The 56,469-nt window shown below is 71.0% G+C and carries 52 protein-coding genes and 2 pseudogenes (1 of these 54 only partly in view); 20 read left to right on the forward strand and 34 right to left on the reverse strand.

Going from position 1 to position 56,469, the window contains the following annotated elements; genetic code table 11:
- Nucleotides 1–1,766: GDSL-type esterase/lipase family protein (locus IEZ11_RS36355; RefSeq protein WP_229713574.1), on the reverse strand; the 1,766-nt coding region annotated here is incomplete at its 3' end.
- Nucleotides 1,767–2,102: 336 nt separating this feature from the next.
- Between IEZ11_RS36355 and IEZ11_RS51345 the strand changes: the two are divergent.
- Both IEZ11_RS51345 and IEZ11_RS51350 read left to right on the forward strand, forming a co-directional pair.
- Nucleotides 2,103–2,435, forward strand: a pseudogene (locus IEZ11_RS51345) (acetoacetate decarboxylase family protein); the annotation flags it as partial.
- A gap of 39 nt (nt 2,436–2,474) precedes the next feature.
- Nucleotides 2,475–2,792, forward strand: a complete 318-nt coding sequence (locus IEZ11_RS51350; RefSeq protein ID WP_229713597.1) for an ankyrin repeat domain-containing protein — start codon at nt 2,475–2,477, stop codon at nt 2,790–2,792.
- Nucleotides 2,793–3,360: 568 nt separating this feature from the next.
- Here the strand turns inward: IEZ11_RS51350 and IEZ11_RS51355 are convergent.
- Together IEZ11_RS51355 and IEZ11_RS36365 are read right to left on the reverse strand one after the other, a co-directional pair.
- A pseudogene (locus tag IEZ11_RS51355) lies at nt 3,361–3,725 on the reverse strand (ArsR/SmtB family transcription factor); the annotation flags it as partial.
- Nucleotides 3,726–4,317: 592 nt separating this feature from the next.
- Nucleotides 4,318–7,185 carry an NACHT domain-containing protein gene (locus IEZ11_RS36365; protein ID WP_189267264.1) on the reverse strand — a complete coding sequence of 956 codons (2,868 nt, stop codon included), beginning with the start codon at nt 7,183–7,185 and terminating at the stop codon, nt 4,318–4,320.
- A gap of 194 nt (nt 7,186–7,379) precedes the next feature.
- On the opposite strand from IEZ11_RS36365, the gene IEZ11_RS36370 reads away from it, so the two are divergent.
- Complete coding sequence (locus IEZ11_RS36370; protein ID WP_189267265.1) at nt 7,380–7,760, forward strand: hypothetical protein; 381 nt, start codon at nt 7,380–7,382, stop codon at nt 7,758–7,760.
- 748 nt (nt 7,761–8,508) lie between these two features.
- On the opposite strand, the gene IEZ11_RS36375 is transcribed toward IEZ11_RS36370, so the two are convergent.
- Entirely contained in the window at nt 8,509–9,396 is an 888-nt protein-coding gene (locus IEZ11_RS36375; protein WP_189267266.1) for a LysR family transcriptional regulator, read from the reverse strand.
- A gap of 83 nt (nt 9,397–9,479) precedes the next feature.
- Between IEZ11_RS36375 and IEZ11_RS36380 the strand changes: the two genes are divergently transcribed.
- The 4 genes from IEZ11_RS36380 (at nt 9,480) to IEZ11_RS36395 (ending at nt 12,941) form a co-directional block, all read left to right on the forward strand.
- Entirely contained in the window at nt 9,480–10,670 is a 1,191-nt protein-coding gene (locus IEZ11_RS36380) for a thiolase family protein (RefSeq protein WP_189267267.1), read from the forward strand.
- Nucleotides 10,667–11,338: a 3-oxoacid CoA-transferase subunit A gene (locus IEZ11_RS36385; RefSeq protein WP_189267268.1), complete on the forward strand. Its 672-nt coding sequence runs from the start codon at nt 10,667–10,669 to the stop codon at nt 11,336–11,338. Before IEZ11_RS36380 ends, IEZ11_RS36385 begins: the two co-directional genes overlap by 4 nt.
- A complete protein-coding gene (locus tag IEZ11_RS36390) occupies nt 11,335–12,015 on the forward strand; it encodes a 3-oxoacid CoA-transferase subunit B (RefSeq protein WP_189267269.1) in 681 nt (226 codons plus the stop codon). The genes IEZ11_RS36385 and IEZ11_RS36390 overlap by 4 nt, the downstream gene beginning before the upstream one ends.
- Before the next feature lie 179 nt (nt 12,016–12,194).
- Complete coding sequence (locus IEZ11_RS36395; protein ID WP_229713575.1) at nt 12,195–12,941, forward strand: GntR family transcriptional regulator; 747 nt, start codon at nt 12,195–12,197, stop codon at nt 12,939–12,941.
- A 44-nt stretch (nt 12,942–12,985) separates the two neighbouring features.
- Here the strand turns inward: IEZ11_RS36395 and IEZ11_RS36400 are convergent, their stop codons facing one another.
- The 5 genes from IEZ11_RS36400 to IEZ11_RS36420 are packed head-to-tail and all read right to left on the reverse strand — an operon-like array spanning nt 12,986 to nt 18,676.
- Nucleotides 12,986–13,765: an SDR family NAD(P)-dependent oxidoreductase gene (locus IEZ11_RS36400; protein ID WP_189267271.1), complete on the reverse strand. Its 780-nt coding sequence runs from the start codon at nt 13,763–13,765 to the stop codon at nt 12,986–12,988.
- Nucleotides 13,766–13,778: 13 nt separating this feature from the next.
- Entirely contained in the window at nt 13,779–15,065 is a 1,287-nt protein-coding gene (locus IEZ11_RS36405) for a substrate-binding domain-containing protein (RefSeq protein WP_189267272.1), read from the reverse strand.
- Nucleotides 15,066–15,108: 43 nt separating this feature from the next.
- On the reverse strand, nt 15,109–16,158 hold the full coding sequence (locus tag IEZ11_RS36410) for an ABC transporter permease (protein ID WP_189267273.1): 1,050 nt from the start codon (nt 16,156–16,158) through the stop codon (nt 15,109–15,111).
- Nucleotides 16,158–17,138, reverse strand: coding sequence for an ABC transporter permease (locus IEZ11_RS36415; protein ID WP_189267274.1), 981 nt, complete (start codon nt 17,136–17,138; stop codon nt 16,158–16,160). Before IEZ11_RS36415 ends, IEZ11_RS36410 begins: the two co-directional genes overlap by 1 nt.
- Nucleotides 17,135–18,676: a sugar ABC transporter ATP-binding protein gene (locus IEZ11_RS36420; protein ID WP_189267275.1), complete on the reverse strand. Its 1,542-nt coding sequence runs from the start codon at nt 18,674–18,676 to the stop codon at nt 17,135–17,137. The genes IEZ11_RS36415 and IEZ11_RS36420 overlap by 4 nt, the downstream gene beginning before the upstream one ends.
- A 221-nt stretch (nt 18,677–18,897) precedes the next feature.
- Between IEZ11_RS36420 and IEZ11_RS36425 the strand changes: the two genes are divergently transcribed.
- Together IEZ11_RS36425 and IEZ11_RS36430 are read left to right on the forward strand one after the other, a co-directional pair.
- Entirely contained in the window at nt 18,898–19,836 is a 939-nt protein-coding gene (locus tag IEZ11_RS36425; RefSeq protein WP_189267276.1) for an NAD(P)H-binding protein, read from the forward strand.
- Nucleotides 19,833–21,428, forward strand: a complete 1,596-nt coding sequence (locus IEZ11_RS36430) for an FAD-binding oxidoreductase (protein WP_189267277.1) — start codon at nt 19,833–19,835, stop codon at nt 21,426–21,428. Before IEZ11_RS36425 ends, IEZ11_RS36430 begins: the two co-directional genes overlap by 4 nt.
- A 107-nt stretch (nt 21,429–21,535) precedes the next feature.
- On the opposite strand, the gene IEZ11_RS36435 is transcribed toward IEZ11_RS36430, so the two are convergent.
- Genes IEZ11_RS36435 through IEZ11_RS36455 form a run of 5 tightly spaced genes read right to left on the reverse strand, consistent with a single transcriptional unit; the run spans nt 21,536 to nt 27,431 of the window.
- Nucleotides 21,536–22,363 (reverse strand): SDR family NAD(P)-dependent oxidoreductase, encoded by an 828-nt coding sequence (locus IEZ11_RS36435; protein WP_189267278.1) that lies wholly within the window; start codon nt 22,361–22,363, stop codon nt 21,536–21,538.
- Nucleotides 22,360–23,916: an FAD-binding oxidoreductase gene (locus tag IEZ11_RS36440; protein WP_189267279.1), complete on the reverse strand. Its 1,557-nt coding sequence runs from the start codon at nt 23,914–23,916 to the stop codon at nt 22,360–22,362. The genes IEZ11_RS36435 and IEZ11_RS36440 overlap by 4 nt, the downstream gene beginning before the upstream one ends.
- A complete protein-coding gene (locus tag IEZ11_RS36445; RefSeq protein WP_189267280.1) occupies nt 23,913–24,920 on the reverse strand; it encodes an alpha/beta fold hydrolase in 1,008 nt (335 codons plus the stop codon). Before IEZ11_RS36445 ends, IEZ11_RS36440 begins: the two co-directional genes overlap by 4 nt.
- A gap of 59 nt (nt 24,921–24,979) precedes the next feature.
- Nucleotides 24,980–26,230, reverse strand: a complete 1,251-nt coding sequence (locus IEZ11_RS36450; protein ID WP_189267281.1) for an acyl-CoA dehydrogenase family protein — start codon at nt 26,228–26,230, stop codon at nt 24,980–24,982.
- A gap of 34 nt (nt 26,231–26,264) precedes the next feature.
- Nucleotides 26,265–27,431 (reverse strand): flavin reductase, encoded by a 1,167-nt coding sequence (locus tag IEZ11_RS36455; protein WP_189267282.1) that lies wholly within the window; start codon nt 27,429–27,431, stop codon nt 26,265–26,267.
- A gap of 222 nt (nt 27,432–27,653) precedes the next feature.
- Here IEZ11_RS36455 and IEZ11_RS36460 point away from each other — a divergent pair, with 222 nt between their 5' ends.
- Nucleotides 27,654–28,895, forward strand: coding sequence for an acyl-CoA dehydrogenase family protein (locus tag IEZ11_RS36460; RefSeq protein ID WP_189267283.1), 1,242 nt, complete (start codon nt 27,654–27,656; stop codon nt 28,893–28,895).
- A 52-nt stretch (nt 28,896–28,947) separates the two neighbouring features.
- The gene (locus tag IEZ11_RS36465; RefSeq protein WP_189267284.1) at nt 28,948–29,367 is read left to right on the forward strand and encodes a nuclear transport factor 2 family protein; all 420 of its coding nucleotides are present in this window, start codon (nt 28,948–28,950) and stop codon (nt 29,365–29,367) included.
- 253 nt (nt 29,368–29,620) lie between these two features.
- Here IEZ11_RS36465 and IEZ11_RS36470 read toward each other — a convergent pair whose 3' ends face one another.
- The 10 genes from IEZ11_RS36470 to IEZ11_RS36510 all read right to left on the reverse strand — a co-directional run bounded on the left by IEZ11_RS36470 (nt 29,621) and on the right by IEZ11_RS36510 (nt 37,769).
- Nucleotides 29,621–30,349 carry a GntR family transcriptional regulator gene (locus IEZ11_RS36470; RefSeq protein ID WP_189267285.1) on the reverse strand — a complete coding sequence of 243 codons (729 nt, stop codon included), beginning with the start codon at nt 30,347–30,349 and terminating at the stop codon, nt 29,621–29,623.
- Between the two features lie 84 nt (nt 30,350–30,433).
- Nucleotides 30,434–31,534, reverse strand: coding sequence for a zinc-binding dehydrogenase (locus IEZ11_RS36475; protein WP_229713576.1), 1,101 nt, complete (start codon nt 31,532–31,534; stop codon nt 30,434–30,436).
- A 17-nt stretch (nt 31,535–31,551) separates the two neighbouring features.
- On the reverse strand, nt 31,552–32,631 hold the full coding sequence (locus IEZ11_RS36480; protein ID WP_189267408.1) for a zinc-binding dehydrogenase: 1,080 nt from the start codon (nt 32,629–32,631) through the stop codon (nt 31,552–31,554).
- 5 nt (nt 32,632–32,636) lie between these two features.
- Nucleotides 32,637–33,494 (reverse strand): SDR family NAD(P)-dependent oxidoreductase, encoded by an 858-nt coding sequence (locus IEZ11_RS36485; RefSeq protein WP_189267286.1) that lies wholly within the window; start codon nt 33,492–33,494, stop codon nt 32,637–32,639.
- 11 nt (nt 33,495–33,505) lie between these two features.
- Nucleotides 33,506–34,273 (reverse strand): carboxymuconolactone decarboxylase family protein, encoded by a 768-nt coding sequence (locus tag IEZ11_RS51360; protein WP_229713577.1) that lies wholly within the window; start codon nt 34,271–34,273, stop codon nt 33,506–33,508.
- A complete protein-coding gene (locus IEZ11_RS51365) occupies nt 34,270–35,187 on the reverse strand; it encodes an NAD(P)-dependent oxidoreductase (RefSeq protein ID WP_229713578.1) in 918 nt (305 codons plus the stop codon). Before IEZ11_RS51365 ends, IEZ11_RS51360 begins: the two co-directional genes overlap by 4 nt.
- Nucleotides 35,180–35,608, reverse strand: coding sequence for a 4-carboxymuconolactone decarboxylase (gene pcaC / locus IEZ11_RS36495; RefSeq protein WP_189267287.1), 429 nt, complete (start codon nt 35,606–35,608; stop codon nt 35,180–35,182). The genes IEZ11_RS51365 and pcaC overlap by 8 nt, the downstream gene beginning before the upstream one ends.
- Nucleotides 35,609–35,614: 6 nt before the next feature.
- The gene (locus IEZ11_RS36500) at nt 35,615–36,013 is read right to left on the reverse strand and encodes a cupin domain-containing protein (protein WP_229713579.1); all 399 of its coding nucleotides are present in this window, start codon (nt 36,011–36,013) and stop codon (nt 35,615–35,617) included.
- Nucleotides 36,010–36,939 (reverse strand): NAD(P)-dependent oxidoreductase, encoded by a 930-nt coding sequence (locus IEZ11_RS36505; RefSeq protein ID WP_189267288.1) that lies wholly within the window; start codon nt 36,937–36,939, stop codon nt 36,010–36,012. Before IEZ11_RS36505 ends, IEZ11_RS36500 begins: the two co-directional genes overlap by 4 nt.
- Complete coding sequence (locus IEZ11_RS36510) at nt 36,936–37,769, reverse strand: N-acyl homoserine lactonase family protein (protein WP_229713580.1); 834 nt, start codon at nt 37,767–37,769, stop codon at nt 36,936–36,938. Before IEZ11_RS36510 ends, IEZ11_RS36505 begins: the two co-directional genes overlap by 4 nt.
- Nucleotides 37,770–37,978: 209 nt before the next feature.
- Between IEZ11_RS36510 and IEZ11_RS36515 the strand changes: the two genes are divergently transcribed.
- The 6 genes from IEZ11_RS36515 (at nt 37,979) to IEZ11_RS52860 (ending at nt 43,368) form a co-directional block, all read left to right on the forward strand.
- Complete coding sequence (locus IEZ11_RS36515; RefSeq protein WP_189267289.1) at nt 37,979–38,935, forward strand: VOC family protein; 957 nt, start codon at nt 37,979–37,981, stop codon at nt 38,933–38,935.
- A 71-nt stretch (nt 38,936–39,006) separates the two neighbouring features.
- Nucleotides 39,007–40,083 carry a maleylacetate reductase gene (locus tag IEZ11_RS36520; protein WP_189267290.1) on the forward strand — a complete coding sequence of 359 codons (1,077 nt, stop codon included), beginning with the start codon at nt 39,007–39,009 and terminating at the stop codon, nt 40,081–40,083.
- A gap of 1 nt (nt 40,084) precedes the next feature.
- Complete coding sequence (locus IEZ11_RS36525) at nt 40,085–40,852, forward strand: alpha/beta hydrolase (RefSeq protein WP_189267291.1); 768 nt, start codon at nt 40,085–40,087, stop codon at nt 40,850–40,852.
- A gap of 32 nt (nt 40,853–40,884) precedes the next feature.
- Complete coding sequence (locus IEZ11_RS36530; RefSeq protein ID WP_189267292.1) at nt 40,885–41,613, forward strand: GntR family transcriptional regulator; 729 nt, start codon at nt 40,885–40,887, stop codon at nt 41,611–41,613.
- A gap of 148 nt (nt 41,614–41,761) precedes the next feature.
- The gene (locus tag IEZ11_RS36535; protein ID WP_189267293.1) at nt 41,762–43,033 is read left to right on the forward strand and encodes an Nramp family divalent metal transporter; all 1,272 of its coding nucleotides are present in this window, start codon (nt 41,762–41,764) and stop codon (nt 43,031–43,033) included.
- Nucleotides 43,034–43,167: 134 nt separating this feature from the next.
- Nucleotides 43,168–43,368 (forward strand): hypothetical protein, encoded by a 201-nt coding sequence (locus IEZ11_RS52860; protein ID WP_505996883.1) that lies wholly within the window; start codon nt 43,168–43,170, stop codon nt 43,366–43,368.
- A gap of 111 nt (nt 43,369–43,479) precedes the next feature.
- On the opposite strand, the gene IEZ11_RS36545 is transcribed toward IEZ11_RS52860, so the two are convergent.
- From IEZ11_RS36545 to IEZ11_RS36560, 4 genes are all read right to left on the reverse strand, one after another.
- Nucleotides 43,480–44,055, reverse strand: coding sequence for a rhodanese-like domain-containing protein (locus IEZ11_RS36545; RefSeq protein WP_189267294.1), 576 nt, complete (start codon nt 44,053–44,055; stop codon nt 43,480–43,482).
- Nucleotides 44,056–44,385: 330 nt separating this feature from the next.
- Nucleotides 44,386–45,129 (reverse strand): sulfite exporter TauE/SafE family protein, encoded by a 744-nt coding sequence (locus tag IEZ11_RS36550; RefSeq protein WP_189267295.1) that lies wholly within the window; start codon nt 45,127–45,129, stop codon nt 44,386–44,388.
- Nucleotides 45,126–45,491 carry a rhodanese-like domain-containing protein gene (locus tag IEZ11_RS36555; RefSeq protein ID WP_189267296.1) on the reverse strand — a complete coding sequence of 122 codons (366 nt, stop codon included), beginning with the start codon at nt 45,489–45,491 and terminating at the stop codon, nt 45,126–45,128. The genes IEZ11_RS36550 and IEZ11_RS36555 overlap by 4 nt, the downstream gene beginning before the upstream one ends.
- Before the next feature lie 45 nt (nt 45,492–45,536).
- On the reverse strand, nt 45,537–46,895 hold the full coding sequence (locus IEZ11_RS36560) for an MBL fold metallo-hydrolase (protein WP_189267297.1): 1,359 nt from the start codon (nt 46,893–46,895) through the stop codon (nt 45,537–45,539).
- Between the two features lie 215 nt (nt 46,896–47,110).
- Between IEZ11_RS36560 and IEZ11_RS36565 the strand changes: the two genes are divergently transcribed.
- Together IEZ11_RS36565 and IEZ11_RS36570 are read left to right on the forward strand one after the other, a co-directional pair.
- Nucleotides 47,111–47,335 carry an aldehyde dehydrogenase family protein gene (locus IEZ11_RS36565; protein ID WP_189267298.1) on the forward strand — a complete coding sequence of 75 codons (225 nt, stop codon included), beginning with the start codon at nt 47,111–47,113 and terminating at the stop codon, nt 47,333–47,335.
- A 73-nt stretch (nt 47,336–47,408) separates the two neighbouring features.
- The gene (locus IEZ11_RS36570; RefSeq protein WP_189267299.1) at nt 47,409–47,696 is read left to right on the forward strand and encodes a metal-sensitive transcriptional regulator; all 288 of its coding nucleotides are present in this window, start codon (nt 47,409–47,411) and stop codon (nt 47,694–47,696) included.
- 424 nt (nt 47,697–48,120) lie between these two features.
- On the opposite strand, the gene IEZ11_RS36575 is transcribed toward IEZ11_RS36570, so the two are convergent.
- The gene (locus IEZ11_RS36575; RefSeq protein WP_189267300.1) at nt 48,121–48,771 is read right to left on the reverse strand and encodes a TetR/AcrR family transcriptional regulator; all 651 of its coding nucleotides are present in this window, start codon (nt 48,769–48,771) and stop codon (nt 48,121–48,123) included.
- A 157-nt stretch (nt 48,772–48,928) separates the two neighbouring features.
- Here IEZ11_RS36575 and IEZ11_RS36580 point away from each other — a divergent pair, with 157 nt between their 5' ends.
- A complete protein-coding gene (locus tag IEZ11_RS36580; RefSeq protein ID WP_189267301.1) occupies nt 48,929–51,259 on the forward strand; it encodes an MMPL family transporter in 2,331 nt (776 codons plus the stop codon).
- Nucleotides 51,260–51,930: 671 nt separating this feature from the next.
- Here the strand turns inward: IEZ11_RS36580 and IEZ11_RS36585 are convergent.
- The 5 genes from IEZ11_RS36585 to IEZ11_RS36605 form a co-directional block, all read right to left on the reverse strand.
- Nucleotides 51,931–52,164 carry a DUF5132 domain-containing protein gene (locus IEZ11_RS36585; RefSeq protein WP_189267302.1) on the reverse strand — a complete coding sequence of 78 codons (234 nt, stop codon included), beginning with the start codon at nt 52,162–52,164 and terminating at the stop codon, nt 51,931–51,933.
- Nucleotides 52,165–52,365: 201 nt separating this feature from the next.
- Entirely contained in the window at nt 52,366–53,508 is a 1,143-nt protein-coding gene (locus IEZ11_RS36590) for an alpha/beta hydrolase (RefSeq protein ID WP_189267303.1), read from the reverse strand.
- 180 nt (nt 53,509–53,688) lie between these two features.
- A complete protein-coding gene (locus IEZ11_RS36595; protein WP_189267304.1) occupies nt 53,689–54,441 on the reverse strand; it encodes a thioesterase II family protein in 753 nt (250 codons plus the stop codon).
- Between the two features lie 57 nt (nt 54,442–54,498).
- The gene (locus IEZ11_RS36600; protein ID WP_189267305.1) at nt 54,499–54,888 is read right to left on the reverse strand and encodes a DUF5132 domain-containing protein; all 390 of its coding nucleotides are present in this window, start codon (nt 54,886–54,888) and stop codon (nt 54,499–54,501) included.
- A 129-nt stretch (nt 54,889–55,017) separates the two neighbouring features.
- Nucleotides 55,018–56,469: the 3' portion of a DUF885 domain-containing protein gene (locus IEZ11_RS36605; protein WP_189267306.1), read on the reverse strand. 309 nt of this gene lie beyond the right edge of the window; the window shows 1,452 of its 1,761 coding nt (coding positions 310–1,761); its start codon lies beyond the right edge, outside the window; its stop codon occupies nt 55,018–55,020.

Here is a 56,469-nt window from a genome sequence, read left to right on the forward strand (position 1 = left end):
TCGACCGACCCGTTGTCATTAAGCACCCAATAATCAGCCCTGCCATCACCGTTGTAGTCAGCGAAGCGCACACTGGCGCCAGGCTGGCCGACGCCGGACGCGATCTGCCCGAGCGCACTCCACCCGCCGGCGCCCGACTCGCATCCCGGTGCGTGCGGATCGGCCCCACCGCCGTCTTCAGGTGAGCCGGCGATGACCGTCAGCCCGTCCTGCAGGTAGGCGGCGTTCACCCCGGCGGCGAAGGCCCGGCCCATCCGCCGGTAGCCCTCGTCGTCGGGGTGCAGCGTGTCGGACAACTCGGCGGTGGTCACGGCGCCCTGGTCGACCAGGTACACGTGGTCGCCGGCGCTGTGCCGGCTCGCCACGACGGCGGGGATACTCGCGTTGTACGCGGAGATACGGGCGTTGACGGCCGCGTCCTTCGAGGGGACCAGGGTGGAGACCACCAGCAGCACGCCCGGGCGGTCCCGGACGATCTGGTCGATCAGCGCGCCGAGCCGGTCCGGGGCGGTCGCCACCGCATAGTTCTGGTTCATGTCGTTGGTTCCGATGTGCAGCGTCACCACGTTGGGATGGTAGGCGGTCAGCCACCCGTCGACGGCGGCGGCGATCTGGTCGATCCGCCAACCGGAGTGTCCCTCGTTGTCCGGGTCGGCGAGGTTCGACCCGGACTGTTCGGAGCCCACGGCGTCGTAGGTGAACCCGACCGTGGTCAGCGCGTCGTGCATCTCGGCCCGGTAGGCCGCCCCGGTCGAACTGCCGAGGCCGTAGGTGATCGAGTCGCCGAGCGCCATGAGTGTCGCCGGGCTGGGCGGTGGCGCCGGCGGCGGGTTGGCGGCCAGCCGCTGCCGCACCCACGTGATGACGTCACCGAACCACTCACCGACGGCGGCGGCCTGGCTCCCGATCCAGTTTCCCAGTCTGACGAACTGTTGCCCGATCCACACCAGCATGCCGGGCAGCCGGTTCAGCGCCCAGATGTTGCCGCCGCCTTCCCACAGGACCCCGCCGACGGCGGCCATGCTCGCGTTCAAGATCGCCGCCCCCCACTCCTTGCTGTCACCGAGCTTGTTGTCGAAGGCCATCAGCACGATCGCTCGGCCCATGGTGGCGGCGAAGAGGCCGAGGGCGGCGCATCCCGTCTTGATCAGGACTCCGATGGCGGCAGCCCCTCCCCCACTGGCGAGGACGGCGGAGCCGATACAGATGGCCCGGGTGCCGAACCCGACGCCGACCCCGACCGCCGCGGCAACCCACTGCTGCTTCCAGTTCGCGGCCGTGTGCACCTGATCCACGGGGATCGTCACGGTCAGCCCGGTGGCGGTCAGCGCGACCGTACCGTCGAAGTCGTTGAAGTCGGCGAGGCCGCCCTCAGGCAGCCCGGTCGGCGCTGACGCGATCTGGTCACGGACCTGCTCGCCCAGGGTCTCGCCGGACTGTGTGACGGCGTCGACCTCCTGCTGCAGGGTGGCCCGGTCATAGGTGACATCGATATCGAAACTCATCACGATGTCGGAGTCGGTGGTCGCCAGGGTCATCCCGGCCGGCAACGAGCGGCCGAGTGACAGGCGCGGCAGCCCGGACTGCGCCTGGGCACCGGCGGCGGTTCCGACCAGCGTGGTGAGCGATACGAGAACGAGAACGGCGGCTATGGCAGCGCGGACGTCGGCCGTCCCGTGACGGGGACGGCGAACAGCGGTCGCGAATAAACGGATCACCGGCACATCTTCGAACGCGTACGGCACGCAGGACATGTGCACGGGCACCACATCTCCGGGGCACGGCTGTGCCCGTGCACAACGGGATTGTGTGTCAGTGGCCTTGTCGGATCCGGGTGATGTTCATCCGTGGTGGACCCCCGCCTCGCGCACGTCGGCGGCCCGGCGGCCGGCCCTCTGCATGAACTGGAGAGCGGTGCTTCGCTCGTCACGTCGGTCGTCGTCACAGGCGAGCCGTTGGTTGCGGGACCGAAGAACCACACCGGCTTTTGGGTAGCCGCACATTGTCGGTCCCGCACGCATCGAAGAAGACTGCTTGTCGCTGGACATGGAATTGCGTCGGAGCACATCGACGCTCCGAGAACAGTCCGCCAGGAGAGACGAATGCATCAGGGTTATACAGTCCCGTTGTCCCCGCGTGGCGTCGCGAATCTGGCGACGAAGCCTCCATGGCACTACGCCGGTGTTGTCGTCGGGGCGGAGTTCTGGACCGATCCGGCCGCCGCGGCGGCGACCCTCCCGGAGGGCCTCACACCCGACCCGTACTCGGCGGGACACGGGACGGTCCTGTTCATCGACTGGCAGTTCTCGGGCAGCCGGGACGAGTACCTCGACGCCGCGCGGAGCCAGTACCGGGAGTTCTTCGTCCTGCCGGACGCCTGCTGGCAGGACAGGCCGGTTTCCTGGTGTCCCTACATCTACGTGGACAACGACCACGCGGTGGCCGGGCTGGTGCGGCAACGGTTGAATGCCGCCATGGGGAACACCTGGACACCGGCCCATCAAGCGGTGGAGGACGAGGACGCACAGTCCTTGGCTCAGCTGCTGGCCATGGGAGCCGACCCCGATGAGGTATGCGACAACATGACGCTCCTGACACACGCCATCGACATGGAAGGGGATGGAGCCCTCCAAAGCGGCAGCTCGCTGACTGTGCATACCACCGCAGTGCTCCTGGCCTTCGGTGCTGACCCGCAGCTCCCGGACCCCGACGGGCAGACGCCCATGGACCTCGCCCTTCACTACGACCATGACCTGGCAGTCAAGCTGTTGCAGCGGCACATCAGCGAGTGACGCGCCGCAGGCAGATGAGGGTGCACAATCCCGAAAGACACCAAAAGACTCATCTGCGTGTGCAAGAGGCGGTAGTTACCTCATCACTGCAGCTCAGCGCACCCAGGTAGACAACTTCAAGGAGATCTCGTCGTCCTCCCGGCTTCGCGCATCACACTCCGTCTCGAGCGGGACCCTCTCCGAATCCGGCTTCGCCCTGCTCACGACCAAGATCCGGACCGTATACGGGCCAGAGCCCGCCGCCCCTGCTTCAAAGCCCGCATTCGTACTGGTCAGAGCCATGTACGGCGTGTACCACCAGCAGACGAAGAACATTCCTTGTTCGTACAGCCCCAAGAAGCTCGGGTTCTTCTGGAGCCCGAAGTCGGTTACCTGGAGCCATCGTCGTGCTCCAGGTAACCCGACACGACAACCACGCTGTGCAATCATCCCGACGACTTGCGGGACCGAATGGACTCCGGGTGAATCCGCCGGGCCGAACCGCGGGCCAGACGGCGCCCCTGTGGGGGCACTGGCCACAGAGCCCAACTGGCTGACCGTCGACAGCAGTGATCGACTGCCGCCGGGTTCAGCGCAGCACGGCCGACAGCAGGTCCGTGCCCGGCATCGTCATCGCGGGCAGGTACAGGGCGCAGTGGACGTGGCGACCGCGCCGCCGGGCCGTGAGCGGTCCGGCGCGGCACGGCGAGATGGCGGGAGACCTCCGGGGGCGAAGGCTCCCAGGCGTGGGCGAGCTCGCCGGTGGTGTGGGGGCCGCGGGCCAGGGTACGCGGCGGGCCGCAGCCGTACCGGGTGCGCGAGCGTCTCAAGCCTCAGCCCGACGGTCTCCAGCGGCACGAGGTCCGGCGGGCCGGCTTCCGCCACGGTGTACCGCACCACCGGCTGCTACCCGGGCACGCGGACCACGATCAGCTGCGGGCGGCCGAGCAGAGCCTCGAAAGCACGGGGCAGCGGGTCTTCCCACGGCCGGCATCCCCCGGTGTACGCGGCGGCGAGGTGACGGTGAGGCACCTCAGTCGCGACCCCGCCGAGGCGAGAACTCTCAGACCGCCACCCGGCAGCCGTCGGCGTACTCCACGTGCAGGAGCCTGTCCGACCTGGCGAGGTGCAGCTCGATCGGGCGGTCGGTGAGCACCACGGCCTACTTCATCGGCCACCGGCTGCGCCGCCAGCCGACCGGCGCAGATCGCCGGCCGGCAGCCCGTGACGGATCGCACGAGCGGCGAGCAGGCCACCGAACGGCGATTCCATCCACGCGACGGTCCGCGGAATCAGCCCAAGACCCAGGAAGCCTTTCGCCGCGACCGGCTCGGCAGCGGGTACGCGGCCATCGCGTTCACGTGTTCGGCGACACCATGCTGCTCACCCAGACGGTCGGCCCTCCGGAGCCGCGCGGCAACAAGTACGTCCCGGTCCGGTTGTGCCAACCTCCGCTACGTCCTGGACTGTCACCCGCTCGTACGACGTCGTCGTCTGCCTGCGTCAGGTGCGGGCCGTTCGTCTCTTGAGCGAGCCCTGCCCGCCGTCACCGCAAACTCCGTGCCGCGGGCCGGGCTCCGCCGGCGTCGGCGTTCCGCGCCGCGAGCCGCTGCTGGAGGCACAGATGGCGGAACTCGTAGTGCGCGCCCGACTGGCGCAGCACCCCGCGCCGGTGCGCCTCGTCGAGGAACCGCATGAGCCGCCACGGCGCGCGCCCCGTCACCGCCAGCCAGACCCGGGCCACCCCGAGTCGGCCCCAGGCGCTCAGCGCGGCGGCGGCAGGACCGATCGTCGTCCACAGCTCGGTGGGCATGGTGTTCCACAGGCTGCCCGTGGGCACGGCCCAGGCCAGTGCCAGGCAGGTCCCGCCGGCGAGCACGGCGGCAAGTGCGCTGCGCGCGAGCGCGGCCGCGCGATCGGTGCGCAGCGTGCCCCGCGGGCCGGTGGCGCGCATGTTGTCGGAGGGGACGCTCAGGGCACGGTGGACCCCGGCCGCGCAGCCGCCGACGGCCCCGATCAGCAGACCGAACGCGGCGAAGGGGACGACGGCGTCCCGGACGACGACGAGCGTGGGCCGCTGCGCGAGCCACAGCCGGACCGGCTGCGGCAGGGTGAGCACCACGTTCCAGGCGTCGGCAGGGGGACGGCCCGGTGAGGTGAGCACCGGCCCCTCGCTCTCCATACGGATCCGGACCCTGTCGTAGACGGGTTCGGGCACCCGCCCCTTGTACGCGATGTCGGCGTTCCTGGGGATCGCGAGCGGCTCGGCCCCTTCCCCGTCGTGCAGCAGCAGGAAGGGGTACGGCTTCGTGGAGGTGGCGCTTCGGATGCCGTCGGCCGACATCCGGACGTGCCAGTCGCCGATCACCCGCTCACTCGCGGGCGCGGCCACCGACCGGATCTCGTGGGCCGCGAAAGCCCCGATGACGCCGCCGAAGACCACGGAGGCGAGGACGCCGAAGGCCTGACAGAGGAACAGGCCGCGGAGCAGCCCGCTGCCGAAGCTCCGCAGTACCGCTGTCGGGACCCTGTACGGGGCCGTTGCCCGTTTCCCGTAGCGCTGCGCCGCCAGGCACAGCATCGTCCCGGCCACGACGCCGGTCACGGCCAGGAGCACATGCCGCCGGCCCACCGCCAGCGGAACCAGGCCGACGAGGGCGAGCGCAATGCCCAGCGCACGGCAGGTTCCCCGCCTGTTCGGGCCGCCGCTCCAGGGCAGCGCCATGGGGGACGGGCGGCCGGACAGGCCCGCGACGGCGAACAGCATCGACACGATCAGCCCGAAGAAACATCCGTTGAGGAACCAGACGGGCTTCGGCGTGATCGCATCGCTGAATCGCAGGCCGACCACGGGCGGCACCACCAGCCCGTACGCGACGCCGACTGCGGTCACCGCCACGGTCAGTGTCACCGCCGTACGACCCAGCTCACGTGGACCCCGCCCGACGCCCGGCCTGGAGGGAAGGAGGAAGGCGAGCCCGAAACAGAGGCCCAGGAGAAGACCCGTCAGATGGACGAGGACGGACGGTGAGAGACGCCAGTCACGGGTGGCGCCGTCCCCGTAACCGGCCAACGGCACCAGCCAGAACGCCGTGAGCAGCGTCAGCACGGCAGGCCCGATCACCCGCATCGCCCTCGGCATCGCCGTCGGGAGCTCCCACCAGGCGAGCCGCCAGATGCCGTGCACCCGGTCGCGACCGCCCACGTCCCGGGCGAGACAGCGCAGCCAGCGGTGCGCCGCCTCCGGATGCCAGGTGCCCCGCGCATCGCCGAAGGCAGCCGGCACGAAGGCGTCCAGGAGGTGCTCCTCGATGTGTTCGGCGGTGGCGAACCGCCCGGCGTCGAGGAGTTCCGCGGGATCGCGGCACCGGTCCCCGTACACGGTGCGGGCCAGGGCCACCATCAGCGGCGAGCGGAGGACCTCGGACAGCGGCACGGAGGGAGCCGCCAGAACCGGCGTCCAGACGGTGGAACCGTCGCCGCGCGAGGGTGTCGTGCACTCCAGATAGGCACGCACGGTCGTGAAGTCCAGCGGGCGCAGTTCCACGACCTCGGCGGCGGTCACGACGTCGCCGGCCTGCACGGCTCGGGCCCAGTCAGTGGTGCGGCAGGTGAGCAGGACGGGCAACCGGTCGTCCAGTTCGGCGTTCAGGCGCCGCAACGCCTCCCCCCGCACCCGCTCGGGAAGCTCGTCGAGGCCGTCGAGCACGGGCAGTACGAGACCGGCTTCCAGCAGTTCACGGGCCGACGTGCACGCCCCTCCGCCGGTACCCAGCGGCCGGTACTCCGTGGCCAGCCGCTCCGCCAGCCACTCGCGCAGCCCGGCGGAGCACGGGTCCCAGCTCGCGAGGGCGAACAGCACCGGCACGCGGTCCCCCGGCCGCCGCACGGCGAGCATCCCCAGCACGAACCGCACGGCGAGGACGGTCTTCCCCGCCCCCGGACCGCCCAGCACGACCAGTCGGCGGGAGGGGACGCTCCTGAACGTCTCGACGATCCGCTCGAGACGCTGGTCGCCGTCGCGAGGCTCGGGCAGCACAGGCCCGCGCCGCACGTTCCGCCGGTGGTCCGCGAGCGGTGGGCCCACGCGGGACCAGCGGACGCTCAGCGGCTCCGGGTCCTGCAGCCGCCGTAGCCGGGCCTCGGCCGCCCACTGGGCCTGAACCGCCTCGGCGAGTTCATCGGCTCTCCGCCGCCGTTCGCCAGGTGTCCCGTCGCCCGCGGGGGCCCGCAGCAGGTCGGCCACGAGGGCACAGACCGAGACGAACGCCGAGATCGCGGAGATCCACATCGACGCTTCGTCGTTGTCGCCGTCCCCGCTCGCCAGTACCGCGGTGAGCGCGACGAGTGCCGCCGCGACCACCCCGAGTCCGACGCGCCGTCGCACTCGTGCCTCGCCGAGTGGTGTCCACATGGCCTGCCCCGTGTCCGCGCTCCGCCGTCCCAGGTGAAACGAGGCGTCGGGCGTCGGCGTACCGGTGCGGAGGGAGGCACACGGAAGCACGACCGGCCCACTCATCACAGTTCAAGCCGGATGCACCCGCCCTGGTCGAGGGCCTGCGCCGGCCGTCGGGTACGCCGCCGGACGGCAACGCCCGGGGCATCTCGGTGCGGCTGGAGGCGTTCGACGCGCTGGAGACGCACTTCGGCGAGACCCGCCAGGAACCGGCCGGCGCCGACGAGGCCCGTGACAGGCTGCCGCGGCTCCTCGGGTTCAGCAACGTCACCTTCTTCGAGGATCATCCGAACAAGGTCAAGTCGGCCGGCCAGGACAGCATCCGCGGATACGTACTCTCCGACGGGATCGACGCCAACGGCCGCGTGATCGGGTTCGCCTACCGGGGCGACCCCGCCGAGCCCGACGGGACGGACGTATTCCTGGACGAGACCCGGGTGGACCGGTCCGCCCACGCGACACTGCCTCACCGAGGGCCTCGGCCTACCCTGCGTGCTACGCGACCCTGCCCGCCTCGCTCCGCACCCACCTGACGACGACGTCCCGTGCGGCGCGGACAGCGGGGGCGGGGGTGTGACCCCGCTCGACGGCCGACCCGGACGGCAAGGCCGACGTCCCGGATCTCGACGCGCTGCAGCAGTTCGCGATGCGGCCCAAGCTGTTCCGGCGGATCGTGCCCTGCCTCGTGGCGGGAGCCACCGACGTCAACGGCTTCGACGCCTGGCTCCGGAGCGACCCGGTCCACCGCGACGATCCCCTCTTCCTGCTGGACCGGGGCGAGTACGGCAACCTGCACGACGTGATCGAAGCCGCGGGCCAGGACATTCAACTCACGCTCTGGCCGGAGGACTTCATCATCAGCCCCACCCCGCACCGCAGGGGAGGGCAACCACCCCGCCCCTACAAGCAGCGGTCGTCACGGTCCTGTGATGAACCCCGGAGGATCCTCGCCGGCCGCGCGCCGTTCAAGTCACTCAGCGTGAAGCCCACGGCGGCGGGCTTCACTGCACTGCCGCCACTGAGGACGGCTCTCCCGGGGAGAGTCCGGCAGGTCCGCACCGCAGCTGCACAACGTCATGACGTAGGTCTCCACATGGCCGGGCCCTCCAGCCGCCGGTCCGGACCTCCCGCAGCACGAAAGACGGTACCCGCACCCGCGGGGCGGTTCACACCGAGCATGGCGGCGCGGACGGCTTCGCTGCGGCGGGAGGCACGGGTACTGGCTGCGGGGCACCTGAACCACCCCGATCCGGCAATCCGGGACGAAACAACGGGGCGTGGTCAGCGCTTGATGCTGTGTTTGACGATCGCCGCGACCCGTTCCGTGACCGGCGAGTGCCGCTGGGCCCGCCGGGCGAGTCCGAGCGTGACGGTCTCGGTCTCGGTGAGCGGCGCGTAGGCGACTCCGTCGAGGGCGAGGCTCTGCACCGACTCCGGGACCAGCGCGACCCCGTGGCCGGCCGCGACGAAGACGACCAGAGTGGAGGTCTCGCCCACCTCGATCAGCGGTGCCGGTACGAAGCCGGCGCGGGCGCAGGCGTCGAGGACCCGGCCGTGCATGGACGAGCGGTCCCGGGACGGATGGACGACGAAGGGCTCGTCGGCGAGTTCCCCGAGGGGGATCCGGCTCCGGGCCGCCAGCCGATGGCCGGCGGGCAGGGCGGCCACCAGCCGTTCGGTCCGCAGCGGCGTGAAGGCGATGGTGGTGTCCGTCAGGGTGTCGGAGCGCAGGAGGGCAAGGTCGTAGGTGCCGTTGCGCAGGCCTTCGACGAGTTCGGGGTTGAGCAGTTCACCGCGCAGTTCGAGGGCCACGTCGGGGAGTTGCGCCCGTACCGTACGGGCGATCTGCGGCAGGAGGTCGTACGTGGCCGTGCCGACGAACCCGATCGACACGCGGCCCGCCCGGCCGGCGGCCAGCAGTGCCATCTGCTCGTCGGCCCGTTCGACCTCGGCCAGGATCGAGCGCGCGTACGCGACCAGATGGCGGCCGGCCTCGGTGAGCTCGACCCGCCGCGTGGAGCGGGTGAAGAGCGTCGTGCCGAGTTCCCGCTCCAACTGCTTGAGCTGCTGGGAGAGCGCGGACTGCGCCACGTGCAGCCGCTGGGCGGCGCGGCCGAAGTGGCACTCCTCGGCGAGGGCGAGGACGTAGCGGAGATGCCGGAGCTCCATGGACCCATTTTATCTGACTCAGTGATCAATCATGAAGGAATAGGTATTGGACGAGATCAATGTCCGGAGCCTACGTTCGATCCATGGTTGCCAGCTTCGTTTACAGCGCAGTACGCACGCCCTTCGGCCGGTACGGCGGGGCGCTCGCCGAGATCCGGCCCGACGACCTCGCGGCCACCGCCGTCACGGGCCTGCTGGACAAGGTGCCCGCGCTCGATCCCGCCGCGATCGACGACGTGGTCTGGGGCAACGCCAACGGCGCGGGTGAGGACAACCGCAATGTCGGCCGGATGGCCGTCCTGCTGGCGGGCCTGCCGACGACGGTGCCCGCCACGACGGTCAACCGGCTCTGCGGCTCCTCGCTCGACGCGGCGATCATCGGCTCGCGCGCCGTGGAGAGCGGCGACGCCGACCTCGTCCTCACCGGCGGGGTGGAGTCGATGACGCGGGCGCCGTGGGTGCTGCCCAAGCCGTCCCGCGCGTTTCCCGCCGGCCACACCACCGCCGTGTCGACCACCCTGGGGTGGCGGCTGGTCAACGACCGCATGCCGAAGGAGTGGACCGTCTCCCTGGGCGAGGCCAACGAACAGCTCGCCGAGCGGTTCACCATCCCCAGAGAGCGTCAGGACGAGTTCGCCGCCCGCTCCCACACCCTCGCGGACACTGCCTGGGACTCCGGCTTCTACGACGACCTGGTGGTACGGGTCGAGGCCGGCGGCGAGTCCCTCCTCAACCGCGACGAGGGGATCCGGCCCGGATCCACTCCGCAGAAGCTGGCAGGCCTCAAGCCCTCCTTCCGTCCCGACGGCGTGATCACCGCCGGCAACGCCTCGCCGCTCAGCGACGGTGCGTCCGCCGTGCTGATCGGCTCCGAGGCCGCCTCGTCCCGTGTCGGCGTCGCGCCACTGGCCCGGATCGCCGGCCGCGGGGTGTCGGCGCTTGAACCGCAGATGTTCGGGTTCGCGCCGGTCGAGGCGGCCGAACGGGCCCTGAAGCGGGCCGGGATCTCCTGGTCGGACGTGTCGGCGGTCGAGCTCAACGAGGCCTTCGCCGTGCAGTCCCTGGCCTGCGTGGACGCCTGGAAGATCGACCCGGCGATCGTGAACACCAAGGGCGGCGCGATCGCCCTCGGCCATCCGCTCGGCGCCTCCGGCGGCCGGATCCTCGGCACGCTGGCCGCGCGGCTGCGCGAGTCGGGGGACCGGTGGGGGCTGGCCGCGATCTGCATCGGCGTCGGACAGGCGCTGGCCGTGGTCCTGGAGAGTGCGGCATGAGCGTCCGGGTGTGCGCCGATCCCGACGAGGCCATGGCCGGGATCGAGGACGGTTCGACCGTACTGGTCGGCGGATTCGGCATGGCCGGTATGCCGGTCGAGCTGATCGACGCCCTCATCCGGCAGGGCGCGACCGAGCTGACCGTGGTGTCGAACAACGCCGGCAACGGTGACACCGGGCTGGCGGCGCTGCTGGACAAGGGCCGAGTGCGCAGGATCGTATGCTCGTTCCCCCGCCAGTCCGACTCGTGGGTCTTCGACCGGCTCTACCGCGAGGGACGCATCGAGCTGGAGGTCGTTCCGCAGGGCACCCTCGCCGAACGGCTGCGCGCGGCGGGGGCCGGGATCGGCGCGTTCTACTCGCCCACCGGGGCCGGTACTCCGCTCGCCGAGGGCAAGGAGACCCGGGAGATAGCGGGACGCACGCATGTCCTGGAGTACCCGATCAAGGGCGATGTCGCGCTGATCGGCGCCCACCGGGCCGACCGGATGGGCAACCTCGTCTACCGCAGGACCGCCCGCAACTTCGGGCCGGTCATGGCCACTGCGGCGACCACGGTCGTGGCCCAGGTGCACGAGATCGTCGACATCGGAGCACTCGATCCGGAGGCAGTCGTGACCCCCAGCATCTACGTCGACCGCGTCGTCCGGGCGGTGTCCGCGGCATGAACCCGACGCCCCCACCGCACCCCGTCGTGGAGCACCTCGACCGCGGGCCGCTCACCAAGCACGAGATGGCCGCCCGGGTGGCACGCGACATCCCGCACGGCTCCTACGTCAACCTGGGCATCGGCCAGCCGACCCTGGTCGCCGACCACCTTCCCGACGGGGCGGGGGTCGTGCTGCACACCGAGAACGGCATGCTCAACATGGGACCGGCGGCCCAGGAGGGCGAGATCGATCCGGACCTCACCAACGCGGGGAAGATCCCGGTCACCGAACTGCCCGGAGCCGCCTACTTCCACCACGCCGACTCCTTCGCCATGATGCGCGGCGGCCACCTGGACATCTGCGTGCTGGGCGCCTTCCAGGTGTCCGCGGCCGGTGACCTCGCCAACTGGCACACCGGCGCCCCCGACGCCATCCCGGCCGTCGGGGGAGCGATGGACCTGGCGATCGGCGCCAAGCGCGTGTTCGTGATGATGAGCCTGTTCACCAGGGACGGCGCCCCCAAGCTGGTCCCGGAGTGCACCTACCCGCTCACCGGACTCCGCTGCGTCGACCGTGTCTACACGGACTTCGCGACCTTCCAGGTCGGCTCCGGGGGCGCCACCGTCCTGGAGACCTTCGGCATCTCCTTCGCCGACCTCGCCGAGCGCCTCGACGGCCCGCTGTCCCGGCGTTGAGTCGTCCCGACAGCCCGTAGACCCGTCATACAATCACGGGGAAACACGGCGTCCATGCTCGGGCGCGGAAGAGCGGAGCGCGCCGCCGTGTGTCGCCGGCGCGAAAACTCCGGATGAATTCGGCCCCGAACCACCGAGGACCGCTGGGTTGTACGATCGCCTTACCGTATCCTGGTCGGGTGACCGTATCAGGCAGCTCTGGACCCCGCAGCTCCACCGAATCCGTCGATCTGGCCGCCCAGGTGGGCCGGGTCGCCGCGCCTCTGCGGCAACAGGTGCTCGATGTGCTGCGGCAGGCCATCCTCAGTTTCCACTACGCGCCCGGTCAGCGGCTGATCGAGCGCGAGCTGATCGAGGAGATCGGCGTCTCGCGCACCACGATCCGTGAGGCACTGCGCGAGCTGGCGGCCGAGGGCCTGGTCAGGACGATCCCGCAGAAGGGCGCCGTCGTGGTGGTGCCCTCGCCGCAGGAAGCCCTGGAGCTCTACGAACTGCGCGCCGCCCTGGAGGCGCTCGCCGTGCGCAGGTTCACCGAGGTCGCGTCGGCCGAGCAGGTGGCCGAGCTACGTGCCGCGTTCGAGCAGCTGGCCGAGGCCGTGAGCGGCGACGGCGACACGCTGCGCATCCTCAAGGCGAAGGACCACTTCTACGACGTCCTGCTCCGCGGCTGCGGCAACCGCTCGGTGCACTCGACGCTGGGGGGTGTCCAGGCCCGTCTCAGCCTGCTGCGTGCCACCTCGCTGGCCCAGCCCGGCCGCAGCGCTCGCAGCGTGCAGGAGTTGCGCACCATGGTCGAGGCCATAGAGTCGCACAACGCCGAGACGGCCGTGCGCGCGTGCAACCACCACGTCGAGCAGGCGAAGCGGGCCGGGCTGGAGGGACTGTCCGCCCCCAGCGGACTGCCGTTCAGCAACGTCTCACGCTGAACAAGGAGCTTCGACCGCCGTTCGGTGCGGAGATCCACCCGCTGTCATCGCATGACGTATCCGCCGTTCGGTGAGAGCGTCTGCCCGGTGTAGAAGGCCGACTCCTCGCTCGCGAGGAACAGAATCGTGTGCGCGATCTCCTCCGCGGACGCGGCCCGGCGCAGCACGCCCAGATCCACCACCGCCCGGCGGATCCGTTCGTCGCCCGGCAGCATCGGGGTGTCCGTCGCCCCCGGGGCCACCGAGTTGACCCGGATCCCGTCGGTCGCCACGAGCGCCGCCACCGCCCGGGTCAGCCCCAGCACCCCCGCCTTGGAGGCCGGGTACATGGCCGGCAAGGGGAAGTCGGCCAGCGCGCCCGTGCTGGAGACGTTGACGATGCTGCCGCCCGGCGGGGAATTCCGGCGCATCAGCCGCACGGCGGCCCGCACGGAGTAGAAGGTGCCGGTCAGGTTCACCGCGACGACGTCCGCGAAGTCCTCGTCGGTGAGGTCGCAGAGGTCGGCCTGCGCCCCGGCGACACCCGCGGCGTTCACCGCGACGTCGAGCCGTCCGAACTCGGCGTGAGCACGCTCGTACGCGGCGTCCACCGCTGCGCTGTCCCGTACGTCGGCGCCGACCGCGACCGCGCCTTCGCACCCGGCGACCGCGCGAGCCGTCCGCTCGGCGTCGAGGTCCACGGCCAGGACCCGGGCGCCCTCCTCGGCGAACCGGCGGACCGTGGCCAGCCCGATGCCCGAGGCCCCGCCGGTGACCAGGGCGACCTTCCCGGCGAGCCGGCCGCCGGCGCACTGCCGGCGGCCACCACTCGTGGTCACGCTCATGCGTGCCCGGTCCTCAGCTCTGCGAGGGGTTGTCGAAGAACTGGTCGAGGTAGGACTGCGGCATCCACGCCTCGCCGTCCTCGACCTCACCGAGGTCGCTCACCTTGGCGCCCGCGGGCAGGTAGTCGGCCAGGTTCGCCTTGGTGATCACCGACGGTTCGCGGGTGATCGTGCCGACCTTCGGGCCGTCACCGGCCATCACCATCATCCCGACGGTGAACCAGGCCTTCGCCTCCTGGGTGCCGTTGCCGCCCGTACCGGCGGTCTCGTAGCCGTCGGCCGTCTCCAGCTTCTTCCAGGACGCGAGCGACGAGGCGGACGCGCCGGCGTCGACCACCTTGGGGGTGTCCCGGCCGGTCGAGTCGAAGGCGGCGTACACGCCGGAGCCCATGACGCCGAGCTGCGCCACCATGTCTATCTGCTGCGGGTGGCTGGCGAGGAACTTCAGCAGCTCGGCCTTGGCGACCGGCGGCACGAACGCGCCGTTGACCTGGCCGAGCACCTTCAGGTCCGGGCAGGCGGCGAGGACGTCCTTGACGGCCTGGTAACCGATCGTCTCCGTCGACAGTCCCTGGAAGCCGCGGACGATCACGACGTTGCCCTTGCCGTTCAGCTGCCCCGCGACCAGGGCCGTCGGCGCGGCGATGTTCAGGTAGGCGTTCTCGGCCACGTTGACCGCGTACTTGGACCGGATGGTCGAGCCGAGCGCGACCGTGACCACGCCCTTCTTTCCGGCCGCGTCGACCGCCGAGACCATCGCGTCGCCCGAGAGCGGGGTGATGTAGATGATGTCGACGCCGGAGTCGACCAGCTCGTTGTAACCGCGGATCTGCTCGGCCGGGGTCATGGTGGCCGGGTCGGTCATGATCCGCTTGACGAGCTTGCCCTGGACCAGGCCGTCGGCCTTGGCCGCGGCGAAGCTGGTCTCCACCTGCTTGATGACGGCGCCGGCGAACGCGTTGGAGGCCGGCAGGTAGGAGAAGCCGACCTTGGCGGCACGGCCGAGCGCCTTCTTGTTCTGCCAGGCGCTCGCGAACACCTCCTCGCCGTAGGCGTTGTACGCCTTCTGCAGATCCGCGGGCAGTGCCTTGACGGCGCCGTCGGGGTCCTTGGGCGCGATGGTGGGCACCTGGCCGCAGGCCGCGGACGCCGTCCCCTCGGCGTCGGTGGCGGCGCCGCTCGCGCCGGCGGCGACCGTGCCGCCGGACCCACCGCAGCCGGCGAGCAGGGCCGTGAGGACGACCCCGGTGGAGGACGCCACGACGCGGGTACGGGCGCGGCGGTAGGTGGCTCTGTTCATGAGGGTGCCTTTCAGGGAGGGCCGGAGGAGCGGGGAGACGGGTTCAGACCTGGTCACGGAGCCTGCGCTCCCGGCCGTAGAGGGCCATCGCGGCGAGGATGACCACGCCGTTGAGGATCTGCTGGTCGGCTTCCTGGAAGCCGAGGCCGACCAGCACGGTGGAGACGGTGGTCAGCAGCAGCACACCGACGGTGGTACGGGTGTAGCTGCCGGGGCCGCCGAACGCGGTGCCGCCGAGGACGACCGCCGCGATGCTCTGGAAGAGATAGGGGTTGCCGAGCCGGTTGTCGACATTGCCGGCGAAGCCCGCCAGGACGACACCGGCCAGGATCGCGAGGGCCGCCGAGACGGCGTACACCGTCACCCAGACCTTGCGGGTGCTGATGTGCGCGAGCTCCGCGGCCACCGGGCTCGCCCCGGTGGCCAGCAGCCGCCGGCCGGACCGGGTGCGGTGCAGCAGCACGGAGACGGCGACGACGGCGAGCCCCCAGATGACCACGACGGGCGGCACGGGGAGACCGAAGGTGGACGACATGGGGGCGCTGAGCCGGACCACCCAGCCCGGTGCGCCCGCGCCCGTGCCACCACCGCTGAGGACCGCGGTGACCCCGACGGCGATCGAGCCCGCGGCGAGCGTGACGATGATCGGGTGGATGGCGAAGCGGTGGCACAGATAGCCGACGAGGCCGCCCGTCGCGCCGCCACAGACGACGGCCAGGACGAGCATCACGGGCAGCGGGACTCCGGGGACGTCGCCGAACTGGGTGACGGTGACCGCGCCGGCCACGATGAACCCGGCGAGGGACAGGTCGATCCCCCTGATGAGGACGACGAGCGTCTGGCCGATCGAGGCGAGGCCGGTGAGCGCGCAGAGCACGAGCACCGACCGCAGGCTGGTCGGGTCGAGGAAGCCCGGCATGGCGGCCGCGCCCCAGCCGAGCACGGCCACGGTCAGCAGCAGCTGGACGAGCGGGAACCGCCGCTGGAGGGAGAGGAGGCGCTGTGCGGCGGACAGGCCCTCGGGGGGCGCCGGTGCCGTGATGTCCGGGGCGAGGGGGGCGGCCGTGTCGAGGGAGCCTTGCTGGGTGGTCATCATCGGCCTTTCTTCACTTCGCGGGCCGCGATCGCGCCGAACAGCACCGCGCCGACGAGCAGGGCGCCGTAGATCACCTGCAGCCAGGTCTGCGACACCTGGAGCACTCCGAGCAGGCTCTGCAGCAGGTAGATGGCGGCGGCACCGGCGAGCGCGTTGGCGATGCCGCCGGCCCCGCCCTGGAGCGGGAGGCCGCCGAGCGCCACGGCGGCGATCGCGATGAGGGTGTACGAGCCACTGGTGCCGGCCTCGGCCGTGGACGCGAGGCCGATGAGGACCAGGCCGCCGACCGCGGCCATCGCGCCGCCGAGCGCGTAGGCGAGCACCCTGACCGCGCCGACGGGCACGCCACTGGTGAACGCCGTGACGTCGTTGCCGCCCACCGAGCGCAGCAGGCTTCCGTACGTGGTCAGCCTGCTGACCAGCAGCCAGAGGGCCGCGGGCACCGCCAGCGCGACGAGCCCGCCGGGGACCGGCCCCATCGAGCCCGCGAAGCCGGCCATCCAGCTGCCCGAGATGGTGGTCGGGCTGGGGGACAGTTTGAGGTCGAGCCCGGTGAGGACGAAGAACATCGCCAGGGAGACGACGATCGGCTGGAGCCGGCCCACGACGACGAGAAGCCCGGTGACGGTACCGACGACCGCGCCCACCAGCATCAGCAGGGGCAGGGCGACGTAGCCGCCGAGGCCGCCCGGCTGGAGCCGGGTCGCGTAGAGCAGTCCGCTCAGGGTCATCAGCGGGCTGACCGACAGGTCGATGCCGCCGCGCCCGCTCATGATCGAGGGAACGCTCGCCATGGCGGCGATGCCGAGCGGGGCCACGGCGGCCAGCTGGGCGGTGACGCCGAAACGGGGCTGCAGGGCGAGGTTGGCGATCAGGAGCGCCGTCGCCAGGGCCAGCGCGAAGAGACAGGTGTGCCGGGTGAAGTGGGCGCCGGGGCTGCGGCGGATCGCGGGAGCCCGCTGGTCGACGGCGCTCACGCGGTCACCGCCGCTCCGTCGAAGAAGGCGTCGACGAGCCGTTCCCGGTCCAGTTCCGTCCGGGCGAGTCCGGCGGCCAGGGAGCCCTCCCGGAACACCAGGACGCGGTCCATCAGCTCGACGTGCTCGTCGACCTCCGAGGACAGCATGACGACGGTCAGTCCCTGTGCCGACAGCTCGCGCAGCAGCCGGTAGAGGTCGCGTTTCGCTCCCACGTCGATTCCCCTCGTAGGATCGTTGAGCAGCAGGATCTCCGGGTCGGCGGCCAGCCAGCGGGCGATGACGACCTTCTGCTGGTTGCCGCCGCTGAGTGTGGTGACGGCGTCCGACGAACGGCCGTACTTGATGGCGAGCCGCTCCACGTAGTGGGCGAACCGCCGCTCGGCGGCGGCCTCGGACAGCAGCCCCCCGCGGACGTCCCGGTCGGCGGTGGCGACGGCGAAGTTGTCCAGGATGGACATCCACGGCAGGATCGACTCCCCGCGCCGGTCCCGGGCGACGTAGGCGATGCCCAGGTCCCGCGCCCGGCGCGGATCGGTGACGCGGTGCTCGCCGTCCCCCTCGGTCCGCACCACGCCCTCGGTGTCGCCGTGTCCGAGCAGGAGCCGGAGGAACTCGTCCTGGCCGTGCCCCTCCAGGCCGGCCAGCCCGACGATCTCGCCGCGGCGGAACTCGGCGTGGCAGGGCTGACCGCCGGGACGCAGCCGGGAGCCCGTGACCCGCAGGACGACGGGGCGTTCGGCCGGGTCGCAGGCGGCGGGCTCCGAGCTGTCCGCGGGCGGAACCAGGTGGGCGCCGCCGGTCATCAGCCGGATCATCTCGTCGTGGTCCCAGTCGGCGCCGAGGGTGCCCACCGTACGGCCCGACCGGAGCACGGTGACGCGGTCACCGATCTCGCGGATCTCGTCCATCCGGTGCGTGATGAGGACGACGCTCATGCCCTGTGCGGCCCGCTCCTTCACCAGGGTGAACAGCCGGGTACGGGTGTCGAGGTCGAGGGCCGAGGTCGCCTCGTCGAGGATCAGCACCCTGGGGTCGCGCAGCAGCGACCGGGCGATGCCGCAGGCCTGGCGGTCGCTGAGCTGGAGCGAGCCGAAGGGGGCGTCGAGCGGCGGAGGCGTGACCAGCAGCGCGGCAAGGACCTCCGCCGCCTTCTCGCGGCGGCCGGCGTCCCGTGCCACCGGGCGCAGCGGACGGTCCGCGCCGAGCCACAGGTTGTCCAGGACGGTCCGGTTCTCGACGCCGAGTACCTCCTGGAACACGGTGTCGATGCCCGCGCGGAGCGCCTGGGCGGGGTTGCGGGGGGCGAAGGCCCGGCCGCCGACCGTCATGGAGCCGGTGTCGGGGCGGTGCACTCCGCTGAGGATCTTGACCAGGGTGCTCTTCCCCGAGCCGTTCTCCCCCACCAGGGCGTGTACCTCGCCGGGGAACAGGCGCAGGGCGGCATCCTGCAGGGCGACCGTCGGACCGAAGTGCTTCCGTAGGCCGTCGACCGCCAGGACGGCTTCCGGCCCGGTTGTGAGCGGGTGGGTCGGCACTGACCCCCTCCTGACTTGGGTGAGGCAGGGAACCAGACTGTGTGATTGTCGTCTGGTCATACAATGCTTGGACTGCGAGGAGGACCGTAGCGTGCAGGGAATGCGACGTCCAGAGGTAACGCCACAGGTAATGCCTGATTGTCGTCTCGTCATACAAAGAGTACGGTTTCTCGAAACCGACACCCGGGCGGGCCGGGGCGGCGAGCACCCAAGGAGTGCGCGTGTACCTCATCACCGGTGCCAGCGGAGGGCTGGCCCAGACCGCGGCAGAGCTGCTACTGAAGTCGGTCCCCGCCGACCAGGTCGTCCTGACCACGCGGGCGCCCGGCAACCTGCGGTCCTTCGCCGACCGTGGCGTCCACGTGCGCTACGCCGACTTCGCCGAACCGGGCAGTCTCCAGGCGGCCTTCACCGGCGCGGAGCGGATGCTGCTCGTCTCCACCGCCCAGGTCGGCTCACGCATCGGATTCCACCGCGCGGCCATCGAGGCGGCCGGGAGGGCGGGAGTCCGGTACCTCGCGTACACGTCGATCGTCGGCGCCGGCATCGAGGAGAACGACGCCGTCGTCTGTGTCGAGCACCGCGCGACGGAGGCCATACTGCGCGAGTCGGGACTGCGCTGGAACGTTCTGCGCGACTCCCAGTACGCGCAGGCGGTGGCCTACTTCATCGCTCCCGGCGCGATCGCCGCCGGGGAGATGGTCGGCGCCTGGGGCGAGGGCGGTGTCGGCTTCGTGTCCAGGGACGACTGCGCGGCCGCCGCCGTCGGCGCGCTGCTCGGCCGCGGCGAAGACGACCGGGCCTACGAGATCACCGGCCCGGAACAGCTGACGTACCGTCAAATCTGCGCGCTGATCACCGAGATCAGCGGCACGGACGTGTCCTACAAACCGATCGGTGACGAGGAGCAGTACGCCATTTTCGACTCCCTCGGCGTGCCCCGGGAATACGACGCCGACGCGCTCGCCGCCTCTCCCATCCCGTGGAACAGCGACGACATGGTGTCGTTCAGCCGTGCGATCCGGATCGGGCACATGGCGTCCCTCAGCGATGCCGTCCTGACGCTGGCCGGGCGGGCGCCGCGCTCGATGCGGTCGGTTCTGGAAGAGGCGGCGGCGACCTGGCCGCCCGCCCCAGCAGGGGTGGAGGCCGCGCGATGAGCACGGAGACGAACGCAGCGGACGACCACACGTACCTCGGCGAGAAGGCCCTGCAGGCCTTCGTCGACCTGCTCGGCGAGGACGGGGTCGTCCTCGGCGAGGGCCGGTTCCACGAGCAGTACCGGGACAAGTACTGGCACCGCGACGACGACACCTACGACCCGGCCGCCGTACTGCTGCCGCGCAGCACCGAGGAGGTACAGGCGGTCGTCCGGATCGCGAACGAGTTCGGGGTGCCGATCTGGACCTCCTCGCAGGGCCGCAACTACGGCTACGGCGGCTCCTCGCCCCGGCTGAAGGCGACCGTCGTGGTCAGCCTGACCCGGATGAACCGCGTCCTGGAGATCAACCGCGACCTCGCGTACGCGGTGGTGGAGCCGGGCGTGCGCTGGTTCGACCTGTACGACGCGCTGAAGGAGTCCGGCAACGAGGACCTGATGGTGACCGTGCCCGACCTCGGCTGGGGCAGTGTCATCGGCAACTCCCTCGACTGCGGGATCACCTACCAGCCCTACGGCGCCGACTTCATGGCCCCGTGCGGCATGGAAGTCGTCCTGGCCAACGGGGAGTTGCTGCGCACGGGGATGGGTGCCATCCCGGACAACAAGTCCTGGCACACCTACAAGCGCGGCCTCGGGCCGGTCCTCGACGGGCTGTTCGTGCAGTCCAACTTCGGCATCGTGACGCGGATGGGCTACTGGCTGATGCCCCGCCCCGAGGCGTACGCGCCGTTCTTCCTCACGGTGCCGCGGGACGAGCACCTGGAGCAGGCCGTCGACATCATCCGCAGGCTCCGCCTGGACGGCACCCTGCGCGGGGTGCCGAGCATGTACAACACCGTGACGCTGGCGGCCCAGTTCCCCGACGTGATGGGGCGGTTCGCGGGCGCCGAAGGGGCCTTCAGCGAGGAGACCCTGGACGCGATGGCCGACGCGACCGGGCTCGGCCGGTGGGCGCTGCGCGGCGCGCTGTGGGGCGACGGCCCTGTGGTGGAGCACCGGTTGGCGAAGATCCGGGCGGCGTGGAGTGCGATCCCGGGCGGACAGGTGCTGTTCGAGCGGACGTACGGGCCCGACGAGTACGACCAGATCCGCTCGATCCCCGACAAGTGCCAGGGAGGTCTGCCCGGTCTGGAACTGATCGAGGCCATCCCCGAGGGCGTCGCGCACATCGGCTTCTCCCCCGCCATCCCGCTGGTCGGCAGTGACGTGCGGGAGGTCGTCGACCTCTTCGACCGGATCGTGCGCGAGCAGGTCGGGGTCAACGTGGCCGGCGGGCTGCTGATCATCAACGAGCGGACGGCGCTGTACGTCACCGGGCTGAACTACGACTACCGGGACGCGGAGCAGTGCCGGCGGGCGTACGAAGCGGTCAGGGTTCTGGTGGCCGAGGCCGGCAGGCGGGGCTACGGCGAGTACCGCGCACACCTGGACTTCATGGACCTGGCGTCGGCGCAGTACTCCTTCAACGACCACGCCTACCGGCGGTTCTGCGAGACGGTCAAGGACGCGGTGGACCCGAACGGGATCCTGTCGCCGGGACGGCACGGGATCTGGCCGGAGCGGCTGCGGCATCTGGCGGACCGCGGCTGAGGTCCCAGATCTCGGCGGACGACGCCAAAGGCCCCGACTCATGGAAAGCGAGTCGGGGCCTCCGGCTTTGTCAGCGGCTTCAGGGTCAGTGGCTCGGGGCCGGTGGGTCAGGCGCGCGGAGCCGCTCTCTCGAACGCCGCCTCGATGCGCGCCATCCGCTCGCTCACCATCGGGTACCACTCCGGGTGCGTGACGATGTGGGTCTCGCCGCGCGCGAGGGCCGCCAGGACGACGTCACCGACCTCCACCGGGTCCAGCCAGCGCAGCTTCGCCACCTCCGGGTCCTCGGCGATGTCGTTCTGCACGAAGGCGCTGTCCGCCGCCCCCTCCGGCCTGGTCCGCAGGCTGCGGGCGATGTTGCTGCGGACCGTACCGGGCGCGAGTACGGCCGCCCCGACGTTCGAGCCCTCCCGCCTCAGCTCCTGCGCCAGCGCCTCCGTGAGGCCCATGATCGCGAACTTCGTCGTGGCGTACGCGCCCAGGCCGGGCATGTCGGCGACGAAGCCGCCCATGGAGGACGTGTTCACCAGGTACGCCGGCTCGCCGTGCCGCTTCAGCAGCGGCAGGAAGGCGTGGACGCCGTGGACGACACCGTCGAGGTTGACCCCGAGGATCCACTTCCAGTCCGCGAGGGTCATGTCGGCGATCCGTGACTCGGGACCGACACCGGCGTTGTTGAACACCAGGTGCACCTTGCCGAACCGCTCGACGACGTGGTCGGCCAGCGCCTGCACGCTCGCGGCGTCGGAGACGTCCGTACGGATCCCCACCGCCCCGACCTCCTCGGAAGCGGCCGCCAGCGGGCCCTCCTCGATGTCGGCGATCACCACCTGGGCGCCGCGCTCCGCCAGCCGCCGCGCGATGCCCTTGCCGATGCCGGACGCGCCGCCGGTCACCACGGCGACGAGCCCGCTCACCTCCTTGATCACCGTCATGAGTCGGCCTTCCGGTAGAGGGACGGCCAGACACCGTGCCGGCCCGGGGACAGGATCCCGTTCGGGTCCACCGCGTCCTTGATCCGCTCGACGAAGCGCCGGTACGCGTGGTCGTTGAAGGAGTACTGGTCGGCCGCCAGGTCCATGAAGTCCAGATGCGCGCGGTACTCGCCGTACCCGAGCGCCCCTACCTCTCTCACCAGCATCTTCGCGGTGTTCACCGCAGCGCTCACCTGCTTCTCGTCGCGGGTGTCGAAGCTGATGCTGCTCACGACGATGGCGCTGCGGTCGTTGATCGGGAAGACCGCGCAGACGAAGTTCGTTCCGGCCCGGTCGGTCACGAGGCGGTGGATCACGTCCACCACCTTGCGGACCTCTCCCCCGGTGAGGGGCACCACCGGCGAGAAGCCGATGTGGCCGACGAAGTCCGGGATCACCTCCATCAGGTCCATGCTGGGGACGCCGGCCTGCACCTTCTCCATGAACGTGGTCAGCTCGCCCCACTCGTGGCGCAGAAAGGTGCGGTGATGGTCGACGCGCGAGCCCTCGATGGCCGACCACGCCGCCCGGATGCGCCGCAGGTGGTGTTCGACGACCGGTCCGTCTCCCCACAGGGCCGTGCGCAGGCCCCAGCGTCCGATGCCGGTGCGCGTGGCGAGGGCGTCCAGTGTCTCCTCGCTCGCCGGGCCCTCGGCTCCCGCGAACTCACCCAGCAGCTCCGGGAATTGAGCTGCCATGGTGATGGTGTTCTGCAGGTTCGGCACGCCGCGGATCACTCCGTCGAGGCGGAGTTCACGGATGATGTCGACGGCCTGGGCGAGCTGGTCGTCCCGCGGGACGGTGAGGTACAGCGGCGCGTACGCCTCCGGGCGGCGCTGGAGCCAGACGCCCGCGCGCGTGACGACGCCGTAGTTGGACTGGATGAACAGCGGGTCGAGGACGGGGCCGAGGCCGCGCTGGTAGACGTGCCAGGCGGGGTTGTCCGGGATGGCGCCCATGCCGGTGCGCAGGATCTCGCCGTCCGCGAGGACCACCTCCATCCCGCACAGCTTCTGGAAGTCGGAACCGTTCGGGCCGTAGGTGACGCCGTTGTCGAGGGAGTTGCCGATGACGCTCCCCCAGCCGAGGTCGGGGATCGAGCACCACAGGTCGCCGTTGCCGGACGCCTCCAGCGCCTCGTACAGGTCGAACCAGCGCACGCCCGGCTCGACCACGGCGTACGCGAGTTCGCGGTTGATCTCCAGGACCCGGTTCATCCGGCGGAAACTGATCAGGAGGGAGCCTCGGACGCGGGGCGAGGGGCCGCCGTAACCGTTGTTGCGGCCCTGGGAGGAGGTCCACACGGGGATGCGGTACTCGTTCGCGAGGCGGAGGACGTCCCGCACCTGTTCGGTGCGGGTGGGGAACACGACGGCGGAGGAGTCGTAGGTGCGGTCGCCCTGGAACCAGTAGGGGTCGCGGTAGGTGTCGCGTTCGGCGTCGGTCAGCAGGACGGCGTCCGCGCCGACCACCTCGGTCAGACGGCGCACGGCTTCGGGCGTGAGGGGCGTCATCGTGTCTTCACCAGCCCGTCCAGCCAGGCGATGACCGGCTTGACCGTCTCGGCGGAGTTGGCCTCCAGGATCAGCCCGTGGCCGTTGCCGACGACACCGACGTCGGCCAGCGGGAGCAGTTCGGCGTTCGCGCCCACCGCGCACAGGAAGTCGACCAGGGGCGGGGACTGGGCCGCGCTGCCGGACGCACTGGCGGTCACGACGGCGACCGGGATGCCGGTGAGGCCGGGGATCCGGTGCCCCGCGGGGTCGGCCTTCAGCCGGTCCGGGGAGTCGATGGCCGGCTCGGTGGTGAGCTCGGCGTACGTCAGGCCGTAGGTGATCTCGCCCAGGCCGGGGAAGTCGGCGTACGGCGGGCCCATCGGTTCGATCGCGACGATGGCCTCGACCAGGTCGGGGCGCCGGTTCGCGGCGAGCCAGCCACCCGGGCTGCCGGCCGAGTGGGTGATCAGCACTGCGGGGCCGATCCGGTCCAGCAGGGCGGCGATGCGTTCTCCGTCCAGTCGCTGGCCCTCGGCGAAGTCGGCCAGGAAGAAGCCCATCGCCGACGTCAGCTGCTGGAACTCGGGGCCGTCGAAGGTGCGGTCCCAGGGCCACTGCGTGTGGGACTCGGCGGCTTCCGGGGGCGCGAACAGGAAGCTCGCGAACTCCAGCGGCAGCGGCGGGGCCATCGGGCCCAGTCCGTCCGGGTGGTGCGGGGAGCGCCCGTGGCCGGGGCGGTCGACGACGTACACGGCGTATCCGGCGCGCACCAGGTCGTAGGCCCAGCCCTGCCGGCCGTCCGGGGTGCCCAGCCAGTCGGTGCCCTGGCCGCCGCCACCGTGGACGAGGACGAGCGGGTGAGAGCGGGTGATCTCGACGGGCGCCAGCCACTCGACGTAGAGCGGCCCGCGCGGAAGGGTGCCGTGCGGGGTGGCGATCCGCTCACCGGGTATCCAGAAGAAACCGGTGCGCAGGGTGATCGGCTCGACCCGGTCGTCGAGATGGGGTGGGGTGTCGGTCATGGTCGGTCTTCCTGTCTCACGGCGGCCCAACAGAGAGGAGGGGAGGAGGGAGGCGCGGTTCAGCGGGCCTCGGGCGGCGGGATCTCCAGGAGCAGGTTGGCGGTGTTGCGGAACGCCTGCTCGCGCAGCATGGGATTGCGGTGGGTGAGGAGCGAGGTCATGTCGCGGAAGATCCGGTCGAACCGCTCGCCCTGCCGCATGGACCCCGAGCCGACGACGCGCAGCAGGTCGTGCTGGAGCGTCTCCCAGAGCTGGATGATGATCTCCCGGACCACGCAGGCCAGGCTCCAGTCGTCGACGAAGGTGTACTCGCGGGTGCCGTCGACCGTGGCCTGGCAGTACTCGGCGTGCTGGGCGATGACGCCGTCCAGGGCCAGCTCGGCGGTCCTGATCTTCGTCCAGGCGGCGCCGTAGTGGCGCTGGTAGTCGACGTCGTACAGCCGGAGCTGGACCGGCGGAAGCGGGGTCTTGCGGGTGCGCATGAGGCGTTCGAACTCGTCGAGGGCGTGGTAGAGGCCGCCCACGGCCAGGCTGGCCAGGGAGACGGTGAAGGTGAGCAGGCCACGGCCGGCGTACATGGGGTTGCCGTGCAGCCGGGTGCCGACCGTGCCGTCCTTCACCGGGATGTCGATCATGTTGGCGTCCTCGATGACGAGGTCGGCCGTCAGGAAGGCGTCGGTGAAGCGGATGCTCTCGGAGCCGGTGGCCTTGAGACCGGTCGACTCGCCCCAGTTGTGCAGACGCTCGAAGGTGTCCCTGGGTGCCAGGAACATGCCCATGACCGGGGCCGAGCCGTCCTCCTGCTCCACCATGCACTGGCCGAGGTACCACGTGGACTGGGGAATGCCGGAGCAGTAGTCCACCACGCCGTTGAGGACGTAGCCGTCCTGCGTCCTCTCCGCCCTGACCGTGGGCGCGGAGACCGACGCCGCCCGGAAGTCGCGGCCCGCGAACGCCCGGTCCTGGACCTCCTTCGGGTACCAGGAGGCGACGTGCAGAGCGTGGTTGGCGGCGAGCGTGAAACACCAGGCACTGCCCATGTCGCCGCGGGCGAGCTCCTTGCAGACCTTGAAGAACGTCCTCGGCGAGACCTCGAGGCCACCGTACGTCCTCGGTACGAACATGTCGTAGAAGCCGTGGGCGACGAACTGTTCGTGGATGTCGTCGGGGAGGTGGGTCAGGCGCTCCGCCTCCTCCTGGCGGGCGAGCAGTTCCTCCCGCATCCCCCGGGCCCGCCCGACGAGTTCCTCCTCCGAGGGCTCGGTGAGCGCACCAGGGCCGGTCTGCGCGGTGGCTTGTGCTGTGGTCATCTCGTCTCCTGAGCGGAACGGGTCATGGACGGGTTCAGCCGACGGGGTTCGCGTCGGCGGTGCGGCGCAGCCGGTCCTCGCGGCGCATCTCCAGCGGGCGCTGCGCGTGCTGCAGGAGCACCGCGAGAACCTGGGTCAGGTCGCCCGCCTCGTAGCCCTCGACGAGCCGGCGGTGGTCGTCGAGGAGGGAGCTGGAGGCGTAGCTGGCCGTGTCGAGAGCACGCAGGTTGAGTCCCGGCAGGCAGAGGCGGCGGTAGGTGTCGAGCAGGATCGCCGAGCCGGCGAGTTCGACCATGTACTCGTGGAAGCGCTCGTTGGCGCGCACCCAGCCCTCGGGGTCGGTGAACCGGCCGTCCTTGACGAAACCGAGGGTGTCCTCCATCAGCTCGCGCAGCCGGACCAGCTGTTCGGAGGTCGTGTGGCCGACGGTCAGTTCCGCGACGCCCGTCTCGATGGCGAGCTTGGCCTTGTAGACCTCGTCGATGATCGAGTCGGGAACGGGCGTGATGAGGTACTCCCCCGACTGGCGGCGGATGAGCCCCTCGTCGGCGAGGGCGACCAGGGCGCGGTGAACGCGGCCCGCGTCGATCCCGAACTCCTCGGCCCAGCGGGCGGTGTCGATGACCTCCTCGACGTCGCTTCCGGCGTCGAGCACGCGGGCACGGACCTCCCGCAGCACGGAGGCCTCCGGTGCCGTCTCCATCCGGCCGAAGCGGCCGCGGAAGTAGGCGAGCGGATGACCGGGGTACGACATCGCCTCCTCGACATGGGCGAGGAAGACGTAGTGGGTGCCGGCCTCGACCTGTTCGGCGACCCGGCAGATGAGGTGCGCGATGGCACCGACCAGCAGGGGCGAGCCGTTCGAGGCTGCCTCGGTGGGGACGCCCTCGTACTTGTCGGGGACACGGGAGGCGAAGCGGGTGGCCAGGTCCACGTGGTCCTCGGCGAGGACGTTCACCGCGAAGGCACCACTGTCGCGCACCGCCGCGGCGGTCGCCGAGTTCCGGTTGAGGCAGACCAGCAGCATCGGCGGATCGTCCGTGAGGGAGCTGACCGCGCTGGCGGTACTGCCGTACCGGACGCCGTCGTGCTCCGTCGTGATGACGGTGACACCGGTGGCGAACCGCCCGATGACATCGCGGAACTCCCGCGCGGTGACCGCGCGGGAGTCGAGCGGGGTGACGGGGGACGGCGTGGACATCACAACCAACTCCTCTGAGGTCCCAGCACATCGAGGGGCACATGGACGGACGCGTCGATGCGCACATCGATGGGGACTGTATGACGATCGCACAATGACGTAAAGAGGGTGGCGGTAGCTCGCCACCAGAGACATCACCCTGGTCGGCGATCCCATCTAGCGCCATTCTCTGCCTGCCTATAATATCGTCATACAAAGTTACGTGTCGAGAGGAGAGCTCCGATGAGCGCAAGCCTGTACGCCGCAGACTCCGCGCCCCCGTCTGCGGCGGAGGGCACGGTCGACCATCTCCTCGGGGTGGCGACCAGGCTCCGCCCGGTCTTGCGAGCCGCGCAGGCAGAGCACGAGGCGCTGGGCGGCTACGCGGAGACGATCCACAAACAGCTTCTCGACGCCGGCTTCTACCGGATGCTCCATCCGAAGCGGTACGGCGGCCTGGAGCTGCCCCTGGAGGACTTCCTCCGGGTCGCCACCGAGATATCGCGCGGTGACCCGGGCGTGGGCTGGTCGTTCGTCCTCGGCGCCGGACACGCGTGGCACATCGCGTCCTTCTTCCCGGAGCAGGCCCAGGAGGAGCTCTTCGCCGGGGACGTCATCGCGCCGGGCCGGACCATCCCGCGCGGCCGTGCGGTCCGCACCGCGGACGGCTACCGGCTCTCCGGCACCTGGGACTACTGCTCGGGCTCGATGTGGAGCACCCACGCGATGCTCGTCGCCCCCACCTTCACCGAGCAGGAGGAACCGCTCGGGCTGCGCGCGTACCTCGTGCCGCGGCGCGACTACGAGATCCTCGACGACTGGGGCGCCGACCGCGTCCTGGGCATGCGGGCCTCCAGCTCGAACTCCATCCGGGTCGAGGACGCGCTGGTGCCCGAGCACCTCAGCGTGGTCTACGACTTCAAGGACCACACGCTGGGCGAGCAGGGCACGATCGGCTACCGGCTGCACGGCAACCCGATGTACCTGGGCCGCACCCTCGCCTTCTTCAACTGCGAGCTCGTCGCCACCCAGATCGGCGCCGCCTGGGCCGCCTTCGACGCCTTCGACGAGCTGATGACCGCCCGCCCGACGAGTTTCCCGCCGATGATGCCGCGTACCGACTCCCCGGAGTTCCACCGCTGGTACGGCAAGATGCTCGCCCGGATCGACGCCGCCGAGACCCTGCTGCTCGCCGCGATGCGCCAGTACACCGAGCTGGGGCGGCGCTGGGAGCGCACCCGTCAGGAGTTCACCCCCGAGGACGACAGCCGGCTGCGCGGTGTCATCCTGCAGGGCGCCCAGCTCGCGAACCAGGCCGTCGACCTGGCGTTCTCCACCGCCGGGTCCAGTTCCGCGCGGCTCGGGTCGCCGATGGAGAAGTACTACCGGGACGTGGCGATGTTCAAGACGCACATCGCCGCCAAGTGGGACGTCACCTACGGATCGATGTCCCGTTACCACTTCGGCGGGCCCCTGACGTTCTGACGCGGCCGCCGCCCCGCCTCGGAGCCGCCGCCTGATCAAGAAAGAAGCCGAGATGGCCACTGACCCCAAAGATGTCGTCCGGGCCTTCGTGGACGCGCTCAACCGGCAGGACTGGGACCGGATCGAAGGCCTGATCACCCCGGACTTCACCTACACGATCCAGGCCTACGACCTGCCGGGCGCCGGCGAACCGATGGACGGGCCGACCATGCTGGAGATCCTCCCGCAGATGCTCGCCCTCTTCGACGCGACAGGTCCCCAGATCGAGATCTCGCGTCTCGTCGGCGAGGGGTCCTGGGTCGTCGCCGAGGCGGTGGGCAACGGCTCCTTCCGCGACGGAAGCAGCTACGACAACCGCTACGCGAACGTGTACGAGGTCGCCGGCGACCGGGTGAGAACCCTCCGCGAGTACATGGACACACAGCACATGGCACGGTCGTTCGCGGCCGTGACCTCCCCGTCGGACAGCTGAACCAGACAGATGCGGCGCAGGCTCCCGCCCGGGGTCCGGGCCCAGGAGTTTGCCCGGGGTCCAGGCCCAGGAGTTTGCCCGGACTCCCGGACTCCTGACGGACATCGGGGGAAGTACGCGAACGAGGCGCGCGGACCACGCGGCGAGCGTGTGCGGGCTGGAGGTGATCCTGCCCGACGGAGACCCGCTGCGGACCGGCACCGGTGCGATCAACGGCTCGAAGGCCCGGCATGTGCACCGCAGTGGGTTCGGGTCACCGCTCCTGTATCCCCTTCAGGCCGTTCAGCGCGTTGGCGGACACGCGTCGCATGTGTGTGGTGTAGACCTCGACCGCTCCGTCCGCGTCCCGCTCCCTGACGGCGGCGACGATGTCGCGCAGCTCCTGGATCGCCTCGGAGTGGTTCGTCGACATGCCCTTGACCACCAGGACGCGCACCTTGGCCTGGACACCGTCCACGAGCTGCCTCAGCACCTCGCTGCCCACGCCGTCGTGCAGGACGGCGTTGAAGGCGCGGCGGGCCTCCAGGACGTCCCGGGGCTCCACGTTCTCCTGCGAGGCGACCTCGGCGAAGTGCTCCGCCGCCGCTTCGAGGGCGTACACCTTGGAGCGGGGTGCCTTCTCGACGAACCGCCTCACCAGCAGGGTCTCCAGCGCGCACCGGACGTCGTAGAGATCGCGTGCCTCGTCGTGGGTGGGTGCCGCGACGACGGCTCCCTTCTGGGGCACGACCTTGATCAGCCCCTCCGAGGTCAGCTCCCGCAGCGCCTCACGGACCGTGGTGCGGGAGACGTCGAGCTGCTCGACGAGCTCCCGCTCGACGAGACGCCGGCCCGGCTCCAGGCGGAAGTCGAGGATCGCCTCGCGCAGCGCCGTGACGACCTGCTCGCGCAGCGGCGCGGCGACCCGGCCGACGGGACTCGTGGTCCAGGCCGAGGCGAGCGAGTTCGCGTTCGAGGTCGTGGGCTTGGCGGCCGCTGGCATGATCCCCACTCCTAGGTATTCGAATGATGGTATGAGCGTCATACAAATCTACCCCATAGGGATCTCAGGGGATCTCAGGGGATCTCAGGGCATCTCAGCGGAACCTCGTGAGGACGCCGCTGAGATCACGGAACTCCCCGGAGGCACACAGCGCCTCGTCGATCCGGTCGAGGGGAACTCCGCCGTCACGATCGGCCGGGCGTCGTACGCCCCGCTCTCCAGGAGCCCCACGCAGCGGGGCAGGTCGCGTGACATCACGCTCTGGCCGTTCTGGCAGGAGACGATCCTGCGGCCGTGGATCGCGATGGCGTTCTGCGGCAGCGAGACCTGCCCGTCCGCCCACTGCACACCCGTCAGCACGACCGTCCCGGCACGCCGGGACATGGCGACCGCGTGCTGCACGGCCCGCTCGGGGCCCGCGGCTTCGACGACCACGTCCGCGCCCCGCCCGTCGGTCAGGGAGCGCACCTGCTCGACCGGGTCGTGCCCGGACGGGTCCACGACGTCGGTCGCGCCGAGCCCGGCGGCCGTGGCGCGGCGGCCGGGCACCGGGTCCACGCCGATGATCCGGCCGGCCCCGGCGACCCGCGCCGCCTGCACACACCACAGTCCGATGTGTCCCAGCCCGACGACCGCGACGGACTGGCCCGGCCGGACCTCCGCCACGTTCACGATCGCGCCGTGACCGGTGGTGATCCCGCAGCCCAGCAGGCTCAGGTGCGCGGCCGGCAGCGAACTGTCCACCCGCCAGACCTGGCTGCGGTCGGCGACGACCAGCTCGGCGTACGCGCCGACCCCGCCGGCGGCCCGCACCGGCCGGCCCGTGGGGTCGGTGGCGATGACCGGTTCCGGGCTCTCGAAGAGACGGGCGCACTGGTCCGGACGGCCGATCCCGCAGTAGAAGCACTCGTCGCACTGCGGAGTCCCGGCGACGATCACGAGGTCACCGACACCGTAGTCGCGGGTGCCACCGCGGCCGCCGCACCGCTCGACCACGCCCAGTGCGGTGTGGCCGAGCACGACCGGCGGAATCTTGCCGCGCATCGCGCGCCAGCCGAGCCAGTCGGTGGCACAGAACGGCGCGGCGACCGTCCGCACCAGCACCTCGCGCTCGGACGGCTCGCGCAGGTCCAGTTCCCGGACCGGCATCGGAGCGCCGAACGCCTCCAGCACCGCAGCTCTCATCCCGGCTCACTCCTCTGTCAGAAGACGAAGACGCCCGAGAGATCCTCGAACCGTTCGGACCGCCGCAGCGCGGTGTCGATGTCGTCGAGCCGGTAGGTCGACGTGAGGACCGGCGCCGCGTCCAGCGCGCCCCGTTCGAGCAGGCGGACGTACGCCGGGAGGTCGCGCCGCATCCGGACGTTGCCGTTCTGCGTGCTGACCACCTGCCGGCTCTGCACGGCGAGCGGGATCTGCGGGAGCGTGACCTCGCCGGACACGTCCTTGAGGCCGGAGAGCACCACGGTGCCCGCCCGGCGGGAGATCTCCAGGGCCAAACGCTGGGCGGCCGGAGGTCCGGCGGCCTCGATGACCTTGTCGGCTCCCCGTCCCTGCGTCACCTCCCGTACGGCGTCCAGCGCGTCCTCGGGCGCGACGGCCGCCGTGGCCCCCGCCTTCAGCGCGACCGCGCGGCGCTCCTCGCGGGGTTCCACCACGACCACCTCGCGAGCCCCGGCCAGCCGCGCGGCCTGGACGGCCCACAGGCCCAGGTGGCCCGCTCCGACCACGCCCACCACCTCGTCGGGCCGGACCCGGGCGACGTTCAGGACGGCCCCCACCCCGGTCGTGATGCCACAGCCGAGCAGCGAGAGCACCTCCCACGGCAGGTCCGTGTCGACGGGGAACACCTGGTTCTGCGAGACGTTCATGATCTCGGCGTATCCGCCCACGCACCCGGCCGCGTTGACCAGCAGGCCGTCGGCGGTGCGGGCCACGTCCGGGTAGACGCCGCCGAGGTCGAAGAGTTCGGAGCACTGGTCGGGGCGGCCGATGCCGCAGTAGAAGCAGCTGCCGCACTCGGGGGTGCCGGGGACCACGACCCGCTGCCCGGCCTCGACGCCGCGCACCTCGCTGCCCACCTCGATCACCTCGCCGGTGGAGGCGTGGCCCAGGATCGTCGGGGGGACCTTGCCGAGGCGCCCGTGGAAGCTGGTCACGTCGGTGGAGCAGAACGGGGTCGCCCTGGTGCGGACCAGCACCCGGGTCGGCGCGAGGTCGAGCAGCTCCACCTCCTCGACGCTGAAGGGCACTTCGAAGGCGCGCAGCAGGGCGGCCCGCATGGTCGTCACGGGGTGCCTCCCGCGTCCGCGGCTGCGGCCCCGTGCCGTGCGAGGATCGCCTCGTCCGTCACCGCGACGTCCCAGAGTCCCGCTCCCCCGCCCCGCCGGTTGGTGTTCTGCACACTGGCGCCGCCGTCGACGGAGAAGATCTCGCCGGTGACATAGCTCGACTCGTCGCTGAGCAGGAACGCCACCGTCGCGGCCACCTCCTGCGGACGGCCCGCCCGGCGCAGCGGCGAGGTGCCCGCGCGGCGGCGCATGTCGGCCATGCCGGCCTCGCCGAAGATCGGGGTGGGCACGATGCCCGGCGCGACGGCGTTCACGCGTACGCCGATCGGTCCGCCGTAGACGGCGGCGCCGTGCACGAGCCCGACCGTGCCGTGCTTGGACGTGGTGTACGCCAGCAGGTCGTTGCTTCCGCGCAGCCCGGCGATGGAGGCGGTGACGACGATCGAGCCCACGCTGCCGCGGTCCAGGTAGTGGCGGAAGGCCGCCCGTACCCCGAGGAACGGGCCGCGCAGGTTGACGGCCATCACCTTCTCCCACTCCGCCACGGTCACATCGACCAGGTCGGCCAGCGAGCCGGCGATCCCGGCGTTGAGATGGTGCAGGTCCACCCGGCCGAAGGCGTCCAGGGCGGCCCGCATGTAGGAGTCGACGCCGTCCTCGGTGGTCACGTCCGCCCCGACGGCGACGGTCTCGCCGCCGACCGCCGCGGCGACCTCCTTGGCGGCTGCCGCGTCGAGGTCGACGGCGACGACCTTCACACCCTCCTCGGCGAGCCGCTCCACGGTGGCCCGCCCGAGGCCGCCGGCGGCCCCGGTGACGACGGCCACCTTCCCGGCCAGTCCGCGCAGTGTCATCTTCTTCCGCCTCACGTCTGGTTCTGTCGTAGGGGTGCGGCCAGTTCCTCGCGCAGCACGGGCAGCGCCTGGAGCGCGCTCTGCATGCCCATCACCGCGGCGATCTCCATGACCTCGAGCAGCTCGCCGACGGTGGCCCCGTGGCCGAGCGCGTTGTCCATGTGCGCCTTCCATCCCTTCACGTAGAGGTGGGTGGAGGCGCAGTCGAAGGCCGTGTACACGAATTCCTTGACCTTCGGCTCCAGGGAGCCGTGCTGCCAGGACACCGAGGAGAAGTCGGTGTAGGCCTCGAACATCTCCGGGTCGAGTTCCAGGATCTCGTCCCAGAACACGTGCCAGTAGCCGCGGTTGGCGGTGAACCGCGCCTTCAGCTCCTTCCGGTACGCGTCGAGTGCGGCCGGACCGTCGCGCAGCCCGCGTTCCTCCAGGAGCTCGGCGAGCAGCGGAACGCCGATGTTCATCGCGTGGATGCCCAGGGTCGTCGTCAGCTCGATGACCTCGGTGATCTCACCGGGGGTGGCGCCGAGGTCGAGGGCCCGGCGGATGTGGCGGCGCACTCCGGGGGCGTACATGTGGGTGGCCGCCGCGTCGACGGCGAGGTAGATCAGTTCGCGGGTCCTGGGGTCGAGGTGGCCCTTGCGCTGGGGGACGCCGGCCAGCCGTACGTAGGCGGCGAGCAGTTGGGGCGCGAGTTCGAGCACGGCCTGCCACTGCTCGTCCCAGGCGCCGTGCAACGCGACGACGGCATCGTGGAGTTCGGTCTCGGTCGGCGTGCTCATCCGGTCACCGGCTCCCGGTCGCGGTCGGCGGAGGCGGCGAAGGTCCAGCGGGCGATCTCGGTGTGGTCCGCGGTGTCGGGCAGGGCGGCGAGCGCGTCCTCCCAGAGGGCCACGGCGCGGTCGGCAAGGGGGCTCGCGACGCCGAGTTCACGGGCCAGGCCGACGGCGATGCGCATGTCCTTGACCATGAGCCTCAGGCCGAAGCCGGAGTCGTAGGTGCCGGGCAGCACGAAGTTCGGGAACTTGTTGTCCGTGGAACCGCTGCGGCCGCTGGAGGAGTTGATGAGTTCCACCATGACCGCCGGGTCGAGCCCGAACCGCTCTCCGGCGAGGACGCCCTCGGCCGTGGCCAGCAGGTGGGTGGCGGAGAGCAGGTTGTTGACGGCCTTGAGCGCGTGTCCCGCGCCGACCTCGCCGGCCCGCCGGGCGGTGCCCATGACCGCGAGCAGTGGGGAGAGCCGCTCGACGGCGTCCTCGGCGCCGCCCGCCATGATGGTGAGCTGGCCGTTCTCGGCGCCTTTGACCCCGCCGGAGACGGGGGCGTCGACCAGGGTGACCCCGCGGGCCGCGAGGCCGGTGGCGAGGCGCCGGGTGGACATCGGGTCGGAGGAGCTCATGTCGACGACCGTGGCGCCCTCGCCCAGCGCGTCCAGAAGGGCCGGGTCGCCGAGCACCGCCTCGACGACCGCGCTGCTGGGGAGCATCAGGACGACGACCTCGGCGCCCCGGACGGCGTCGGCCGCGCTCTCGGCGGTTCGGCCGCCCGCATCGGCCAGCGCGGCACGGGCGTCCGGGACCGGGTCGAAGCCGGTCACCGTGTATCCGGCGCCGACCAGGCGTGCCGACATCGGCCCGCCCATGTTGCCCAGCCCGACGAAGGCGACCGCGGGCAGGGTCTCAGCGTGTTCAGTCATCGCCCTTGACCTCTCCGATCACCTGCTCGGCGACGCGGAAGGACTCCAGTGCCGCCGGGACGCCGACGTAGACGGCCGTCTGCAGGAGCACTTCCTGGATCTCCTCGGTGGTCACCCCATTGGTGAGGGCTCCCCTGACGTGGACGCCGAGCTCGTGGTTGCGGCCCAGAGCGGTGAGCATGGCGAGGTTGACCAGGCTGCGGGTGCGGCGTTCGAGTCCGGGACGGCTCCACACGGCGCCCCAGCAGTACTCGGTGACCAGTTCCTGCATCGGCCGGGCGAAGTCGCTGACGCCCGCCAGGGAGCGCTCGACGTGTTCGGCGCCGAGCACCGCCTTGCGGATGGCGAGTCCGGCCTCGTAGGTGTCGCGGTGGGTGGTGTCGTGGGAGCTGATGTCGGTGATGAGCGGTTCGACGGTCATGGGGTCTCAGTCCTCTGCGGTGACGGGGGCGGTGTACTGCTCGGCGGCGACCTCCTCGGCCCAGGTGGTGGTCCCGAGCGAGATGGCCGTGTGGGTCAGACAGGAGTCGGGGGCGGCGCCGTGCCAGTGCCGTTCGCCCGGCGGGCACCAGACGGTGTCTCCGGCCCGCAGCGGCCGGACGCCGTCCTGCTCGGTCGCGACGAAGCCGCTCCCGGCCAGTACCTGGAGGATCTGGCCGTGCTCGTGGGTGTGCCAGTACGTGCGGGCGCCCGGTGCGAAGGTGACGGTGTTGATGGTCACACCGTCGGTGGCGGGCATCGTGAGGTAGGCGTGCACCGTGCCGGTGAAGCGGGAGCCGGTCTTGGTGCCGACGCCGTGCTGGGCGGTTCCGTGGATCAGCTTCACGGCTTGTCCTTTCCGGCGTCGTGCGCGCCGTCGTGGACGCGGACGCGTCCGGAGAGGTCGCCGATCGCGTCGACGACGGTGTTGCTGATGTCCTGCGCGTATCCCAGCTGGAGGGCGAGGCCGAAGGAGGCCAGCGGGGCGGCGGAGTTGGGGCTGGCGACACCGAGTCCGGTGACGAGGTCGACGTAGGCGAGGACGTCCTTCATCATCAGCGCGTTGGTCAGGCCGCCCTTGAGGTAGTCGCCGTGGATGATCTTCGGGAAACGGTTCTGGGTCGCGAAGTTCACCCCCGAGCTGGTGTTGAGCACGTCGAGGAGGACCTGGAGGTCGAGTCCGGCCTTGCGCCCCGCGACCATCACCTCGGCGGTCGCCGAGAGGGCGATCGCGTTGAGGAAGTTGTTGAGCAGTTTGGCGGTGTGGCCCGCGCCGACGGCTCCGCAGTGGAAGACGTTGACGGAGAACGCGTCGAGCAGGGGGCGCACCCGGTCGAGGGTCGCGGTGTCCCCGCCGACCATGAGGGTGAGGGTGCCCTTCTCGGCCGCCGCCGCGCCGCCGGAGATGCCGGCGTCGAGCAGGGTGGCGCCCCGCTGGGCGAGTTCGTCGTGCAGGCGCGCGGTGGAGGCGGGCGCGGAGGTGCTGAGATCGACGACGACCTGCCCCTGCCTGGTGCCGGCCAGCACGCCCTCCTCCCCCAGGACGACCGCTTCGACGACCTTGCTCTCGGGCAGGGAGAGCAGGACGACGTCACACCGCCGTGTCAGGTCGGCGACGGACGCGGCGGGGGTGGCGCCGCATCCGGTGACGTTCTCCGGGCGGGTGTCGTGGCCGAGCACCTCGTGTCCGGCGTCCACCAGACGGCGCGCCATCCGCCCGCCCATGTTGCCGAGGCCGACGAAGCCCACCGGCGACGCTGCGGTGCTGGTCATACTGCTGCTCCTTCGCTTCGCGGACCGCCGATCACCGCGGTGAACTCCCCCATGGGGCCGTCGAGCCGCCGGTGGCGGTCGAGTACGGCCGGGTCGTGGCCGGGGACGAGGATCGCGTCGCGGTCCGCGACGAGCCCGTTCATGTAGTCGAAGCCCCGGTACATCGCCTCCAGGTCGGCGACCACGAGGAACGGCAGGTCGCGCTCCAGCTCCTCGTAGTAGTGCGTGGCGTCGGAGGCGAGCAGGACCAGGCCCTCGTCCGTCCTGACCGTGAGAATCGCCTGGCCCGGCGAGTGGCCGCCCAGCTCGATCAGCTCCACCCCGGGCGCGATCTCCTCGTGGCCGCGGTGGAACACCATGCGGCCCTGCTCGTGCACGGTCCGCAGATGGTCGAGATCGGTGTCCTCGACGCTGTGGTGGAACTGGAGCCGCCGGGCGCAGTCGCCGGTCCAGAAGTCGAACTCCGTGCGCGGCACGATCACCTTGGAGTCCGGGAACAGGTCGACGTTGCCCGCGTGGTCGTAGTGGGCGTGGGTGAGGACCAGGGTGGACTCGGCGGGCGTGACGCCCAGCCGCCGGAAGGCCTCCCCGGGGTGGATGAGATGGCCGCGCTGCCGGTTGCGCCCGCCGAGGTCGCTGTACCCGGTGTCGACGACGATCGTGCGCCGCTCGTTGCGCACGATCCAGACGTAGTAGTCCATCCCGATCGGACCGTCCGGCTCGCCGTACAGGTGGTGGTTGAGGAAGACCAGGCCTCGCGTGGTCGTACGGGAGGCGTACCGCACGATGAGCACTTCGTACGTGTCGTCAGCCGTGTCGTCAGCGGGCAATTGACTCACGATAACCCCGTATGATTGTCGGACAATACAGTGGGGCACGTTAGCGCAGATCAGGAGCCCCTGACAATGCCGCCCGAATCGAGCCCCGGCCCCTTCCGCACCGTTTCCCGTCACTCTCTTGACATCGAGCCGTCATATCGTATGACAATCATACGGCTGGCTCCACAGGCCTGGCATCCTCAGACAAGGAGAACCGAGCAATGACGTATCTCGTCGGCTCCCACCACGTGACGCTGTCCGTGGGCGGTGCGCAGGAGGACGTGGACTTCCACACCCGAGTCCTGGGCATGCGCTTCATCAAGAAGACCGTGCTGTACGACGGTTCCGCGCCGATCTACCACTTCTACTACTCCAACGCGAACGGCGACCCGTCCTCCGTGGTCACCACGTTCCCGTGGGCGCAGGCCGGGGTGTACGGCAAGCGCGGCACCAACCAGGCGCGCGAGGTTCTCCTCTCCGTCCCGGCCGGCTCCCTCGACTACTGGGTGAACCGGCTCGGTGAGCACGACATCCAGACCAGGCGCTTCGAGTCCCTCGGCACCGGCCGGGTCGCCTTCGAGCACCCGTCCGGCATCGAGTACGTCCTGGTCGGCAACGAGGACGACCCCCGCGAGGGCTTCACCGGCAGCGGTGTGGCCGCCGAGGCCGCCGTCCACGGCATCCACGGCGTCGGTATCCACGTCTACGACCAGGACCGCATGGTCGACTTCGGCAACGACGCGTTCTTCTCCCAGGGCAAGGTCTCGGAGGAAGGCGACGTCGCTTCCTTCCAGGTCGGCACCCAGGGCTACGGCAACTTCATCGAGCTGCGCGGGAACCGGTCCGACGACCAGGGCACCTGGACCTTCGGCGCCGGCACCTACCACCACTTCGCCTGGAACCTGGACACCCTCGAGAACCAGTCCGCGGTGAAGTTCGACATCGAGGGCGCCGGCTACACCGACATCTCCGAGCTCAAGGACCGCACCTACTTCAAGTCCCACTACGTGCGAACCCCGGGCGGCGCCCTGTTCGAGCTGGCGGTCACCGACGACGCGGGCGGCTGGGACTGCGACGAGTCGCCGGAGGAACTGGGCAAGAACTTCATGCTCCCGCCGCAGTTCGAGAGCGAGCGGGAGAGCATCCTGTCGCGCCTGGAGCCGGTCACCACCGACTGACGCCCGCCCTGCCGTACCGGCCCGGGCGCGGCCACCACGCCCGGGCCCACGACCGACCCCAGGAACGAACAGTGACCCTCACCTTCGAGAACATCACGCTCGGCCAGCGCGTCCGCTTCGGGTACGGCCACGCCGCGGACAACCTCGCCGCCGAAGTCGACCGGCTGTCCGCCCGCCGCGTCATGGTGATCGCCGCTGCGGCCGAGAGCGGGATCGCCGACCGGATCACCGCGGGCCTGCCCGTGGCGCTGCGCCACGACGACGTACGGCCCCACGTTCCGGTCGAGCAGGCCGAGGCCGCCCGGACAGCGGCCAAGGAGAGCGGCGCCGACCTGGTCGTCTGCGTGGGCGGCGGGTCCACCACCGGCCTGGCCAAGGCGGTGGCGCTGACCACCCGGCTGCCGATCGTCGCCGTGCCCACGACGTACGCGGGCTCCGAGGCCACCAACGTCTGGGGGCTCACGGAGGCCTCCCGCAAGACCACCGGAGTCGACGACGCCGTCCTGCCGGCCGCCGTCGTGTACGACTCGGAACTCACCCTGTCGCTGCCCGTGGGTCTGTCAGTGGCCTCCGGACTCAACGCCATCGCCCACTGCGTCGACTCGATGTGGGCCCCCCGCACCAACCCCGTCAACCAGGCCTTCGCCATGGAGGGCCTGCGGGCCGTGGCCGACGGGCTGCGCCGGATCGTCCGGGAGCCGGACGACATCGACGGCAGGGACGCCACGCTCTACGGCTGCTACCTGGCCGGGGTGGCCTTCGCCTCCGCCGGCTCCGGGCTCCACCACAAGATCTGCCATGTCCTCGGCGGCGCCTACGATCTCCCGCACGCCCAGACCCACGCCACCGTGCTGCCGTACGTCCTGGCGCTGAACGCCCCGGGCGCCCCGGACGCCGCGCGCAGGATCGCCGCCGCCCTGGGCAGCGCCGCACCGGTCGGGGGGCTGAACGCGCTGCGCGAGGAACTCGGCGCCCCGCGCGCACTGGCCGACCACGGAATGCGGCGCACGGACATCCCCGAGGCGGCCCGGCTGATCCTGCCGTACGTGCCGGCGGACAACCCCGTCCCGGTCGGCGCCGAGGAGCTGACCGACCTGCTCACCCGCGCGTACGCCGGGGAGTCCCCCCAGGACAGCGAGGCGACCTGAAATGACCGCGACATCCTTCACCGCGAGACCCGGCAATCCCCACCTGGCCGGTCCTCCGCTCCTGCGCGGCGCACCCCTCGACCAGGCCGGACTGGTGGTCTACGCGGTGCACGGACGGGGGCAGGGCCCGGACTTCATGGCCGAGCAGTACGAGCGCGTCGGCCTTCCCGGGGTGGCCTGGGTGATTCCCGGGGCCGACGACGACACCTGGTACCCACACGGGTTCATGGCTCCCCTGGAGGAGAACCGGCCACGCCTGGATCACGCCCTCGACACGGTTCGGACGCACCTCGCCGACCTCGCCCGCGCGGGCTGGGCATCCCGGGACGTGGTCCTGTTCGGCTTCTCCCAGGGGGCCTGTCTGCTCTCCGAGTACCTGCTGCGGGACCAACCGCCGTGCGCCGGCGCCTTCCTGCACACCGGAGGCCGTCTGGGGCCGGAGGCCGCGCCGTGGCCCGCCGCGCCGGAAGGCGGACTGCCCGGCACCGAGATCGTGCTGCTGTGCGCGGAGGAGGACGAGTTCGTCCCGCTCGCCCGCGCCGAACAGACGGCCGGCGCCCTGGCCTCCCTCGGGGCGAGGGTCGAGTTCACCACGTACGACGATCCGCTCCACCACCTCAACGAGGACTCGATCGTGCGACTGCGGCGTATGCTCCGCACCCGCCTGCTGGAACGGGTCGAGGTGGTGACCGAGGACCACGCCCCGGCGGCGGATCCCCTTGCGGATCCTGCCGCGGATCCATCGAAATCACGCAACATGAGGCATTGATCGTATGACGAAGTGGCCGTAGCCTCGCTGGCGTGGAGCACGACGGCACGTGGGCGAAGTGGCCCCATTCACGCCTTGAGTCGGCCGCGGTGCTGGCCGACTCGAGGGAGCGCGTCCTGCAGACGGTGCGCGAGGACATCTGCCGGTCCCGACTGGCACCCGGCCAGCCGCTCGACGTGAACCTTGTCGTGCTGCGCACCGGCGTCTCGCGGAGCGTGGTGCGCCAGGCCCTTCGCGACCTCGCGGAACAGGGCTGGCTGACCGCCCCGGGCGAGGGCTGTGTCGTGCGGGCACCCTCCCCTGAAGAGGCCGCCGAGATCGACGAGGTCCGGCGCGCCCTGGAGGAGGTCACGGTGCGCCGCTTCGTGGCGCAGGCCTCCGACTCCCAGCTGAGGGCGCTGCACGGCGCCCTCCTCGCGTTCGAGGACCTGGCGGACCTCCCGCCGGACCCGTCCGCCTTGCTGCAGGCCAGGGACAACTTCTACGGCCTGGTGCTGCGCGCCGCGGGCGTCATGGCCACACTGGACGCCCTCGTCGCACTGCGGGCACGTATCGTCGTGTTGATGTGCGCTTCACTGTGCTCGCCGGGCCGGCCACAGACCGCCGCACAGGAGTTGCGCGACATCTACGAGGCCCTGGCCGACCGCGACGCCGATCGAGCCGTCCAGGCCTGCTGCACGCATGTGGACCGCTCCTACGAGGCGGGTTTCCGGGCGCTGGCCGGGCTGAGCGACACGGAGTCCGGCAACACGCGGGACTGACCACTTCGGCCACTCAACCAGGCACGATCTCTTGTCTGCACACGCACGGCGCTCTATTGTATGACAATCATACGCACACACCGTCAGACGCTGACTCGCGCGGTCGGTAGGCGTACCGTCCCGTTCCTCGACTCGCAGGAGCCTCCCGATGAGCACCGGCACCTCCTCAGCAGTCACGACACTGGCACCGACCCCCGCCTTCCGCAGGGCCGACCGGCGTCGTCGGCTCGCTTTCTACGGCCCCGCGTTCGTCGCAGCCGTCGCCTACGTCGACCCAGGCAACTTCGCCACCAACTTCCAGGCGGGGGCCCGGCACGGCTATCTGCTCGTATGGGTCCTCGTCTCGGCCTGCGCGGTGGCGATGTTCATCCAGTACCTGTCCGCCAAGACCGGCCTGGCCACCGGCCGTGACCTGCCGACGCTCTGCCGCGACAGCTTTCCCCGCCCGGTCGCCGTAGGGCTGTGGGCCCAGGCCGAGATCGTGGCCATGGCGACCGATCTGGCGGAGTTCGTAGGCGCAGCGATCGGCCTCTACCTGCTCTTCGGCGTCCCCATGCTGCCCGCCGCCCTGATCACCGCCGTGGCGAGCTTCGCGATCCTGGCCCTCCAACGGCGCGGCTACCGCCCGTTCGAACTGGCGATCGTCTTTATGCTCGGCGTCATTGCGCTGGGCTTCGCGTACACGGTCGTCGCCGTCGGCGACCAGTCCGCGTCGGATCTGGCGGCCGGCATGCTGCCCGCGTTCCACGGCACCGACTCGGTGGTGCTGGCCATCGGCATCATCGGAGCGACGGTCATGCCCCACGTCATCTATCTGCACTCGGCGCTGACCGCGCAGCGACAGCGGCCGGAGGACCCGGCCGAGCGCAGGCGCGTCCTGCGCACGTTGCGTGTCGACACCACGCTGGGACTGAGCCTGGCCGGGCTGATCAACCTCTCGATGCTCTGCGTCGCGGCCGCAGTCTTCCACGGCACGGGCGGAGACTTCGACGGCAGTCTGAGCAGCGCGCACGACGGCTTCGGCCGGCTGGTCGGCGGCGGCGCCGCGCTGGCCTTCGCCGCCGCGCTGCTGGCGTCCGGCCTCTCCTCGTCGGGCGTGGGAACCTACTCCGGCCAGATCATCATGGACGGTTTCCTACGGATGCGGGTTCCGCTGTTCCTCCGCCGGGCCGTCACCATGGCGCCCGCGCTGACCGTCCTCGCGCTCGGCGTGTCGCCGGACACGGTGCTGCTGATGTCCCAGGTGGTGCTCTCGTTCGGCATCCCCTTCGCGCTGGTCCCGCTGGTGCTGATCAGCCGTCGCGTGGACCTGATGGGTGATCTGGTCAACCGGGCCCAGACGACCTTCGTGGGGTGGGTGGCGGCCCTGCTCGTCTCCGCGATCAACGTGTACCTGCTGTGGCAGGTCTTCTCCGGCTGAAGCCATGTGGTCCTTGCCGTCCCCGAAGGCGTTGCCCGAACTCTCGGGTACTCAACCCGCTGAGGGTGTGATCCACCCCGGCATGATGCCTCTGTGGCGACCAGAAACCAATCCGCGCACCCTATGCAGCTCTGTTGCTGCATCTCCTCGATGTCGGCGTCGGCCGCGAACGCCTTCTCGGACCCGGTGATCACGATGCAGCCGTAGTCCGGGTCCCGGTCCAGCGCCTCGGTGGCGGCCACGACCTCGTTCATGACCTGGAGGTTCAGCGCGACACCACACTGATCACGAAGCTCACGCCTGCTCTGAATCCCACCCCGACGGTCGCCACCTGACCAGCCGTACCACTCCGGAACCTGCACATGCCCACCTCCCACGATCGTCGCCCCGTCCTTGGACCATGTTCGCCAAGGCCGGGGCGACGTCCGTGCCGCCGCGGCTGCGGGTCAGCCGTTGCGCAGGCGGGCCAGCGTCGCGTCCAGGTCGGCCTTGCGGGGCCGGTTGTACGGCAGCTTGGCGAGCATGGCGGCCATACCGCAGGTGTTGGTCACGGCCGAGAGGACCAGGCCACCGGCGATGCCCGCGGACAGCAGCCGGAAGGCCGGGTGGACCAGCTCGCCCAGTGCCAGACCGAGCAGGACGACCGAGCCCGCGGTGAGACGGACCTGCCGGTCCATGCCCCAGGTGGCCTTCGTGGTTCCCTCGGGTCGGTGCAGGTCATGGCCCTGGGCGGCCCAGGCACCGGTGCCACCGGCGAGCGTGGCCGTGTGGACGCCGCTCTCCGCGAGAATGCGGCACGCGTTCTCGGAGCGGGCGCCCGAGGCACACACGACGAGGACCTCGCCGCGTCCGGCGGCGGTACGGATGTCGGGCAGGGCCCGGTCCAGCGCGTCCAGGGGGACGTTCAAGGCGCCGGGTATGTGGCCACCGGCGTACTCGCCCGGGGTACGGACGTCGATGACGGTGAGTTCGTGCAGGCGTCCGTCGGCCTCGGCGGGGTGAAGGGTGGTGGGGGTGCTCATGGCGAATCTCGTCCTTGTGTGTCGGAAACTGATCAGGGCGCACGGATGCCTGCGCCCGGGGACCTGTCAGTGGAAGTGGCTGCGGAACTCGATCCGGCGGGCGGGGAGCCGCGGTCCGTACCGAACCGGCCGACGGCCGCTGCGTCCCGTGGGCGCGACCGCGCGGGACGCCGTCGTCGCCGGCCGCCTTCAGCGATGCCTGGTCGAGGCGGACGGCCCCGGGTTCCCGGTGCGGAACGCGGGCGGTCGAGCGGCCGGCCGGAGCAGCTCTTCCTCTCGACGGCCTGACGGCGACCGGTCACCCCGTGGCCGCGGACCGCGTCGGCGTGGTCAGACGAGCACGTCGACGAGCATGAAGGCGGCGACCGCGAGGAGGACGTAGGCGAAAATGCGCTGCAGCGTCCCGCCGTTGATCCGGTGCGCCAGGCGTTTGCCGTCCCAGGCGCCCAGGATCGCCGCCCCGGTGAACGGGGCGATGACCGCCCAGTCCAGGTGCGTTCCCGAGCCGGTCCGGGCGGCGAGCGCGGCCAGGGAGTTGATGGTGATGACCAGCAGGCTTGTCCCGACCGCCCGGCGCATGGTCAGTCCGAGCACGCTCACCAGCGCCGGCACGGCGAGGAAGCCGCCGCCCACGCCGAGGAACCCGGTGACCGCACCGAGTCCGGCACCGGCCACCCCTGCCCTGCCCAGGCGGACCTGGCCGGAGGGCTCGGTGCGTGCGGGCCGCAGCATGCGCAGCGCGGCGAGGGCGGCTATGACGGCGAAGGCGCTCGTCAGCACCATCTCCGGCAGATGGCTGGAGATCATTCCGGCGATCATCGCCGGCACGATGCCCGCGGCGGCGAAGAGCAGCCCGGTTCGCCAGACCACATGGCCGTCCCGGGCATGGGCGTTCAGTGCCGTGGCCGAGGTCACGGTGACGATGACCAGGCTCGCCGTGGTCGCTTCCGCGGGAGTGAAGTGCAGCAGATAGATCAGGGCGGGCACGGCGAGGACGCTGCCGCCCCCGCCGAGACCGCCCAGGGCCAGGCCGATGACGCCACCGGCGACGAGCGCGAGAATCAGAGTGGTCATGCTATCGAGCCGTTGTTCCCGCGTTCGTCGACGACCGGGTGCCCCGCGGCGGCCCACTCCTGCATGCCGCCCTTCACATCGACGGCGTCCGCGCCGCGCGCGACCAGCAGTTCGGCTGCCTGCTGCGAGCGGTGCCCGCTCCGGCAGATCACCACGAGCGGCCTGGCCTGGGCCCTCGTGGGCAGTGCCCCGCCGGCGGCCAGTCGGGACAGGGGCGCGTGGACGGCGCCCGGCGCGTGCCCGGCGGTCCACTCGGTCTGCTCCCGCACGTCCAACAGGACGGCTGGAGCGTCGGCACCCTGGGTGCGCTGGTGTGCCTCGTTCACGGTGAGACGATCCGTGCCGCGACGGAAAAGGGACATCACATTGCCTCTCGGAAAGTTCTGGGGTCGGTCGCCCGAGGTGGGTCAGCCGGTCACGACCGTCAGCCCGGCGTCCTCGGCGGCATCGAAGCCGTCGTCGACCGCGATGACATCCCGGCCGGCGGCGTCCAGCAGCGAGGCGGCGATCCCGGCCCGCATGCCGCCGGCGCAGTGCACCCAGACGGTGCCCGCCGGCACCTCGCCGAGGCGCTTGTGCAGCTGGTGGACCGGGATGTGGACGGAGTTCTCGATGTAGCCCCCGGCCCGCTCGGATTCACGGCGCACGTCCAGGACGACGATGTCGTCCGTACGGTGCTCGGCCAGAGCGGCGAACGTGGAGCGCGGGAAGGAGACGGGGCTCTCGCCCTCGCGCACCCACTCCCCCGGTGTACCGGTCGCCGCCGCGGCGGGCCGGTCGATGCCCACCCGGACGAGTTCACGCTGGGCGGCGGCCAGCTGCTCGGGGGACTCGGCGAGCAGGGTCACGGCCTTGCCCCACGGGATCATCCAGGCCAGGTAGGTGGCGATCTTGCCCGCGGCCTCGAAGTTGAAGGATCCGGCGACGTGACCGTCGGCGAACGCCACGCGATTGCGCAGGTCCACCACCCACTCGCCGGCCGCGAGCCGCGCGGCGATCTCGTCGGCGTCGGCGACGGCCGGAGCAGTGAGGTCCAGCGCGGCGGGGCCGACCGCGTTCGCGGGACCCATGTGGGTGTAGTAGGCGGGGATGTCATCGAGTTCGGCGAGCAGTCGTGTGACGAAGGAGTCCACGTCCTGGGTCAGCGCCGCGTTGACGGACTTCTCCTTGCCGATGGTGGTCGCGTCCCCTTCGGCCTGGGCCGAGGAGCAGAAGCTGCCGAACCCGTGCGTCGGGAGCACGGAGGTCTCGTCCGGCAGCTCCGCGGCCAGCCGGTGCGCGGAGGCGTGCTGGGCCCTGGCCAGTTGCTCGGTCAGCCGCGGCTCCACCAGGTCCGGTCGGCCCACGGTGCCGATCAGCAGTGACCCTCCGGTGAAAGCCGCCACCGGCCGTCCCTCCTCCCGCAGCACGTACGAGGTGTGGTGCGGGGTGTGACCGGGCGTGGCAACGGCGCGCAGCTCCAACCCGGTGTCGACGGTGACGGTGTCGCCGTCGGCCACCGGCACCCGCGCGAACGAGACGTGCGCCGAGGCCGGCACAAGGTAGGCCGCGCCGGTCACCCGGGCCAGCTCCAGACCTCCGGTGACGTAGTCGTTGTGGATGTGGGTCTCCACCACGTGCGAGATCCGGACCCCGCGACGCGCGGCCACCGCCAGCACCTGGTCGAAGTCACGCGGCGGATCGACGGCCACAGCCGTCCGCCCGCCACCGGCGAGGTAGCTGCGGTTGCCGAGGCCCTCAAGGTCAATGGCGTCGATGAAGAACACAGCGATGCTCCCTTCCTGCTGCAATTACCCCCTGGGGTATATGGGCACGGTAGCAGACATACCCCGGGGGGTATCCATGACAACGGGCGCGAGTACGCAAGCCGACACCACGCCGGCCAGAAAGGTTCGCTCTGGCAAATGAATCTCGACGGTCACCGATGCCGAAGACTCGCCTTGCGCACTCTGTGCACTCCCCGTGAGGGTCGGCGAAATCGTTGAAGCCGTACACCTGGGACGGCAGAGCGGCCGCTCTCGCCCACGGCTCCGAGTTCGGTCTCGGCACCGCCGCCAGAACCGCCGACCGGGACCGTGCCGTCTCCGTCGCCGGCCGGGTTGGCGACGGCACCATCGGGGTCAACGCCTGCGGCCACGACTCCGACTCGCCCTTCGGCGGTCGCGGCGCCAGCGACCTGGACCGCGCGCTGGGCCCCGAGGACTGAGCGGCCGCCTGTGCCCGCGAGCGAGGTACATTACCCCTAGGGGTATTTTCCGGGTTGTGGGTGAGGAGTGACGGTGAGTCTGGAACTCGAGGGTGCGGAGATGAAGTCCGTACTGAACCGTCTGCGCAGGGCGCAGGGCCAGATCTCCGGGGTGATCCGGATGATCGAAGAGGGACAGGACTGCGAGGACGTGGTGACGCAGCTGTCCGCAGCGTCCAGGGCGCTCGATCGGGCCGGGTTCGCCATCATCGCCACCGGCCTGCAGCAGTGCCTGACGAACGCCGTGGACGGCGCGGCACCCGGCGAGAACCGCGAGCAGATGCGCGCCCGCCTGGAGAAACTGTTCCTCTCCCTGGCCTGAGAACGGCGCCGTGCCGGGAGCTCAGGCCCGGCGGGACCGAGCACCGGAGCGGCATGTCCGCCTGCGGCGGGGAAGGTCGCCTGCGAGACCGCGCGTCTCACGTGCGAGCAGTTCGCCCGCCGGACCCTGGCCGCCCCGGGCACGAGCGGCAACGGAGGACCTCGTCAGGTCACCACCCGCGCGGAAGCAGGCGCCGACGACCGCTCCGGCCGCCACAACGGCGCGGACACAGCCGCGGCACTTCTTGGTCGCGTCGATCACGGAGCCGGCCGCCGGAACACGGCGGTAGGGCCCCTGCGGCGCACCCCGGGAAAGGATCGTCAACCGGAGGGGCCGGCCTTCCTCGCGCCGTCGCGGGCGCCGCATCCGCGCAAAGGACGCGGCAGCCGGGCGGCCGGCACACCTTCAGGCCCGTCGGCACGACTCAACCGCGACGCCGATCCGGGCTGACGTTGCCGACCGCGGCCCGCAGGTCCTCCTCGTCGGCGAGCAGCGGAGGCAGCGGGGTTGCACTGGCGGGGTCGAGCGAGTCGAAGAGCAGGGCGATGAAGCGGGCCCGCAAGGAGGGGGCGGCGCTGGGGAGTGCGAGACCGGCGACAGCCATGACGAGGAAGTGCGGGATGTCCTCGGCGGTGAGGTCGGACCGGATCTCCCCGGCCTCCTGCGCGCGCACCAGAAGCGGGTGGAGCGAGGCACTGAAGTGCTGGAGAACATCCACCGCCACGTCCGCGAAGTTGCTCGCGAAGGTGACCAGACCTCGTTCCTCGGTGATCAGGTCGAGCAGCCGGGTGGCGATGTCCTGCAACGCCTGACGCGTGTCGGGGGCATCGGCCGCACGCTCGACCAGCGGAAGCAGGTCGGATTCGAGGATGTCGTCCAGGACCGCCCGGACCACGGCCTCCCGGTTGGGAAAGTGCCGGTAGAGCGTGGCGATGCCCACGCCGGCCTCGGCCGCGATCTGTTCCAGCGAGCCCTCACCCTTGCCCAGCACGATGCGTCCGGCGGCGGTGATGCGCTCCACGCTGGAGCGCGCGTCGACCCGCCGCCGGGGTACGCGGTCATTCGTGATTGCCATCCGTGAATCTTCCCTGCTCTGCGACGAAAGCCGATGGCGGCCACCCCACCGACCGGTAGAACTCTATCGCATTGATAGTCTCCTATCGGTTTGATAGTAGTCTCTCGCTTCATCACGTGGCCTGGCCCACCAGGCCGTGACAGACAGGGAGAGCTCTGTGTCCGTTCTGCTGTACCGCCTGGGCAGGTTCGCCTACGGCAAACCCTGGTACGTCATCGGAGGCTGGCTGGCCGTGCTGGCATCCGTACTGGCACTCCTCGTAGTCAATCCCGTCCGGCTCAGCAACGAGGTGCGCATCGACGGCACCCCGTCCCAGCAGGTCATCGACGATCTGGCCAGGACTCTGCCGGAGGCGTCCGGCGGTCAGGGCCTGCTGCTCTTCAAGGCCCCGGACGGTGCCCGGATCAACGACGAGAAGGTCCACGCGGCGGTACTGGCGGCGGTGGACGCCGTATACCGCCACGACCACGTGATCGACGTCCGCAAGGCCCTGGCCAAGGAAGTCGCCAAGGGCGCGGACAGCACGCTGCTCCAGGCCCAGACGGCCGTGGCCAAGGCCGGCGGCCGGACACCCGCTCCCCTCCGGTCGGACGGTCAGCCCGTCCCGGGCGTGGCCGTCTCCGCCGACGGCAAGACGGCGCTGATGCAGTTCCAGTTCGACGAGCAGACCTACGAGCTGCCCTCCGGGACGGTCGACAGCACCGTCAAGGCCGCGGAACAGCGCGCCGCCCGTGGCGGTCTGGAGGTGCTGCCCTCGGCGTCGATGATGGAGATTCCCGAGATCGTCGGCGTCGGGGAGATCGTCGGCGTCGCCGTCGCCGCCCTCGTACTGCTGATCACCCTGGGCTCGGTGGTGGCCGCGGGCCTGCCCCTGGCCATCGCCCTCGTCGGGGTCACGGTCGGGGTCGGCGGCGCCTTCACCCTCTCCACCGTGTTCGAGATCCACTCCCTCGCCGCGGTGCTGGCCCTGATGCTGGGCCTGGCCGTGGGCATCGACTACGCCCTGTTCATCGTCAACCGGGAACGCCGGCTGATCCTGGACGACGGTCTGGACGCACACGAGGCGACCGCCCGGGCCATCGGCACCGCCGGGAGCGCGGTCTTCTTCGCCGGCAGCACCGTCATCATCGCCCTCGCCGGACTCCTGGTCATCCGGATCGCCCTGCTCTCCACCATGGCCGTCGTCGCAGCCGCCACCATCGCCGTCGCCGTGCTGCTCGCCCTGACCCTGCTGCCCGCCCTGCTCGGCCTGGTCAAGGAACGGATCTGCCCCGCCCGTGTCCGGCGCGGCGCGCGGCAGCGCACGTCGGCCGCCGAGCACGGCCGGGCCGCCCGCTGGGGAGCGCGCCTGGTCCGCCACCGGTACGCCGCCCTCACGGCCGCGATCCTCATCCCCGCGATCCTGGCCGTGCCCGCCGCCGGCATGAGACTGGGCCTGCCCTCCGGCGCCAGCTACAACCCCGACACCGGCCAGCGTCGCAGCTACGAGCTGACCAGCGACGCCTACGGCCCCGGCTACAACGGCCCCCTGCTGGTCGCCGTCGACTCCACGGGCGGAGGGTCCCTCACCCCCGGGACGCTCGCCGCGGTGACCTCCGAACTGCGGGAGACCAAGGGCACCACCTCGGTCTCCCTCGCCGGGATGAACAAGGCCGGTACGACCGCCATCCTCAGCCTCGTGCCCGCCAGCGGGCCGAACGACGACGCGACCAAGAACCTCGTCACCGCCGTACGGGACAAGAGCGCGCAGATCGGCCGGGCCCACGGCGCCACCCTCGGCATCACCGGCTTCACCGCCCTCGCGATCGACGTCTCCGACCGGCTCGCCGACGTCCTGCCCCTCTATGTCGCGGTCGTGCTCGGACTCTCCCTGATCGTGCTGCTCCTCGTCTTCCGCTCGCTCCTGGTCCCCGTCATGGCCACCCTGGGATTCCTGCTGAGCGTCTCCGCCGCGTTCGGCCTCACCACGGCCGTCTTCCAGTGGGGCTGGCTGCAGAGCCTGATCGGCATCGACGCCACCGCACCGGTCGTGAGCCTGCTGCCCATCATCATCACGGGCGTCCTCTACGGGCTCGCCATGGACTACCAGATGTTCCTGGTGACCTCCATGCGGGAGGCACACGTCCACGGGCAGAGCGCACTGGAGGCCACCGTCACCGGTTTCGCCCGCGCCAGTTCGGTCATCGTGGCGGCGGCCACCATCATGGTCTCCGTCTTCGCCGGATTCGTCTTCAACGCCCAGCCCATGATCAAGCAGGCCGGTTTCGCGCTCGCCGCCGGCATCCTCGTCGACGCCTTCGTCATCCGGATGACCCTCATACCGGCCACCATGGCACTCGCGCGGGAGAAGGCATGGTGGATCCCCGCCTGGCTGAACCGTCTGCTGCCCGACCTCGATGTCGAGGGCGACAAGCTCGCGCAGAGGATCCCGCTGCCCCGGCCCGGCACTTCGCAACCGCTCGACGAGACGACGCAACCCGTCGGCTGACCTTGCGGCCATCGCCGCTGCCCGCGCGGTCCTCGGGCCGACCGCGCGGGCAGCGGCCACGCCACAGCCTGCGGCAGCCCTCGCCCGGACCGCTCGGCAGGGGCCCGACATCCGGCGCGTTCTTCGACGTCACGGCAACCGGTGCGCCTGCTGTCCGTCATCAGCCCCAGTGCGCTGGCGCTGCTGGTGCTGTACCACGTCCCGTTCAACCCGCTCGGTACCAGTCATTGCTCGCGCCGCAGGTCGAAGCCGAGCGCGAAGGACCTGACCATGCGGATGAGTGGCACGTCCGACGCGGCCGGGGACAGGAGACGATGCTGCCCTCGTCATCGCCCGTGGCGCTGTCCCGGCCGTGAACCTGCACGACCCGAAGATCACGGAGGGGCACGCACATGGGGTGGCAGCGGCTGCCGACGGTTGCCTGGAGGGACCGTTGACCTGCGGGCCAAACCGTCCGCCCACGAAGGCTCGGTCCGTCGCCCCAGGCCTGCACGCGGCGCCAGGTGGCGCTGCCCCGGCGGTTGCGCCATGCTGCCGTCCGGACATGGCCGCCGGGAACGAGCGTGTGGAAGGTGTCGACGCACCCCTCGTACCTCTCGGCCGCCCAGTCGCGCAGCTGCGCGGCGAGGTCGAGGCCGACGGACTTCGGTCGGCCGTGGCAGCGTGCGCCATCACCTCGCCGCAGACTCCACACCACGTGTGCGAGCCGAACTCGCCAACTTCTCGGCAGCCGCTTGGGCGGTGAGGCCCTGGATCTCCTCCCCGGCCTCGACGACCGCACGCCTGACTTCCAGGGCCAGGCCGACCGACGTCTTGATGACGCCTCGCACCAGCGGTTTCGCCACTCTTTTGGCCAGCGGGGCCGTGATCACGCCGACGGCGAAGGGAGCAACTGCAGGGAGCATGTGTCAACCCTCTTCTTGTGTACACAGCACGGCTGCCGGCGCCACACGAGCCGACAACGGCCGGTCGACAAGGCTGGGCAGGAATTTCACCCCCACCCAGAACACGGTAGTCGGACCTCGGCCGATACGCCCGTGGAGGCCTACGCGGTTCATTCGGTCGGGCGGAGGCCCGCCGGAGCGGACCGTGGCTGCGCAACGGGATCACAGGGGCTTCCGGGCCCCCGGCCCGCACCGGTCCAGCAGCGAACCCACCACCTGCACAACGAATTCGGGTACGCGATCCGGGAAATCGTGGCCGGTGCCCTCCGGGGTGTAGACCCTCTTGCCGTTGCTGGAGGCCGCGAGGAACCGTTCTCGCACGGTGAGGAAGAAATGCCGTACCCGTGCGCTCTCCTCCGGATCGTCGACCGCGTCGAAGATCTCGCCGCCGCCCGTCAGATCGCGTGGCGCCACCAGGAGGAGCGGCAGCGAGCCGAGCTCACCGTCGTGTACGGCCGTCTGCCAACCGTCTCTGGTGATGCCGTCCGGCGACAGCTCCCGCAGGATGGATGCCGCCGCGCAGCTCGCCCTGGTCCTGAGCTCGATCATGGTGAGAACCTGCGTAGGGTCGTCGGAGGTGTCCGTCTCCTTCCCGCCCGCGAGAGGGTGGAGACCGAAGAGGTGACGCAGCGCGAGGGCGGTCTGGTCCCTCGGGGCATGTCGCAGGGCCGGAAGCGCCGGGCCGAAGGCGACCGCATCGGGCGGGGTGGGATCGAGCAACACCAGACCGGCCATCAGGTCGGGGCGGCGCCTGGCGGCGTTGGCCATGAGCAGCCCTCCGAAGGAGTGGCCCACGAAGACGTAGGGCCCCTGTTCGCCGGCCCGTTCCAGCGCCGTGAGCAGTTCGACGGCTTCTGCCGCCGTCGTGCGCGGGAACGGGCCCGGGTCGCTCCAGCCGGACCCCGGACGGTCCACCAGGACCGAACGCATCTGTTCCCGCGCCAGCGCGTGCAGCCGGTACATGGCATACCCTCCGGCATGGCCGCCCGGCATCCAGACCACGGTGGGCCTCGGTCCGGCGTCTCCCTCGGCCAGGACATGCATGCGGTAGCCGCCCACGTCGACCATGCGTCCGGGGGCCGGATACCGCACCTGTATGCGGCCCACGTGCACCAGATGGCGGAGCGACCCCAGACCGAGTGCGAGGGCCACGGCGCACAGCACACCGCCGGGAATCCGTCGGGCGGCACCCCTGGACACACACCGCGCACCCGCGGCCGCCGGTAGCAGGGCGATGCCCAGCCCGGCCCAGTCCCGGCTGAGCGGCCGGAGTATCGCGTCGGCGGCACGTGTTCCCGGTCGCATGGTCCCTTCTCCGTCCCGGCCTTCGCGGCCGCTGCCGGGGACACCGCACGTCTCAGCGACCGGTACGGCCATCGTCCCCTGGGAACCCCGCGGGCGCCATCGCGGTGCCGGGGCCCTGCCTTCCGTCACAGCAGGGCAGGTTCTGGCTACGGGCACCCGCCGTCAGGCCTGACCGGCGTCTCACCCGCGCGCGATATGCGCCGCCACGTCCGCGACCACCTCGGCTTCCCGGTCCACGAGGTAGAAGTGATCCCCGGGGAACGCGCGCAGTTCGAAGGAGCCCGGGGCGGCGAGGCCGGACCAGGCGAGGACCCCGTCGAGCGCGCAACTCGGATCGTCCTGGCCGACGTACGCGGTGATCGGCGCCTTGACCGGAGCCGGATCCGGAGGGTGGTAGCCCTCGATCAGCCGGTAGTCCGAACGGAGCGCGGGCAGCAGCAGGTCACGCAGTTCCGGGATGTCGTAGGCCTCCGAGTGCAGGTCTCCGAGGTGCCGGACGTGGGTGATCAGGGTTTCGTCGTCGGCGTCGTGCAACGCGACGCGTTCGGCCCATCCTGGCGCCTCGTGCGCGGAGACCAGCAGGTGCTCGGGGATGCTGCCGCGGGTCTCCAGCCGCAGGGCCACCTCGTAGGCGACACAGGCGCCCATGCTGTGCCCGAAGAGCGCCAGCGGCCGGTCGAGCCAGGGCCGCAGTGCGTCCTCGATCGTGTCGGCCAGCGTGGCCATGTCCTCGATGCAGGGTTCCGCGAGCCGGTCCTGGCGGCCCGGATACCGCACGGCGAGCACCTCGACGTCCGCCGGCAGCAGTGCGGGCCAACCGTGGAACAGCTGTGCCGTGCCGCCGGCGTGCGGGAAGCACACCAGTCGGAGCCTGGGGTCCGACGCACGCCGGTGAACACGGAACCAGTTCAGGGGGGTTCCGGTCGCAGCCATGGGACCTGCCTCCATCAGAGTGTCGTGATGGCCGACAGGGAGAGCCGGCCGACGGACTCAGCGCGCCTTGGCGGCGGCCGTCCCGGCGCCGCGGGCCTTGCCGGCGGGCTTGTCCTGAGCGCCGGTGCGTCCCTCGTGGGCCCCTGCCGCTGCGGGTGCCGACTTGGCGGCCGCTCCGGTCCGGCCCGCGGTGCCGCTCTCCGGGGCGCCGACGCTGAGTCGCGCTGCTGGTGGCGTCTGGGCTGGCGTCTGGGCTGCGAGCGCCCCGGCGGTCGCCTCCGCAGCGAGATCATGGATGCCCTCGCCGGCCTCATGGACGGCCCGCTTGACCTCGAGTCCCAGGCCCACCGAGGCCTTGACGACCCCTCGCACCAAGGGCTTGCCCAGCCTCTTCACCAGGGATGCCGCGATCAGACCGATCAGGAAAGGAGGTACTACAGGCGGCATGGCACAACATCCTTCTCTTCTGTCGAGGAGATGATGATCAGACGGACACACTCCGCTTCAGCGGACCCACACCCGCCGTCACAGAGAGTATCCGAGTCGCCGCACGTGGTGACGAATTCCCGGTGGCCTTCACTCGTTCGAGTAGAGCGGCCTTCCCTGGAAGTCTCCGCGGCCGTGCGCTCCGCGCAGTTCTCTCGCCACCCGTCGGCGCAGGGCGGGAAACGGCAGGGTGCCACCGGCCAGCACGCTCTCGTGAAAGGCGCGTACGTCGAACGCGCCGTCGGCGCCGTGTTCGCACGCCGACCGCAATGCCGTGAACTCCGCATGGCCCGCCCGGTACGTCAGCGCCTGCCCCGGCAGATCGGTCGCGTAGCGCAACAACTCGGTCGTGATCTGCTGTTCCGACTCGGCTGCCGCATGGGCACGCATGAAGGTGCGCGCCTCCTCCAGTGTCATCGTCCCGAGGTTGAGGCCGGTGTCGACGACGAGGCGCTGCGCGGTGAACCGTTCATGGGCCAGGCGTCCGTACGCGTCCCACGGGTCGTCGTACAGTCCCATCTCCCAGGCGAGCCCTGCCGCGTACTCGGCCCAGCCCTCCTCGAACCCGCTGAAGGCCGCCAGTTCGCGTCGCAGGTCGGGCAGTGCGGTGTTCTCGGCCTGGCGGGCGAGGTGGAAGTGGTGTCCGGGCGACAGCTCGTGGTAGATGAGCGCGGCTGCGCCGAGCAGTGAGCGGTGGGCCAGGTCCGAGGCGTTGTAGCGGTAGCGTCCCACGGGTTGCGCGGCGGTCGGCGCTTCGTAGTAGCCGAACGTCATCGCCCCCTCCAGCGCCGGGTCGAGGCGGGCCACGTCGTAGGGGGCGCGGGGCAGGACCGCGAACCAGCGCGGCAGCAGTGGCGTGAGGCGGTCGAGGTGTCCGCGGTAGCGGGCTTCGACCTCCTCCGGAGTGGCGGCGTACAGGCGCGGCTCGGTGGCGAGCCGTTGGTGGAACTCCGCCTCCGTCCCCGCGAAACCGAGCGTGTCGCGCATCTCCCGCATCCGCTCGCCGAGTTCGCGGCAGTGCTCCCGGCCGAGTTCGTGGAGACGTTCGGGCGGTGTGTCGCCGGAGGTGTACGTCCTGACGAAGGCCCGGTACGCCGCCTCGCCTTCCGGGTGGCGGGCCCAGCCGACGGCCCGCGGTGCCCGCCGGAGGTAGTCCGGGTCGCCCACGAGGGCGACGAGGCGGTCGAACGCCGGCTCCAGTTCGGTGACCACGAGCCGTTCGACCGTGTCGGACAGGTAACCCCGGCTCGCCGCGTCGAGCCGGGTGAGCCGCTCGGCGTCCGCGCGGACGTACCTTGCCGCCGAATCCCGCAGCCGGGCGAGCGTGGTCCGGACACCGGTCAGGGCGGGGGCATGGATGCGAATGCCCCGCTCCGCCTGACCGACGACCTTGTCGCCGATCGTCGCGACGCAGCGGGCCAGGTCCCGTACGAGGGTCGCGTACCGGTCCGCGTCGGCTCGGTGCTCGAAGCGGAACGGGCGGAAGACGGCGTCACCGTACTGCTGGAGGCGGAAGAGCTGGTACGGAGTGGCGGTGGGAGT

Origin of the sequence: Streptomyces fuscichromogenes (assembly GCF_014645815.1) — a bacterium.
Taxonomy (GTDB): domain Bacteria; phylum Actinomycetota; class Actinomycetes; order Streptomycetales; family Streptomycetaceae; genus Streptomyces; species Streptomyces fuscichromogenes.

Coding starts and splice junctions, on each gene's coding strand:
- IEZ11_RS36440 (WP_189267279.1), bottom strand. CDS start 23,916: ATGACGCCCCTCACGCCCGAAGCCGTGCGCCGTCTGACCGAGGTGGTC.
- IEZ11_RS36450 (WP_189267281.1), bottom strand. CDS start 26,230: ATGACCACAGCACAAGCCACCGCGCAGACCGGCCCTGGTGCGCTCACC.
- IEZ11_RS36430 (WP_189267277.1), top strand. CDS start 19,833: ATGAGCACGGAGACGAACGCAGCGGACGACCACACGTACCTCGGCGAG.
- IEZ11_RS36410 (WP_189267273.1), bottom strand. CDS start 16,158: ATGACCACCCAGCAAGGCTCCCTCGACACGGCCGCCCCCCTCGCCCCG.
- IEZ11_RS51365 (WP_229713578.1), bottom strand. CDS start 35,187: ATGACTGAACACGCTGAGACCCTGCCCGCGGTCGCCTTCGTCGGGCTG.
- IEZ11_RS36465 (WP_189267284.1), top strand. CDS start 28,948: ATGGCCACTGACCCCAAAGATGTCGTCCGGGCCTTCGTGGACGCGCTC.
- IEZ11_RS36380 (WP_189267267.1), top strand. CDS start 9,480: ATGGTTGCCAGCTTCGTTTACAGCGCAGTACGCACGCCCTTCGGCCGG.
- IEZ11_RS36460 (WP_189267283.1), top strand. CDS start 27,654: ATGAGCGCAAGCCTGTACGCCGCAGACTCCGCGCCCCCGTCTGCGGCG.
- IEZ11_RS36390 (WP_189267269.1), top strand. CDS start 11,335: ATGAACCCGACGCCCCCACCGCACCCCGTCGTGGAGCACCTCGACCGC.
- IEZ11_RS36525 (WP_189267291.1), top strand. CDS start 40,085: ATGACCGCGACATCCTTCACCGCGAGACCCGGCAATCCCCACCTGGCC.
- IEZ11_RS36400 (WP_189267271.1), bottom strand. CDS start 13,765: ATGAGCGTGACCACGAGTGGTGGCCGCCGGCAGTGCGCCGGCGGCCGG.
- IEZ11_RS36585 (WP_189267302.1), bottom strand. CDS start 52,164: ATGCTCCCTGCAGTTGCTCCCTTCGCCGTCGGCGTGATCACGGCCCCG.
- IEZ11_RS36550 (WP_189267295.1), bottom strand. CDS start 45,129: ATGACCACTCTGATTCTCGCGCTCGTCGCCGGTGGCGTCATCGGCCTG.
- IEZ11_RS36435 (WP_189267278.1), bottom strand. CDS start 22,363: ATGACGGTGATCAAGGAGGTGAGCGGGCTCGTCGCCGTGGTGACCGGC.
- IEZ11_RS51350 (WP_229713597.1), top strand. CDS start 2,475: ATGGGGAACACCTGGACACCGGCCCATCAAGCGGTGGAGGACGAGGAC.
- pcaC (WP_189267287.1), bottom strand. CDS start 35,608: ATGACCGTCGAACCGCTCATCACCGACATCAGCTCCCACGACACCACC.
- IEZ11_RS36480 (WP_189267408.1), bottom strand. CDS start 32,631: ATGCGGGCCGCCCTGCTGCGCGCCTTCGAAGTGCCCTTCAGCGTCGAG.
- IEZ11_RS36485 (WP_189267286.1), bottom strand. CDS start 33,494: ATGACACTGCGCGGACTGGCCGGGAAGGTGGCCGTCGTCACCGGGGCC.
- IEZ11_RS36555 (WP_189267296.1), bottom strand. CDS start 45,491: ATGTCCCTTTTCCGTCGCGGCACGGATCGTCTCACCGTGAACGAGGCA.
- IEZ11_RS36505 (WP_189267288.1), bottom strand. CDS start 36,939: ATGACCAGCACCGCAGCGTCGCCGGTGGGCTTCGTCGGCCTCGGCAAC.
- IEZ11_RS36515 (WP_189267289.1), top strand. CDS start 37,979: ATGACGTATCTCGTCGGCTCCCACCACGTGACGCTGTCCGTGGGCGGT.
- IEZ11_RS36365 (WP_189267264.1), bottom strand. CDS start 7,185: ATGTGGACACCACTCGGCGAGGCACGAGTGCGACGGCGCGTCGGACTC.
- IEZ11_RS36600 (WP_189267305.1), bottom strand. CDS start 54,888: ATGCCGCCTGTAGTACCTCCTTTCCTGATCGGTCTGATCGCGGCATCC.
- IEZ11_RS36535 (WP_189267293.1), top strand. CDS start 41,762: ATGAGCACCGGCACCTCCTCAGCAGTCACGACACTGGCACCGACCCCC.
- IEZ11_RS36385 (WP_189267268.1), top strand. CDS start 10,667: ATGAGCGTCCGGGTGTGCGCCGATCCCGACGAGGCCATGGCCGGGATC.
- IEZ11_RS36445 (WP_189267280.1), bottom strand. CDS start 24,920: ATGACCGACACCCCACCCCATCTCGACGACCGGGTCGAGCCGATCACC.
- IEZ11_RS36590 (WP_189267303.1), bottom strand. CDS start 53,508: ATGCGACCGGGAACACGTGCCGCCGACGCGATACTCCGGCCGCTCAGC.
- IEZ11_RS36475 (WP_229713576.1), bottom strand. CDS start 31,534: ATGAGAGCTGCGGTGCTGGAGGCGTTCGGCGCTCCGATGCCGGTCCGG.
- IEZ11_RS36545 (WP_189267294.1), bottom strand. CDS start 44,055: ATGAGCACCCCCACCACCCTTCACCCCGCCGAGGCCGACGGACGCCTG.
- IEZ11_RS36470 (WP_189267285.1), bottom strand. CDS start 30,349: ATGCCAGCGGCCGCCAAGCCCACGACCTCGAACGCGAACTCGCTCGCC.
- IEZ11_RS36575 (WP_189267300.1), bottom strand. CDS start 48,771: ATGGCAATCACGAATGACCGCGTACCCCGGCGGCGGGTCGACGCGCGC.
- IEZ11_RS36405 (WP_189267272.1), bottom strand. CDS start 15,065: ATGAACAGAGCCACCTACCGCCGCGCCCGTACCCGCGTCGTGGCGTCC.
- IEZ11_RS51360 (WP_229713577.1), bottom strand. CDS start 34,273: ATGAGCACGCCGACCGAGACCGAACTCCACGATGCCGTCGTCGCGTTG.
- IEZ11_RS36595 (WP_189267304.1), bottom strand. CDS start 54,441: ATGGCTGCGACCGGAACCCCCCTGAACTGGTTCCGTGTTCACCGGCGT.
- IEZ11_RS36455 (WP_189267282.1), bottom strand. CDS start 27,431: ATGTCCACGCCGTCCCCCGTCACCCCGCTCGACTCCCGCGCGGTCACC.
- IEZ11_RS36375 (WP_189267266.1), bottom strand. CDS start 9,396: ATGGAGCTCCGGCATCTCCGCTACGTCCTCGCCCTCGCCGAGGAGTGC.